Annotated in this window: 63 protein-coding genes, 7 tRNA genes, 4 pseudogenes and 1 riboswitch (2 of these 75 only partly in view); of the genes and pseudogenes, 20 read left to right on the top strand and 54 right to left on the bottom strand. The window is 39.4% G+C overall.

The genetic code is table 11. The annotated features are described in order from the left end of the window. Window positions 1-360, top strand: partial view of a DMT family transporter gene (locus BR62_RS0107955; RefSeq protein WP_032870408.1) — the final stretch only. The gene continues 525 nt to the left of window position 1, outside the view; only the last 360 of its 885 coding nucleotides appear in the window; its start codon lies off the left edge, out of view; the stop codon is at window positions 358-360. Window positions 361-437: 77 nt separating this feature from the next. Here BR62_RS0107955 and BR62_RS0107950 read toward each other — a convergent pair whose 3' ends face one another. Then, on the bottom strand, window positions 438-1,016 hold the full coding sequence (locus BR62_RS0107950; RefSeq protein ID WP_007409331.1) for a TetR/AcrR family transcriptional regulator: 579 nt from the start codon (window positions 1,014-1,016) through the stop codon (window positions 438-440). Window positions 1,017-1,275: 259 nt separating this feature from the next. Here BR62_RS0107950 and BR62_RS0107945 point away from each other — a divergent pair, with 259 nt between their 5' ends. Then, window positions 1,276-2,466, top strand: coding sequence for an MFS transporter (locus BR62_RS0107945; protein WP_025284320.1), 1,191 nt, complete (start codon window positions 1,276-1,278; stop codon window positions 2,464-2,466). A gap of 91 nt (window positions 2,467-2,557) precedes the next feature. Here BR62_RS0107945 and BR62_RS0107940 read toward each other — a convergent pair whose 3' ends face one another. The 4 genes from BR62_RS0107940 to BR62_RS0107925 form a co-directional block, all read right to left on the bottom strand. Further along, window positions 2,558-3,196, bottom strand: a complete 639-nt coding sequence (locus tag BR62_RS0107940; protein ID WP_231559583.1) for a TVP38/TMEM64 family protein — start codon at window positions 3,194-3,196, stop codon at window positions 2,558-2,560. Window positions 3,197-3,311: 115 nt separating this feature from the next. Then, the gene (locus BR62_RS0107935) at window positions 3,312-4,385 is read right to left on the bottom strand and encodes a sensor histidine kinase (RefSeq protein WP_032870405.1); all 1,074 of its coding nucleotides are present in this window, start codon (window positions 4,383-4,385) and stop codon (window positions 3,312-3,314) included. Beyond that, window positions 4,382-5,068 carry a response regulator transcription factor gene (locus tag BR62_RS0107930; protein ID WP_032870404.1) on the bottom strand — a complete coding sequence of 229 codons (687 nt, stop codon included), beginning with the start codon at window positions 5,066-5,068 and terminating at the stop codon, window positions 4,382-4,384. Before BR62_RS0107930 ends, BR62_RS0107935 begins: the two co-directional genes overlap by 4 nt. Continuing rightward, window positions 5,040-5,648 carry a class I SAM-dependent methyltransferase gene (locus tag BR62_RS0107925; RefSeq protein ID WP_032870402.1) on the bottom strand — a complete coding sequence of 203 codons (609 nt, stop codon included), beginning with the start codon at window positions 5,646-5,648 and terminating at the stop codon, window positions 5,040-5,042. The genes BR62_RS0107930 and BR62_RS0107925 overlap by 29 nt, the downstream gene beginning before the upstream one ends. A gap of 206 nt (window positions 5,649-5,854) precedes the next feature. On the opposite strand from BR62_RS0107925, the gene BR62_RS0107920 reads away from it, so the two are divergent. Beyond that, the gene (locus tag BR62_RS0107920; protein ID WP_032870401.1) at window positions 5,855-6,217 is read left to right on the top strand and encodes a hypothetical protein; all 363 of its coding nucleotides are present in this window, start codon (window positions 5,855-5,857) and stop codon (window positions 6,215-6,217) included. 47 nt (window positions 6,218-6,264) lie between these two features. On the opposite strand, the gene BR62_RS0107915 is transcribed toward BR62_RS0107920, so the two are convergent. Beyond that, a complete protein-coding gene (locus BR62_RS0107915; RefSeq protein ID WP_032870399.1) occupies window positions 6,265-6,885 on the bottom strand; it encodes an FMN-binding negative transcriptional regulator in 621 nt (206 codons plus the stop codon). 117 nt (window positions 6,886-7,002) lie between these two features. On the opposite strand from BR62_RS0107915, the gene pdxR reads away from it, so the two are divergent. Beyond that, window positions 7,003-8,385: a MocR-like pyridoxine biosynthesis transcription factor PdxR gene (gene pdxR, locus BR62_RS0107910; protein ID WP_032870396.1), complete on the top strand. Its 1,383-nt coding sequence runs from the start codon at window positions 7,003-7,005 to the stop codon at window positions 8,383-8,385. A 30-nt stretch (window positions 8,386-8,415) separates the two neighbouring features. Here the strand turns inward: pdxR and BR62_RS0107905 are convergent, their stop codons facing one another. Next, a complete protein-coding gene (locus BR62_RS0107905) occupies window positions 8,416-9,705 on the bottom strand; it encodes a Na+/H+ antiporter NhaC family protein (protein WP_032870394.1) in 1,290 nt (429 codons plus the stop codon). 223 nt (window positions 9,706-9,928) lie between these two features. Then, window positions 9,929-10,333, bottom strand: coding sequence for a MerR family transcriptional regulator (locus BR62_RS0107900; RefSeq protein ID WP_007409338.1), 405 nt, complete (start codon window positions 10,331-10,333; stop codon window positions 9,929-9,931). 159 nt (window positions 10,334-10,492) lie between these two features. Between BR62_RS0107900 and BR62_RS0107895 the strand changes: the two genes are divergently transcribed. After that, on the top strand, window positions 10,493-11,542 hold the full coding sequence (locus BR62_RS0107895) for an NAD(P)-dependent alcohol dehydrogenase (protein ID WP_007609682.1): 1,050 nt from the start codon (window positions 10,493-10,495) through the stop codon (window positions 11,540-11,542). A gap of 59 nt (window positions 11,543-11,601) precedes the next feature. Here BR62_RS0107895 and BR62_RS0107890 read toward each other — a convergent pair whose 3' ends face one another. The 10 genes from BR62_RS0107890 to BR62_RS0107845 form a co-directional block, all read right to left on the bottom strand. Further along, window positions 11,602-12,564: an arsenic resistance protein gene (locus BR62_RS0107890; RefSeq protein WP_032870392.1), complete on the bottom strand. Its 963-nt coding sequence runs from the start codon at window positions 12,562-12,564 to the stop codon at window positions 11,602-11,604. A gap of 188 nt (window positions 12,565-12,752) precedes the next feature. After that, window positions 12,753-13,991, bottom strand: coding sequence for an HAD-IIA family hydrolase (locus tag BR62_RS0107885; protein WP_032870390.1), 1,239 nt, complete (start codon window positions 13,989-13,991; stop codon window positions 12,753-12,755). A gap of 8 nt (window positions 13,992-13,999) precedes the next feature. Continuing rightward, window positions 14,000-14,818, bottom strand: coding sequence for a bifunctional hydroxymethylpyrimidine kinase/phosphomethylpyrimidine kinase (gene thiD, locus BR62_RS0107880; RefSeq protein ID WP_012116919.1), 819 nt, complete (start codon window positions 14,816-14,818; stop codon window positions 14,000-14,002). Window positions 14,819-14,832: 14 nt separating this feature from the next. After that, entirely contained in the window at window positions 14,833-15,591 is a 759-nt protein-coding gene (locus tag BR62_RS0107875) for a class I SAM-dependent methyltransferase (protein WP_032870387.1), read from the bottom strand. Next, window positions 15,588-16,598, bottom strand: coding sequence for a thymidylate synthase (locus tag BR62_RS0107870; RefSeq protein ID WP_032870385.1), 1,011 nt, complete (start codon window positions 16,596-16,598; stop codon window positions 15,588-15,590). Before BR62_RS0107870 ends, BR62_RS0107875 begins: the two co-directional genes overlap by 4 nt. Next, window positions 16,595-16,993 (bottom strand): TIR domain-containing protein, encoded by a 399-nt coding sequence (locus BR62_RS0107865; RefSeq protein ID WP_331280715.1) that lies wholly within the window; start codon window positions 16,991-16,993, stop codon window positions 16,595-16,597. The genes BR62_RS0107870 and BR62_RS0107865 overlap by 4 nt, the downstream gene beginning before the upstream one ends. Window positions 16,994-17,123: 130 nt before the next feature. Then, a riboswitch (TPP riboswitch) is annotated at window positions 17,124-17,227 on the bottom strand. Window positions 17,228-17,314: 87 nt separating this feature from the next. After that, on the bottom strand, window positions 17,315-17,695 hold the full coding sequence (locus tag BR62_RS0107860; protein WP_032870380.1) for a hypothetical protein: 381 nt from the start codon (window positions 17,693-17,695) through the stop codon (window positions 17,315-17,317). Window positions 17,696-17,804: 109 nt separating this feature from the next. Then, entirely contained in the window at window positions 17,805-18,854 is a 1,050-nt protein-coding gene (locus BR62_RS0107855) for a Cfr family 23S rRNA (adenine(2503)-C(8))-methyltransferase (protein WP_032870378.1), read from the bottom strand. Window positions 18,855-19,004: 150 nt separating this feature from the next. After that, window positions 19,005-19,208, bottom strand: coding sequence for a hypothetical protein (locus tag BR62_RS0107850; RefSeq protein ID WP_007409550.1), 204 nt, complete (start codon window positions 19,206-19,208; stop codon window positions 19,005-19,007). A gap of 143 nt (window positions 19,209-19,351) precedes the next feature. Continuing rightward, window positions 19,352-20,146 (bottom strand): dihydrodipicolinate synthase family protein, encoded by a 795-nt coding sequence (locus BR62_RS0107845; protein ID WP_032870452.1) that lies wholly within the window; start codon window positions 20,144-20,146, stop codon window positions 19,352-19,354. Between the two features lie 306 nt (window positions 20,147-20,452). On the opposite strand from BR62_RS0107845, the gene BR62_RS0107840 reads away from it, so the two are divergent. After that, window positions 20,453-21,085 (top strand): hypothetical protein, encoded by a 633-nt coding sequence (locus BR62_RS0107840; RefSeq protein ID WP_007409552.1) that lies wholly within the window; start codon window positions 20,453-20,455, stop codon window positions 21,083-21,085. A gap of 99 nt (window positions 21,086-21,184) precedes the next feature. Here BR62_RS0107840 and BR62_RS0107835 read toward each other — a convergent pair whose 3' ends face one another. Both BR62_RS0107835 and BR62_RS0107830 read right to left on the bottom strand, forming a co-directional pair. Next, entirely contained in the window at window positions 21,185-22,222 is a 1,038-nt protein-coding gene (locus BR62_RS0107835; protein WP_012116910.1) for a flavin-containing monooxygenase, read from the bottom strand. A 63-nt stretch (window positions 22,223-22,285) separates the two neighbouring features. Next, window positions 22,286-23,227: a cation diffusion facilitator family transporter gene (locus tag BR62_RS0107830; protein ID WP_032870376.1), complete on the bottom strand. Its 942-nt coding sequence runs from the start codon at window positions 23,225-23,227 to the stop codon at window positions 22,286-22,288. Window positions 23,228-23,457: 230 nt separating this feature from the next. Between BR62_RS0107830 and BR62_RS0107825 the strand changes: the two are divergent. Then, a pseudogene (locus tag BR62_RS0107825) lies at window positions 23,458-23,880 on the top strand (VOC family protein). A gap of 73 nt (window positions 23,881-23,953) precedes the next feature. Here the strand turns inward: BR62_RS0107825 and BR62_RS0107820 are convergent. The 5 genes from BR62_RS0107820 to BR62_RS0107800 all read right to left on the bottom strand — a co-directional run bounded on the left by BR62_RS0107820 (window position 23,954) and on the right by BR62_RS0107800 (window position 27,551). Beyond that, window positions 23,954-25,300 (bottom strand): FAD-binding oxidoreductase, encoded by a 1,347-nt coding sequence (locus BR62_RS0107820; protein WP_032870374.1) that lies wholly within the window; start codon window positions 25,298-25,300, stop codon window positions 23,954-23,956. 403 nt (window positions 25,301-25,703) lie between these two features. Further along, window positions 25,704-26,024 (bottom strand): hypothetical protein, encoded by a 321-nt coding sequence (locus tag BR62_RS0107815; protein WP_007409557.1) that lies wholly within the window; start codon window positions 26,022-26,024, stop codon window positions 25,704-25,706. Between the two features lie 301 nt (window positions 26,025-26,325). Beyond that, window positions 26,326-26,511, bottom strand: a complete 186-nt coding sequence (locus BR62_RS0107810) for a hypothetical protein (protein WP_032866847.1) — start codon at window positions 26,509-26,511, stop codon at window positions 26,326-26,328. 162 nt (window positions 26,512-26,673) lie between these two features. After that, window positions 26,674-27,039 carry a cupin domain-containing protein gene (locus tag BR62_RS0107805; RefSeq protein ID WP_032870372.1) on the bottom strand — a complete coding sequence of 122 codons (366 nt, stop codon included), beginning with the start codon at window positions 27,037-27,039 and terminating at the stop codon, window positions 26,674-26,676. A gap of 35 nt (window positions 27,040-27,074) precedes the next feature. After that, window positions 27,075-27,551 (bottom strand): DinB family protein, encoded by a 477-nt coding sequence (locus BR62_RS0107800; RefSeq protein WP_007409560.1) that lies wholly within the window; start codon window positions 27,549-27,551, stop codon window positions 27,075-27,077. Window positions 27,552-27,827: 276 nt separating this feature from the next. On the opposite strand from BR62_RS0107800, the gene cotR reads away from it, so the two are divergent. Beyond that, entirely contained in the window at window positions 27,828-28,793 is a 966-nt protein-coding gene (gene cotR / locus BR62_RS0107795; RefSeq protein ID WP_032870370.1) for a sporulation hydrolase CotR, read from the top strand. A gap of 94 nt (window positions 28,794-28,887) precedes the next feature. On the opposite strand, the gene BR62_RS0107790 is transcribed toward cotR, so the two are convergent. Both BR62_RS0107790 and BR62_RS0107785 read right to left on the bottom strand, forming a co-directional pair. After that, window positions 28,888-30,180: an MFS transporter gene (locus BR62_RS0107790; protein ID WP_032870368.1), complete on the bottom strand. Its 1,293-nt coding sequence runs from the start codon at window positions 30,178-30,180 to the stop codon at window positions 28,888-28,890. A 16-nt stretch (window positions 30,181-30,196) separates the two neighbouring features. Beyond that, window positions 30,197-31,102, bottom strand: a complete 906-nt coding sequence (locus BR62_RS0107785; protein WP_032870366.1) for a bifunctional helix-turn-helix transcriptional regulator/GNAT family N-acetyltransferase — start codon at window positions 31,100-31,102, stop codon at window positions 30,197-30,199. A 352-nt stretch (window positions 31,103-31,454) separates the two neighbouring features. Here BR62_RS0107785 and BR62_RS0107780 point away from each other — a divergent pair, with 352 nt between their 5' ends. Together BR62_RS0107780 and BR62_RS0107775 are read left to right on the top strand one after the other, a co-directional pair. Next, entirely contained in the window at window positions 31,455-31,772 is a 318-nt protein-coding gene (locus BR62_RS0107780) for a PadR family transcriptional regulator (RefSeq protein WP_015239232.1), read from the top strand. Further along, window positions 31,759-32,328, top strand: coding sequence for a DUF2812 domain-containing protein (locus tag BR62_RS0107775; protein WP_025284296.1), 570 nt, complete (start codon window positions 31,759-31,761; stop codon window positions 32,326-32,328). Before BR62_RS0107780 ends, BR62_RS0107775 begins: the two co-directional genes overlap by 14 nt. Before the next feature lie 107 nt (window positions 32,329-32,435). Here the strand turns inward: BR62_RS0107775 and BR62_RS0107770 are convergent, their stop codons facing one another. Next, complete coding sequence (locus tag BR62_RS0107770; RefSeq protein ID WP_032870364.1) at window positions 32,436-33,116, bottom strand: aspartate/glutamate racemase family protein; 681 nt, start codon at window positions 33,114-33,116, stop codon at window positions 32,436-32,438. A gap of 573 nt (window positions 33,117-33,689) precedes the next feature. Between BR62_RS0107770 and BR62_RS0107765 the strand changes: the two genes are divergently transcribed. Beyond that, on the top strand, window positions 33,690-34,151 hold the full coding sequence (locus BR62_RS0107765; RefSeq protein WP_032870361.1) for a CarD family transcriptional regulator: 462 nt from the start codon (window positions 33,690-33,692) through the stop codon (window positions 34,149-34,151). Between the two features lie 643 nt (window positions 34,152-34,794). On the opposite strand, the gene cspC is transcribed toward BR62_RS0107765, so the two are convergent. Next, window positions 34,795-34,998, bottom strand: coding sequence for a cold shock protein CspC (gene cspC / locus BR62_RS0107760; RefSeq protein WP_003156143.1), 204 nt, complete (start codon window positions 34,996-34,998; stop codon window positions 34,795-34,797). Window positions 34,999-35,443: 445 nt separating this feature from the next. Then, window positions 35,444-35,542: a molecular chaperone TorD family protein gene (locus BR62_RS20040; protein WP_127070160.1), complete on the bottom strand. Its 99-nt coding sequence runs from the start codon at window positions 35,540-35,542 to the stop codon at window positions 35,444-35,446. A gap of 176 nt (window positions 35,543-35,718) precedes the next feature. Between BR62_RS20040 and BR62_RS0107755 the strand changes: the two genes are divergently transcribed. Beyond that, window positions 35,719-36,747, top strand: coding sequence for a Delta(5) desaturase DesA (locus BR62_RS0107755; RefSeq protein WP_032870357.1), 1,029 nt, complete (start codon window positions 35,719-35,721; stop codon window positions 36,745-36,747). Window positions 36,748-37,321: 574 nt separating this feature from the next. Here BR62_RS0107755 and BR62_RS0107750 read toward each other — a convergent pair. From BR62_RS0107750 to BR62_RS0107735, 5 genes are all read right to left on the bottom strand, one after another. After that, window positions 37,322-38,335 (bottom strand): NADP-dependent oxidoreductase, encoded by a 1,014-nt coding sequence (locus BR62_RS0107750; protein WP_007409569.1) that lies wholly within the window; start codon window positions 38,333-38,335, stop codon window positions 37,322-37,324. Window positions 38,336-38,597: 262 nt separating this feature from the next. Beyond that, window positions 38,598-39,347: an SDR family NAD(P)-dependent oxidoreductase gene (locus tag BR62_RS0107745; RefSeq protein WP_032866855.1), complete on the bottom strand. Its 750-nt coding sequence runs from the start codon at window positions 39,345-39,347 to the stop codon at window positions 38,598-38,600. A gap of 58 nt (window positions 39,348-39,405) precedes the next feature. Beyond that, a complete protein-coding gene (locus BR62_RS0107740) occupies window positions 39,406-39,981 on the bottom strand; it encodes a TetR/AcrR family transcriptional regulator (protein ID WP_020955373.1) in 576 nt (191 codons plus the stop codon). Between the two features lie 531 nt (window positions 39,982-40,512). Continuing rightward, a complete protein-coding gene (locus BR62_RS19945; RefSeq protein WP_257787082.1) occupies window positions 40,513-40,638 on the bottom strand; it encodes a hypothetical protein in 126 nt (41 codons plus the stop codon). Between the two features lie 199 nt (window positions 40,639-40,837). Further along, on the bottom strand, window positions 40,838-41,476 hold the full coding sequence (locus BR62_RS0107735; protein WP_032870355.1) for an NAD(P)-dependent oxidoreductase: 639 nt from the start codon (window positions 41,474-41,476) through the stop codon (window positions 40,838-40,840). Between the two features lie 197 nt (window positions 41,477-41,673). Between BR62_RS0107735 and BR62_RS0107730 the strand changes: the two genes are divergently transcribed. From BR62_RS0107730 to BR62_RS0107725, 3 genes are all read left to right on the top strand, one after another. Beyond that, window positions 41,674-42,117, top strand: coding sequence for an Rrf2 family transcriptional regulator (locus tag BR62_RS0107730; RefSeq protein WP_032870352.1), 444 nt, complete (start codon window positions 41,674-41,676; stop codon window positions 42,115-42,117). 89 nt (window positions 42,118-42,206) lie between these two features. After that, a complete protein-coding gene (locus BR62_RS19115; protein WP_007409575.1) occupies window positions 42,207-42,401 on the top strand; it encodes an AAA family ATPase in 195 nt (64 codons plus the stop codon). A gap of 55 nt (window positions 42,402-42,456) precedes the next feature. Then, window positions 42,457-42,798, top strand: a complete 342-nt coding sequence (locus BR62_RS0107725) for an MmcQ/YjbR family DNA-binding protein (protein WP_032870349.1) — start codon at window positions 42,457-42,459, stop codon at window positions 42,796-42,798. A 265-nt stretch (window positions 42,799-43,063) separates the two neighbouring features. Here BR62_RS0107725 and BR62_RS0107720 read toward each other — a convergent pair whose 3' ends face one another. From BR62_RS0107720 to BR62_RS19535, 5 genes and pseudogenes are all read right to left on the bottom strand, one after another. Continuing rightward, the gene (locus tag BR62_RS0107720; protein ID WP_003156152.1) at window positions 43,064-43,489 is read right to left on the bottom strand and encodes a MaoC family dehydratase; all 426 of its coding nucleotides are present in this window, start codon (window positions 43,487-43,489) and stop codon (window positions 43,064-43,066) included. Between the two features lie 125 nt (window positions 43,490-43,614). After that, window positions 43,615-43,973, bottom strand: a pseudogene (locus tag BR62_RS19845) (cystatin-like fold lipoprotein); the annotation flags it as partial. Window positions 43,974-44,133: 160 nt separating this feature from the next. Continuing rightward, window positions 44,134-44,445: a MarR family winged helix-turn-helix transcriptional regulator gene (locus BR62_RS0107710; protein ID WP_020955368.1), complete on the bottom strand. Its 312-nt coding sequence runs from the start codon at window positions 44,443-44,445 to the stop codon at window positions 44,134-44,136. Window positions 44,446-44,784: 339 nt separating this feature from the next. Further along, on the bottom strand, window positions 44,785-46,188 hold the full coding sequence (locus tag BR62_RS0107705; protein ID WP_032870347.1) for an MFS transporter: 1,404 nt from the start codon (window positions 46,186-46,188) through the stop codon (window positions 44,785-44,787). 38 nt (window positions 46,189-46,226) lie between these two features. Then, window positions 46,227-46,596: pseudogene (locus BR62_RS19535) on the bottom strand (BCCT family transporter); the annotation flags it as partial. 476 nt (window positions 46,597-47,072) lie between these two features. Between BR62_RS19535 and BR62_RS19530 the strand changes: the two are divergent. After that, window positions 47,073-47,231 carry an ester cyclase gene (locus tag BR62_RS19530; RefSeq protein ID WP_076982829.1) on the top strand — a complete coding sequence of 53 codons (159 nt, stop codon included), beginning with the start codon at window positions 47,073-47,075 and terminating at the stop codon, window positions 47,229-47,231. A gap of 191 nt (window positions 47,232-47,422) precedes the next feature. Here the strand turns inward: BR62_RS19530 and BR62_RS0107695 are convergent, their stop codons facing one another. The 4 genes from BR62_RS0107695 to BR62_RS0107690 form a co-directional block, all read right to left on the bottom strand. Next, window positions 47,423-47,947 carry an NAD(P)H-dependent oxidoreductase gene (locus BR62_RS0107695; protein ID WP_032870345.1) on the bottom strand — a complete coding sequence of 175 codons (525 nt, stop codon included), beginning with the start codon at window positions 47,945-47,947 and terminating at the stop codon, window positions 47,423-47,425. 177 nt (window positions 47,948-48,124) lie between these two features. Continuing rightward, on the bottom strand, window positions 48,125-48,265 hold the full coding sequence (locus BR62_RS19690; protein ID WP_157872133.1) for a response regulator aspartate phosphatase: 141 nt from the start codon (window positions 48,263-48,265) through the stop codon (window positions 48,125-48,127). A gap of 537 nt (window positions 48,266-48,802) precedes the next feature. Continuing rightward, window positions 48,803-48,949, bottom strand: coding sequence for an NAD-dependent epimerase/dehydratase family protein (locus tag BR62_RS19525; RefSeq protein ID WP_119001710.1), 147 nt, complete (start codon window positions 48,947-48,949; stop codon window positions 48,803-48,805). A gap of 8 nt (window positions 48,950-48,957) precedes the next feature. Further along, window positions 48,958-49,599 carry an FMN-dependent NADH-azoreductase gene (locus BR62_RS0107690; protein WP_007409582.1) on the bottom strand — a complete coding sequence of 214 codons (642 nt, stop codon included), beginning with the start codon at window positions 49,597-49,599 and terminating at the stop codon, window positions 48,958-48,960. A gap of 196 nt (window positions 49,600-49,795) precedes the next feature. On the opposite strand from BR62_RS0107690, the gene BR62_RS0107685 reads away from it, so the two are divergent. Beyond that, the gene (locus tag BR62_RS0107685) at window positions 49,796-50,299 is read left to right on the top strand and encodes an RrF2 family transcriptional regulator (protein WP_004393007.1); all 504 of its coding nucleotides are present in this window, start codon (window positions 49,796-49,798) and stop codon (window positions 50,297-50,299) included. 244 nt (window positions 50,300-50,543) lie between these two features. After that, window positions 50,544-51,014, top strand: a complete 471-nt coding sequence (locus BR62_RS0107680) for a MauE/DoxX family redox-associated membrane protein (RefSeq protein ID WP_032866860.1) — start codon at window positions 50,544-50,546, stop codon at window positions 51,012-51,014. A gap of 71 nt (window positions 51,015-51,085) precedes the next feature. Here the strand turns inward: BR62_RS0107680 and BR62_RS0107675 are convergent. Beyond that, window positions 51,086-51,244: pseudogene (locus BR62_RS0107675) on the bottom strand (cystatin-like fold lipoprotein); the annotation flags it as partial. Between the two features lie 683 nt (window positions 51,245-51,927). On the opposite strand from BR62_RS0107675, the gene BR62_RS0107670 reads away from it, so the two are divergent. Further along, window positions 51,928-52,377 carry a hypothetical protein gene (locus BR62_RS0107670; protein ID WP_032870340.1) on the top strand — a complete coding sequence of 150 codons (450 nt, stop codon included), beginning with the start codon at window positions 51,928-51,930 and terminating at the stop codon, window positions 52,375-52,377. A 435-nt stretch (window positions 52,378-52,812) separates the two neighbouring features. Here BR62_RS0107670 and BR62_RS0107665 read toward each other — a convergent pair. The 8 genes from BR62_RS0107665 to BR62_RS0107630 all read right to left on the bottom strand — a co-directional run bounded on the left by BR62_RS0107665 (window position 52,813) and on the right by BR62_RS0107630 (window position 54,095). Further along, window positions 52,813-52,896, bottom strand: a tRNA-Leu gene (locus BR62_RS0107665). Window positions 52,897-52,964: 68 nt separating this feature from the next. Beyond that, window positions 52,965-53,046, bottom strand: a tRNA-Leu gene (locus BR62_RS0107660). A 6-nt stretch (window positions 53,047-53,052) separates the two neighbouring features. Continuing rightward, window positions 53,053-53,128, bottom strand: a tRNA-Lys gene (locus BR62_RS0107655). Window positions 53,129-53,161: 33 nt separating this feature from the next. Beyond that, window positions 53,162-53,236: transfer RNA gene (locus tag BR62_RS0107650), tRNA-Gln, on the bottom strand. Between the two features lie 11 nt (window positions 53,237-53,247). Beyond that, a tRNA-Glu gene (locus BR62_RS0107645) sits at window positions 53,248-53,322 on the bottom strand. A gap of 19 nt (window positions 53,323-53,341) precedes the next feature. Next, window positions 53,342-53,432, bottom strand: a tRNA-Ser gene (locus BR62_RS0107640). Between the two features lie 3 nt (window positions 53,433-53,435). Then, window positions 53,436-53,510: transfer RNA gene (locus BR62_RS0107635), tRNA-Asn, on the bottom strand. Between the two features lie 135 nt (window positions 53,511-53,645). After that, window positions 53,646-54,095 carry a SprT family protein gene (locus BR62_RS0107630; protein ID WP_020953898.1) on the bottom strand — a complete coding sequence of 150 codons (450 nt, stop codon included), beginning with the start codon at window positions 54,093-54,095 and terminating at the stop codon, window positions 53,646-53,648. A gap of 99 nt (window positions 54,096-54,194) precedes the next feature. On the opposite strand from BR62_RS0107630, the gene cmpA reads away from it, so the two are divergent. Then, window positions 54,195-54,308, top strand: a complete 114-nt coding sequence (gene cmpA, locus BR62_RS19520) for a cortex morphogenetic protein CmpA (protein WP_003156164.1) — start codon at window positions 54,195-54,197, stop codon at window positions 54,306-54,308. 9 nt (window positions 54,309-54,317) lie between these two features. On the opposite strand, the gene BR62_RS0107625 is transcribed toward cmpA, so the two are convergent. Further along, window positions 54,318-55,348, bottom strand: partial view of a Tex family protein gene (locus BR62_RS0107625; protein ID WP_032870338.1) — the 3' portion only. Its footprint extends 1,129 nt past the window's final position; only the last 1,031 of its 2,160 coding nucleotides appear in the window; the start codon falls outside the window, past its right edge; it ends in the stop codon at window positions 54,318-54,320.

Genomic DNA, 55,348 nt, shown 5'->3' with positions numbered 1-55,348 from the left:
AACTGGCAGGTGATCTCTTGGGCACTCGTTTTTTCGCTCCCCCTTATGTTCATCCTGTCTTTCTGTTTCATGCCGGACTCATGGTCAAACATCGGCGCGCCCGCACTGCTCAGTCTTGCATATGTCTCAATATTCAGCATGCTGATCGGCTTCGTATTCTGGTATCGCGGACTCGCCCAGGGAGGCATCGCCGCGGTCGGGCAGCTGCAGCTTCTGCAGCCTTTCTTCGGACTGTTACTGGCCGCCATGATTCTCCATGAAAAAGCAGGATGGGAACTTGCGGCGGTGAATGCCGGCGTTATCGCTTGCGTGGCGGCCGCCCGGCAGTTCGCAAATCAATCAGAAAAGGCCGAACAATGAACTTGTTCGGCCTTTTCATTATATTCCGCCCGTAGGCAGCAGAAGTCTGTATCTCTTTCACATGATCCGGCTATTTTTCAGGCAGGCTGAACTCCCTTAAACGCACTCATCACCAGATCATGCACATAGGAATCATTCACCTCATCACCTGTAATAAGCAGACGATAGAAAATCGGTCCGTAAATGAGATCGATGCTTACGTCAATATCAAGATTCTCTCTTAATTCACCTTTTTGAATTCCCTTTTCCAGAAGGCCTTTCGCTTGGAGGCGGCGGGGCTTGAAAAATCTCGTGCGATATTCTTCCGCCAATTTTGCATCCAGCTGCCCCGCACCGATTAATTCCTTAATAACGGTTCCTTCCCGGCTCGTCAAAAACCTTGCTAAATTCGTGGCGTGGGTCAATATATCTTGCACTGTTGATCCTGTATCGGGCACAGGCAGTCTGTCCGTAGCGGTCGAAAGAAAGCTGTCCATGATAACGGCAGCCTTGTTTGACCACCATTTATAAATCGTTGCCTTACTTACTTTGGCACGCTCAGCAATTTTATCGACTGTCACCGCGTCAAAGCCATTTTCCAACAATAGATCATAGGCTGCAGAAAGAATCGCCTTATGTGTTCCTTCATCGCGCGGCCGTCCTCGTTTACTCTGCACATGAATCATTCCTTCCCGAATTATAAACGATACGTTCAGTATACTTAACCTGTATAAAAAAAGAAAACAGAAACCTATTTACAAAACTGAACGTTTAGTATATCATTTGCTTATAATGAAACTAAACGTTCAGTTTATAAAATAACTTGAGGGAAATCTTGATGAAACATAGACTCCCAAAGCCTCTGCGTAAAGGAGATGAATCAGCAAATCATTTATCAAAGCATCATAAAAACCACTTAAAAAGGAGTTCATTCATATGGCTAAAGAAAACAAACAAACAGCAGATCAGGGAATTTCACCTGGTTTAACCCTTCTTCTCGCAACGGCATGCGGTATCATTGTCGCTAATCTTTATTATGCACAGCCCTTGGCAGGATTCATTAGTGCGGCAATCGGGCTTTCTCCAAGCAGCGCAGGATTGATTGTCACACTGACTCAAATCGGATACGTTGCCGGCTTACTGTTTCTCGTCCCTTTGGGAGACATTATCGAAAACAAAAAACTTGTCGTTGTATCGCTCCTTCTAAGCGCAGCCGCTTTGACACTGACAGCATTTGCGAAGCATGGAACACTGTTTTTAGCCGCTGCGTTTTTCATCGGACTGGGATCCATCGCAGCCCAAGTGCTAGTTCCGTTCGCATCATACCTTGCACCGGACGCCGCACGCGGCCGGGTTGTCGGCAATGTGATGAGCGGCCTGCTGCTCGGTATTATGCTTTCCCGTCCGATATCCAGTCTGGTCGCTGATATATGGGGGTGGAATGCCATATTTGCTTTATCCGCCGCGTTAAGTGTTGTCCTGGCAATCGTCTTATCAAAAGTGCTTCCTGCCAGAAAACCAACAGCAAACACAAGCTACACCGTCTTACTCGGTTCAATGTGGAAGCTGCTGCGCACGACTCCGGTCTTACGCCGCCGTGCCATTTATCATGCGTTTGTATTTGGCGCTTTCAGCTTGTTCTGGACGACTGTACCTTTATTATTGTCCGGTCCTGCTTTTCATTTTTCTCAAAAGGCAATCGCGCTGTATGCATTAGCGGGCATTGCAGGTGCAGCGGCTGCACCGATAGGCGGCCGTCTGGCTGATCGCGGCTTGACCCGGCTTGCCACCGGAATCGCTCTCGGTGTTGTCATCGTTTCTTTATTACTCCCGCTCATGATTCAAAGCAGCTCTCACGTCGGCATAGCAGTTCTGGTGGCCGCAGCTATCCTGTTGGATATGGGTGTATCTGCCAATCTCGTACTCAGTCAGCGTGCCATTTTTTCGTTGGCACCTGAATTTCGCAGCCGATTAAACGGATTATTTATGGCCATCTTCTTTCTGGGCGGTGCTATAGGATCATCAATCGGAGGATGGGCATACGCCTCAGGCGGGTGGAGTATCACATTATGGATTGGAATCGCTTTTCCGGTCATCGCATTGCTTTATTTCACCACGGAGAAATAAGCCTTTCACCAAAAATAAGCCGTCAGGACCAAGCTGACAGCTTTTTTTGATGTATTCTTCTTTACATCCTTCGGAACAAAAAACCCCTGTTTCATGAGTAATTTTGCTTCATGCGGTTCCACATTCTCACCGTTAAGATCGTAATCAATAGAAACGAAACGATTACTAACACAATACCTGTCATTGACTCACTAAAATTGATAACGACAAAGCTGGACAATAGCACCATAGGAATATTTGAAATCAATACAGTTAACATGTAGGCAGAATACCTTAACCCGATTGCTGCCGATAAAAAACAAATCACATCCGTAGGAGCTGCCGGACAAATCATCCCCAATGCCAAAAACTTATAATTGTACGCCTCCAATAACACTTTCAAGTCAGGATATTTATCTTCCAGTAATTGAGTCGTTTTTTCGCTGGCGAATTTCCTTGAAAACAGATAAACCAACGTTTCGCTTATAAACAGGCCGGCCATTGATAATAAAATGCTGACCATCGGATCAAAGCAGATTCCGCCCAAAAACATCAGCGTCATGCCGGGAATAAAAAAGAGAAGCCTGACGACCCACAAAGCCAAAAACAGCAGCATCGCGTATTCCGCATGCCCTGATATAAAGTCCGTTACATCATTCATATCAAATGACAGCAAGTCCAGTTCCTCCAAACAATAAACGCCTAAAAACCATATACATAATAAAATCATTTTATTTTTCAATTTCTCCACTCTCCTCGCTTTCCATCACATCATAAGCAAAGAAAATGAAGAAACAGCCGGTAAAATCCTTAAGGATTCTTAAGTTATTCTAAAAAAAAGCTTACGGACGTTTGTCACGCAAGCTCTAGTCAATCGGGTGTTCAACAGTAAAACGAAGCCAGCCGCCGCTGTAATCCGCATGGATACGGCCGCTGTGAAGCTCAACAATTCTCTTTGAAATGGCAAGTCCGAGCCCGGTGCCCTGATGACCCGTTCTGGCCTTATCCCCTCTGAAAAACCGTTCAAACAGTTGATTTACATCATCGGAAGGGACATTCTCGGCCTTGTTTGACACTTGCAGAATTGCTTTTTCATCTTTCAGCTCAAGGTTTATGAAGAATTCAGATGGTTTGATACTGTACTTTAACGCATTCATAAAAAGATTATCATAAACGCGGACCATCTTTTCTATGTCGATACATACAGGAACATGTTCTTCCGTAATTGATTTTCGGACAGTTAATCGTTCCTTTTCAAACATGGGAATGTACTCTCCGGTGATTTGTTCCAATAGGGCAGACAAGTCTGTTTTGCTGCGGTTCAAAGTAACATCCGGACTCGATAAATGTGTATATTCAAACAGCTCATCTATTAAATATTTCAGCCTTTGCGATTTTGAATAAATCGTTTCAAGGTACTCCTGAAATTGGGCTTTACTGTTGTATTGTTCTTTTTTAAGCAGATCCAAATATCCGATAATTGATGTTAACGGGGTTCTTAAATCGTGCGATACATTTGAGATCAACTCACTTTTCGCTCGTTCTAATTCTCTTTCATGTTCAAATTTACTCTCTAATTCTTCGGACATATAATTGATATGTTGTGCAAGCTGTGTCAATTCATCCCTGCTTTCAATCCTAATGGTCAAACCCAATTTCCCATTGGCAATATGGTGAACACTCTCCGTAATGTGTTTCAAATATAATATTTTTTTCCGCACCAATAACAAAAAAATCGCAATAAAGGTCAAAATAGCTGCAGTAAATTGAATCAGTATCCTAAAATTAGCGTTTCCTTGGCTCACATCTGTTAAATAATTTATTTTGTACAGATATGAGATGGATAAAATAACAAGAATCAACACACCAAATGCAACAAGATAACTAATTGCGATCGCGATCAGAAGCCTGACAATCAGCTTATTTCCAAACTTCTTCATATTTTGTATCCTGTTCCCCATACCGTTTTGATATAAATCGGATGTTTAGAATCATCTTCTATCTTATCTCTGATCTTTGTGATGTGGACCATCACCGTATTGTCCGACTTAAAAAAGTCTTCCTTCCATACCGCCTCATATATTTTTTCAACACTCATGACAATTCCTTTGTTTCTCGAAAGAAGCTCCAGAATATCAAACTCTTTCGGAGTGAGCCTGACTTCTTCTCCCCGCACCCACACCTGCCTTGTATCCGTATTCACGGTCAAATCACCGATTTCAATAACGTTCGCCGTGCTGATCGTATCTGTATTATATTTTTTATACCTTCTCAGCTGCGATTTCACTCTGGCGATCAATTCCAATGGATTAAACGGTTTCGTTAAATAATCATCGGCACCGGAAGCCAGTCCTTGAATTTTATCCATATCCTCCGATTTGGCGGAAAGCATGATGATGGGCAGATTGCGTTCTTGTCTGATCTTCATGCATGCCTCAATCCCATCCATATTGGGCATCATAATATCCAAAATAATCAGGTCAAACTCCTTTTGCTCCAATAATTTCAATGCTTCAGCAGCATCTTCCGCCTTGTGCGTGCTTATTCCTTCATTTTCTAAATAGACAGAGATCAGGTTTCGGATATCTTTGTCATCATCTACGATTAGAATGGTTGTCCCCATATGAATCCTCCCTCGTTTTTTGCGGCAATGAACAGCTGAAAACATAAGCCGGCGGAATATTCCTGAATTCTCTCCTTACTTCTGTTTTCGGAAAGAATTGCTCAATCAATGCCTTCTTATATTGAGTATATTGGAACGTAATGAATTCTCCGTTATCTTTTAAGATTTTAGCCGTATCCGTCAAAATATCAGCAGACACTTTTTTCGGAAGGCTTGCAAAAGGAAGTCCGGAGACGACATAGTCGGCATAAGGGATTCCATGCTCTTTTATATGCCTCTCAATATGTTCGGCCGATCCGTGCACAATGAATAGGTTCTGTTCCTCTTTATATTTTTCTTTCAGCAAAGCATAAAATTCTTCATTTTGTTCTATCAATAAGAGTATTGTTCCGGGCTGCCGTTTTTCAAGCAGCTTTTTTGTAAATACTCCCGTACCCGGCCCGTATTCAACAATGTATTCAGCTTTATGAAAATCAATTTTTCCCATCATCTTCTCAGCAAGAAAACGGGAGCTGGGCAGAACGGCGCCGACAGATCTGGGATTCATAATATATTGAAATAAAAATAACAGACGTTTCATCTTTAATCTCTCCATTTGTTTTGAATTTATAAAACACACTCTACATTCAAAACCTGAAGAAAAAGCGGTGAAAGTTCTTAAGAAATCTTAAGATATAAAAAAAGACGGCGGGATTTGCCGTCTTTTTCAGCTGCCGATTCTTTCAGCAGCGGTAAAACCATGTCATAATATGTTAAGAAATAATTGCGCCATAGGCAGGTGAACACATGAAGAAGTATTTATATAAGCACCTTTTGTTAACTCTCGTTTCGTCCGTTTGCTTTTTATTAGTCTTTTACATGAGTTTAAAAATGACACAGGAAGACACACCGCCGTTGTCTTCTTACCCGTTTTACCTTTTTATTTATCTTTACATAGCAGCCGGATATTTGACGGTCGGCCTTGTTTTAGCTTGTATGACTGATATCTTGAAGAACCGCTGGACATTCAATAAACCGTCTACCATTCTATTGAAACTTATCGTTTACTTACTCATACCGTATGCTATTTTTCATTCTTTCTTCGTTTTAATGGCGCCGTTGATTTATGTGCTGTTTGAGTCGTTATTCATCCTGAGAAAAGCTTCATAACCCGAAAAAACATACCGCATGCTGCCGGTATGTTTTTAACATGCTTGTCAGTTGTTCGCAGTGATCTGTTTGATGTTTTCTTCCATCAAGCCGGAAATGAGCTGTTCGTTTGTATGAGGAATCTGTTTGAGCTGTTGTACGACCAGCCCTTGTCTTGCAGCTGAATGATTTTGACTCAGCTTTGCTTTCCCCTCTATTTTGCTGATTTTGATTTTAAAGCCTTTTACCCCTTTGTTCATGCCTGCCAGCAATTTCGCATCGACATCCTCTAATTTGTACGGGCTGTCGGGGCTTTCGTATTTCAATACGAGATCACTCATCGACTGCACGGTTTCTTCCTCATCCAAAAGCTCCGCCTCTCCGTAAACATGAACCGCCACATAATTCCATGTAGGAACAGCCTGATTCGTCTCATACCATTTAGGCGAGATATAACAATGAGGCCCTTGAAAAACGGCTAACACGTTTTGGCCATCAATCTCTTTCCATTGGGGGTTCGGCAATGCAAAATGACCGTATAAGCATTCGTTATCCTTACTCATCATCAATGGCAGGTGGGTTGCATACGGCATGCCTCCCGCCGTTGAAAACAATGCTGCGAAACCATACTCTTTGATGACATCGCACGCTTCAGCTTCACTCAGCTGAAATGGAGCCGGAATATACATACAAAACTCTCCTCTCTGAAATGGATTGATAAAGCGCTTTCCGCTATAATAAGATATCAACTGACATTTAAAAAGATACAGTTTCAAATAAATACACATGTCAGAGGAGAACATCTGATGAAAAATATGATTTTCGCTTTCGGAAGCGACACCCCGAAATACAAACAAATTTACGAGCAATTCAAAGCATTGATTGAGCAGGGAAATATTCAGGCAGATGAACGGCTGCCTTCGATTCGGGAGCTGGCGGATTCCCTGCGGGTAAGCCGCAATACAACGCTGATGGCTTATGATCTTCTTTTAGCGGAGGGATACATTCGCGGGGAAACACGCAAAGGTTATTTTGCAAATGAAGTAGAACCTTCTTTATTTCAAAAAGAAAACGATGTTGTCCACGCTGAGAAAACCGAATCAACTCAGCCGGCCCTGATTGATTTTCGCGCCGGAGCCGTCGATCAAAAGCATTTTCCTCTGAAAACATGGAGAAAATTATACAATCAAGTTTTGACATCAGAGAAAAGCTTTCTGTACGGCGAACCGTTCGGCGAGAGAGGCCTGCGTGAACAAATTGCCGCTTATCTCTTGGAATCCCGCGGAGTGAAAACAGATGCGGATTCCATTATCATCGGCAGCAGCACGCAGCAGATGCTGATATATCTCAGCCGGATTCTGAAAGAGGATTTTTCGGGAATGATCGTTGAAGACCCGGGATTTGACGGTGCCAGAGCGGCATTTCAATTTCACGGGCTATCTCTGGAAACGATGCCTGTCTATGAAAACGGAGCTGATTTTTCTCAATTACATGCAATGAAAGAAAAATTAATCTATGTGACCCCATCCCATCACAGCCCTTACGGCGTAAGCATGTCCATTCAGCAGCGCCAAACTCTGATCAATTGGGTGAATCATAGAGAGGGTTATATTCTTGAGGATGATTATGACAGTGAATTCCGTTATACACAGCAGCCGTTTCCCGCTCTTGCTTCCATTCAATCAGACCGGGTGATTTATTTAGGGAATTTCTCAAAATCCTTTCTTCCGGGCATCCGCATAAGCTATATGGTTTTGCCGCAGCGCCTTTTGCACCGGTATAAAAAACGGTTTATTCATTTCGAAAGCACCGCTTCCTCGCTTAACCAGCTGACCATGGCTGAATTGATGAAGGCCGGTGAATGGACCCGCCATATTAAGCGCATGCGCATTGTTTACAGGCGAAAAATGCAGCACTTGATTTCACATGTAAAGCAGCAGTTCGGCGGTCATGTGACGATCATCGGCGAGCAGTCGGGATTGTATATATTGGTGAGAGTTCACCTGAACTATACAGAAGAAACATTAATCGAACGCGCTTTTCAGTATGGAGTGAAGGTATACCCTACCGCCGTTTATTTCGTTGCCGAAAAACCCGAACCGCCGATCATAAAGCTAGGTTTCGCCCATCTCGATACGGATCAGATCACACAGGGCGTACAGCTTTTGAGAAATGCTTGGCTGTCATGATAGAAAAAAGGCGCCGAACGGCGCCTTTTTTTATTTCGTATTTCTTGTGAATTTCGGCAGTCCAAATATGATGGCGGCGATGCCGCAGATTCCGATTAAAACGGGATAGAAAGAGTATGGCAGGATGCTGACTGGTGAAATATTCCCGAATTTCCCGGCTGATAACAGCTGCGCGCCGTAAGGAATCAATCCTTGAATCATGCACGAAAAGATATCCAGAATACTTGCCGATTTTCTGTTGTCGATGTTGAATTTATCAGCGATATTCTTTGCAATCGGCCCGGCTGCGATAATCGAGATCGTATTATTGGCCGCAGCCAGATTCGTCACGCTGACCAGTCCGGCAATGCCGGCTTCGGCGCCTTTTTTCGAACGGATTCGTTTCGTGATGAACTCCAGTAAAAAGTCGATCCCGCCGTTTTGTTTCATCACGCCGACCATCCCGCCGATCAGCATGGACAGGATGATCAGATCGCTCATTCCGGCAATTCCATCCGTAATCGCCTTAAAATAAGAATCTAACGTCAGGCTGCCGCCCGCCAATCCGATGATTCCCGTCAAAACCAATCCGCCGAATATGACAGCCATCACATTAATACCGATTAACGCAAAAACCAACACGGCGATATAAGGAAGCACCTTAATCCAGCTGTAAGATGCAGTTCCCGTATGGACGGCGTGGCCTGCCGGAATAAAAAATAAGATAATAACAGTCACAATGGCAGCGGGCAAAACAATCAGAAAGTTCGTTTTGAATTTATCCCTCATTTGTGTTTTTTGCGTCCGGACTGACGCGATGGTCGTATCGGAAATAAAAGAAAGATTATCTCCGAACATAGCTCCGCCGACCACAGCCGCCATCGTAATCGCGCCGGAGATTCCAAGCTCCCCGCTCAGACCCGCGCTGATCGGCGCAACCGCCGCAATCGTGCCCATTGATGTTCCCATCGATATAGAAATAAAACAAGCAATGATAAACAGCCCCGGCAGCAAAAACTGCTGCGGAATAACGCTCAAAGCAAGATTGACAGTTGAATGCACCGCCCCCATCGCTTCAGCCGCTGAAGCAAAGGCACCTGCCAATATAAAAATCATAACCATAATGATAATATCAGGATGTCCCGCACCGGAAGCGAACCATTCTATTTTTTGATTGAGCGATTTCTTCCGGTTAAATAACAGCGCAAAAGCTGACGCAATGATCGCGGCAATCAAGATCGGCAATTTATAAAAATCTCCGGTCACCAGACCAGAGCCGACAAAAAGCCCTACGAATAAGACTAAAGGCAATAACGCCCAAGGGTTCTTTTTATTGTTCATCTGGGTAAACCACCTCTTTTCAGCATTAAAGTCGCTAATCACAGTCTAAGCAACATTTCACACTTTAAAAGTCTGCAGTAAAAAAGTCAAGCTGAAAAAAGGATAAATAATGATTGATAAGATAGAAAAAGCTGTTTTGTTTCCACTCTTTAGAAAATAAAAAAACCAAGGCTCGTTTCCCTTGGTACATTTCATGCGGCCCCGCGTCCGGGACAACTTCTCTTCATTCAGAAATACATTCAGCTTTCAATCTGTTTTTAAGTTTCGCTTCATTTTCAAGGATATCTTCATAATCCTCAATCTTCCTGTTTAATCGTTTTATGGTTTCATCAATTTCCCTCTGTTTCTCCGTCAGCCTTTTCCTTTCATTTATAAGGATGTTTTTTCGGGGTTCGATCGTATGATCGGCTCCTTCAATAAATAAAGCGGTATATTCAATCAGCGCCTCAATCGACAGCCCGGCACTTCTCATGCATTTTATAAATTGAATCCAATTCACATCATCTTCGTCATAATCGCGGATGCCGCTTTCATCGCGTTTTACCGGAGGAATCAGTCCTATACTTTCATAATACCTAAGCGTTGCGGCTGATAACTCAACCTGCTTTGCAGCCTGCGCAATCTTCATATTTTTACCACCCGTCCTTCATACCTTTCATAAGCGTGCCATTATAGAATATCATTTCATAAAAAAATAAACCAAACTCCTTGACTTAAAGTCCGCTTTAACATTTAAAGTAAAATCGAACAGAGGATTCATCACTTTATCTTGGAAAGGAAGATAACCATGTGCAATAATCATCCGACTCGTGTATTAAGCGCTCCGCATGCAAAAGCTAAATTTGAGCGGACAACGATTGAGAGAAGAGCATTACGGCCGCACGATATCCTGATTGATATTAAGTACAGCGGGATTTGTCACTCAGACATCCACAGTGCATTCGATGAATGGGGCGGCGGAATCTTTCCGATGGTTCCCGGACACGAAATTGCCGGAGTTGTGGAAGCCGTGGGTGAAGAAGTCACCACATTTGCCGTCGGCGACCGTGTGGGTGTCGGCTGTTTTGTAGACTCCTGCGGGGAATGTGAATACTGTCTGAACGGAGACGAACAATATTGCACAAAAGGCGTTGTTCAGACTTATAATAACCTGGACTACGACGGAAACCCTACGTACGGCGGCTACAGCCAAAAAATAGTTGTCACTGACAGATTCGTTGTCCGGATTCCGGATCAGCTGGATTTGGATGCTGCCAGCCCGCTATTGTGCGCGGGCATTACCACCTATTCTCCGCTGAAACACTGGAATGCCGGCCCCGGCAAAAAAGTGGCGATTGTCGGAATGGGCGGGCTCGGACATTTAGCCGTTCAATTCGCGCACGCTTTAGGCGCAGAGGTCACCGTCCTCAGCCGCTCAATGAACAAAAAAGACGAAGCGCTTGAATTTGGAGCCGATCATTACTTTGCAACAAGCGATCCGGATACATTTACTGAGCTGGCCGGACGATTTGATCTTATTTTAAATACAGTATCCGCGAACCTTGACGTAGATGCCTACTTATCCCTGCTTCGCATTGACGGTACATTGGTAAATGTGGGAGCGCCCGCTAAGCCGGACTCATACAGTGTGTTCTCCTTAATCACGGGCCGCCGCAGCATTGCGGGTTCACTCGTCGGCGGTATTCCGCAGACTCAGGAGATGCTTGATTTCGCCGCCGAGCACGGCATTGCTCCTAAAATTGAAGTGATACCGGCCAATCAAGTTGACGAAGCGTACGAACGGGTTCTCCAAAGCGATGTCCGCTACCGTTTCGTCATTGATATTTCAACTTTATAATCGACATAAAAAAACATACCAATATTTGTTGGTATGTTTTTTTCAGTTCAAATTATTTTTTATTTCAGCAGCCATCCGGGCACCGCTTTTATATAAACCAATTCGCCTATCAATTCAACAATCGTCTGTGTGACGATAACAGCGGCGGCTAATGAGGCCCAAGCATCCGGCAGAGCCAGCGCTAACGGAAGGACTGCGAGAGAATTTCTTGTGCCCGTGCTGAAGATCAATGCTCTTCCTTCACCTGTATCCAGACGGAACGCATATGCAATAAACCGGGAGACAAACGGCATAATGAGCAGGAATAACAGATAGATCGGAATCACACGTATAATGATGCCAGCATCACTGATGACCTTTCCGATTTGTGTGGCGACGACCGCCAGTAAGACCAGAGCCATAAAAGGAACAGGCAGCCACGCCGTCCACTCCAACACCTTTTCTCCCGCCGGCTTCTTATCAGCCCACAATTGTGTCATCACTGCCGCCAGCAGCGGTCCCGCTATTAAACATAAGAATGCTTCCAGAAACGGCCCCGCATGAACAGCCCCTATCACTTCTTTCCCGATAAACAGCCACAAGTATAACGGAAGCAATACCATCTGAACGGCGAACAAAACTGGCGTGGAAGCCAGTATTAATCTCTCATTTCCTTTGCCGAGCTGAGTAAAGACGATGACGTAATCAATACAAGGTGTAAGCAATACCAAACAAACCCCTGATAATATAGGAGGAGATTGAGGAAAAATGGCGGTTAACACCCATACAACGAAAGGTACAGCTAAGAAATTACCGATCAATAAAGCCGCCATAAACTTGAGGTTTGACAAGGCTTCCCTCAGCTTCAAGAATGGGATTTGGGCAAACATGGCATACATGAGAACAGCGATAAGCGGTGATATCGTCCATCCCCAGCTGAGTCCTGAATCTTTCCCGGCGATCCCCGCTATTCCGCCGATTACAAGAGTCACACCATATATCCAAATTTGCTGTTTTTCTAATGTCTCTCTGGTTATTTTCATTGGCTGACACCTCTTCCCCGCCCATTATACCTTCTTTTCTGCTGCTCTTGCATTATGGTTCTGCCGGAATTAAAAAACACCAAGGGTCTGTGACACTTGGTGTTTTTGGAACGCGGCCGAGAAAAACGGGTTGAAAACCGTTAATCCTTGTAAATAACCCCCAAAAAGTATTTTTGACATACTGTTCCTTATCGAATAAAAGCATTCTCTTTCATTTCCAAAGCATCATCCAGCCATCTCGGGTGCATCGGCAAGAGATGTTCAGGTAATTCATGGATATCAAAATATCTGATTTCCATGGCTTCCTCAGTGGACTTTTTCAAAGTACCGCCGATGACGTCACATTGAAAACAATTGGTAATAAAATGGCTGACTCTGCCGTCAGGGTATATAAAGGTTTGTGAACTCGGATCAGAATAGACGCCTATCATTTTAGAGACTTTCACCACTAATCCAGTTTCCTCTTCTATTTCTCTTATAATTGCTTGTTCAACTGTTTCACCAGGTTCCACATGTCCTGAAGGAATGCCCCATAAACCATTATCAGCACGCTTCATTAATAAAACGGAACTTGATTCTTTAATTATAATTCCAGCGACTCCGGCTTTCACTTGTTCTGTCCATTGGAAATCCGGTTTTTTACGTACTTCTGCCTTTATTTCATTATCGAACAAGTCTTTCAGATCGCGGATCACAACATCCGGATTTCTAAAATCATGTTTTGCAGGAAATAAAGTATTTTGTTCAGAAACTAATACGGAAGTTATGCCTATTTGGTTTGCTCCGACAATATCTGTTTCAGGCGTATCCCCAATCATAACGCATCTCTCTTTATCTTCAAAAGACTCGAGTACTTTTTCAAATATTGAAGACGCCGGTTTTCCAATTATAATCGGCTCTTTAGCAGCTGCTGTTTTAACAGCCGCGACTATAGCGCCTGTCGCGGGAGCTGGTCCGTTAGCGGCAGGAAATGTTTTATCCCCGTTTGCAGCGATAAATGAAGCCCCGCAGCGGATGAGGTTTACTGCCTTATTCACATCCTGAAATGTAATATTTTGATCCCATCCAATGACAACAGCCTCCGCCTGATCTTCCGTAAGATCAATACCGGCCTTTTGAATTTCACTTTTAAGTTGGTCATTTCCCAATATATATGCCTTCTTTATTCCTTCACTGACAAGGTAATCAGCTGTTGCCCACCCCGCAGTAAACACTTCATCAATACTTGCTGAAATCCCCAATTTATGAAGGCGTTTCACAATCGTTTCTCTTGTAACACAAGGATCATTCGTTAAAAAGCGAATGGCTTTCTTTTCTTCACGGAGTCGTTTTAAAGAGGCCACAGCTCCTGGTAAAGCTTTATCTCCTATATATATCACTCCGTCTAAATCAAATAAAAATACATCATAATTCTCGGAGATCATCATAACACTCCTTAAGCGGTTGTCTCTTGGTTAATAGTTGAGCGATACGCAAAATGATTTGTAGGGCCTTGTCCTTTCCCGATTCCTAAGGGATGTTTAATGGCTGCTGAAATGAATTCCTTTCCAGTTGCCACTGATTCCGGTATGCTGTGCTGCTTTGCCAGCTCTGCAGTTATCACAGCTGAAAACGTACAGCCTGTTCCATGAGTATGCTTTGTATCAAAGCGGGGAGAAACAAATTCCTCGAAGTCCTCGTCAAAGTACAAAATATCACGGGCTTCTCCGTTCAGGTGCCCCCCTTTTACGACAGCACTTTTTGCCCCGTATACCTCCACTATTTCTTTCGCCGCATCACGCATCTGCTGTACAGTCTCGATTGATTTGCCGATGATTACTTCCGCTTCCGGAATGTTCGGTGTAATAACAGTTGTTTGGGGTATTAATAATTTCTTCAAATGATCAATGGCGTCCTTATGGAGCAGATGATGTCCGCTTTTAGCAATCATAACCGGATCCATCACATACGATTGAATATTTGCGTCTTTTAACTTTTCTGCCAGCAATTCAATAATTCCTATACTTGCAAGCATACCGGTTTTGACAGCATCCGGTTTTATATCATCCACGACACAGTCTATTTGCTGAGATATATTCTGAAGAGACATCTCCTCAAAACTTTTCACACCAAGTGTGTTTTGTGCAACAACTGATGTAATAACTGCCATTCCATATACCTTTTGTTCCTGAAATGTTTTTAAATCCGCGTGAATTCCCGCCCCTCCGGAAGGATCAGTCCCAGCAATCGAAAGCGCTTTATAAATATCCGTCAACTTACACTCCTCCTTCAGGCAGGTTTCACTGCTTTAAAAACGACAAAAGGCGGATATTCCTTTTCACATTTCCAATTATTAAATTGAAACTCTTTCTCTATGGCTTTTACATGCTCTTGGTCAATATCGTTTAACGTTGGTTCTGATAAAGTTACATTTTCAAAACCTGCATGAGTTAATAGTTTATAATACATTGACTTCGGCCAATGAAAATCATTTAAAATTAAATCTGCTTGTCCGGGAACATGGAGCCATTCATTTCTATCTTCTCCGTAAGAATATTCTTTCCCCGGTATTCCATTGCGGAAGGTTGAAAATTCAATTCCGGTTGAATCAGGATTCGTATCGAGTATGACAAATGAAGCTCCTGGTTTTAACACACGAAAAATTTCATCTATGATACCTTTGATACGCTGGTCACTATCCGTATTAATAAAAACATAACAGGCCATTGCAGCATCAACTGAGTGATCTGGTAAGAAGGAAAGATTATCGTGTTCAATTAAATGATAGTCCACATGAGGATGTTGTCTTTTTGCCTTTGCTATATCTAACATCTTCCTTGATTCATCGACTGCGATCACATTGCAGCCTATTCTGTCAGCCAGCCTATAAGCTACCTTTCCTGGACCGCATCCGAAATCGAGCACCTTTTTAATCTCCGCTTTATCAAAAGTACGAAAAACAAACTCAAAACCTAACGTTTGTTCTAAAACGTCATTATAAGCATCGAATTTACCAGCAACACTGTCTTCTTTCCATGAAGTTTTCATTGAATTTCCTCCTTTTGCTCAGTTGAGAAATAATGAAACCACTTATTCCTGACGAAAAATTGATATATAGGAAGTAAACTTTGAAATAGAGAATGATCCATATCACGTTTATATGCAATATGCTGGTATATACTGAAAAGGAAAAGAATCTGTTTCCAGTAATCAGGTAAATCAAGCATTTCAATATCGTTTTTTGTCATAGAAATTTGATCTTTCCTAAGTAATTCTTCGTACTTTAAGACTGTTTCAATGGACGGCCAGTTATTTCCCTCAGGCATTTTCGGAAATTCAAATTCCGGAATATCATGGTGATTTTCAGCTTCTTCAAGCACCGTTTTCGCCCATTCATGATCTGAATCATAAATATGGATTGATCCCGCATTATGAAAATATTCTCCGACTTCTACACGCAGTTCTCTGGCCATTAATTCCTGCATGAAGGTAAATGAGAAAAGATCACTGATCATCCCGCGAAAAGCATCATTTGCACGCATGACAGAAGACATGTATAATTCGCCTTCCCTCACAAAAAACTGCAAACCGATTGTGCAGGAAACATCTATATTTTCTAAAACGAAGAGTTCCGAAGCATCGAATATTTGAATAAATGCCCTTTTTGAATCAATATCTTCTTGTGTCAAAAGATTTTTTATTCTATTCCATTGATTTAGTTTTGCATTTCCGAATTCGAATATTTTAGGCCCATACGCAGTGCCTGTTAATGTTTTTTTATTCATTGAGTATGAAGGCATTTTTTTATTGTAATAACTGATAAAATCTAAGTCGTTACTCCCCGATAAATACCATAGCACTTCAGCAAAATTAAACACGATATTGGTTTTTCTTGAGGATAAATAAGTGACACGTTCTATTGGATTTTCCAGAGTCAGATGGTAGTTCAATTGTTCTCTGCTTTTTTGTCCGCGCGGTGAATTGAAAAATTCAGGGTTGTGATAGATGTCATACAGCGTTTCCGTATATGCTTCATGAAAAGTTCTCTTTCTCATTGAGATTCCGCCTTATATGCTGCAAAGGTATTTTTAATGTTCTCTAATAAATCATCTGTATCTTTATAGCTGATGTACTCAACATCCGCCACTGCATTTAACCCTTGAATTAAGAAAGCATAATCCTTGTCCTTTTCTAGAAATAGCACGATCTTTTTTTTCAAGGCGGAAGCCCATCCAATTTCTATATGTGTTCCAGGAGAAGCGGGTGATCCGGGAAATGCTGCAAAAAGGTCGCAAGTACTTATTTCATCAAAATCAATTTTAGTGCATTGAAGGGGTGTCATGAAATCTTTCCCCCACCCTTCCCGCTTGTGAGCATTATGAACCAGCCATCCTTCATTCTCAAAAAAGGAAATTAATGATTCCAGCTTTCCCCTCTCATACGTACTCATCAATCCAGTTTTCTCATCTACTAAACTTTTAAAAGGCCCTGCCAAGTCGCCACTTCATATCACCCTTTCAAAATAAATAAAGCCACTTTCCTCTATGGAAAGTGGCTTAAATATAGATAAGATAAAGAATCTCTCTAATTTTTCACTTCCCTACACTGGTATTAACCAAATCAGGTTCAAAGGGTCAGGACGTATTGTCTCTTCTCAGCTATTAAAGCTCCCCTAGTGACTTTTTATAAATATTTACTTTAATTCTATGCTATTCCATATAAATAGTCAAACAATGACTTTCCCTTCAATATTGCAGCTTACCCACTAGTTTTAAAACCTTCCGGCCTCTTTTTTCCTGCCAACGAATAAGGTGACCACAACACTGGCTAAACTGACCAAAGTCCCCAGTACGGCAGCAAGAATTGTCAAAAAGCCATTGGGGATCAGAAATCCAACCGGAATGAGCCCCGCAAACGTGAGGACGATAAAACATTGATAGACTCCGGATATGATTCTCACAACCAAGCTGCCAAAAAAGGACATGACGAATGGAGGAATGAACAAACATAAGATGATTCCGAGTGAAATCAATAAAATCATAGGCTCGTCAAAAGAAATGACACGATCGCCGGGAGACTCTTCAGCAGCCGCGAATACAGCAAATATAGACATTATCAGCGTAAGAAAAACAAGAAAAAACCTTTTCAGCAACGTTATGACTCCTTTTTTTATAAAAACGGGTATCTTTTTTTCAATCACGATAACCATTTTATGTTATCAAATGAAATAATATGAAGTCAAACCGAGTTCTGCACCTGATTTATTGGTTCTTATTTTTTTGATAATTTCCATATAATTGTCCGCAAGCAGCATCTATATCAATGCCAAATTGACTTCTGACGGTCACGTTAATTCCTGCTGACTTTAATTTTTTATAGAAGTTTACAACTTGTTTCTCATTTACTTCTTCAAATCTCATAGGTGAACTAACAGTCGGGTTATATCTAATGATGTTTACATGAAACAAGTTCCCTCTCTTATATCTGCTTCTTAAAAGATTTACTACTTCATTCGCATGATCAATAGAATCATTAACTCCCGGCAGCATAATATAAGCAATATAAACTTTTCTTGAGGTCACACGTATATGCTCATCTAATGTGTCCATTACCTCCAATAACGGGTAGCGTTCATTAATCGGCATTAACTTGCTTCGCTGTTGATTAAAAGGAGAATGTAATGAAAACGTCAGGTTGACCTGCGGATAATCCTGAGTGATTTTTTTAATGCCCGGAATAATACCTATGGTCGAAATAGATAACCTGCGAGGGCTTAAAGCAAACAACTCCGGATTTGTAAGCACATGTAAAGCATCAAAAACTTGTACATTCGCTAATGCTTCTCCCATTCCCATAAAAGAAATACTGTCAATTGAATGTCCTTTTAAGTGAAAGTACAAAATTTGGTCAGTCATTTCATCTGACGTTAAATTGCGTTTTAAACCAATATCTCCTGTTGCACAAAATTTACAGCCAAAATGACAGCCGCACTGCGAGGATATACAAAATGACTCCCAACCGGCTTTATATTTCATATTAACCGTTTCTATTTTTTCGTCTCCTGAAATTTCAAATAAGACTTTTGTAACTTGCTCAGAATGCTGCACTTTTAAAGGAGCAATATTTAAAATTGACTCTCCGAACTCCTCTATTAACAATTTTCTCAAGGATTTAGGAAGAACCGTTATTTCATTGAAATGATTTATTCTCCCTTGGAATACAGCATTTTTGATTTGATTCATTCTAAAATCAGGAAATTTATTTTGCTTCAGGAACTCTTGAATTCTTATATACTTGTTTTTTTGTTGCATGTTTTCTCATCCTTCCATAATACTCTTGTTTGTTTGAGTAAATAGAAGGGAGTGATCATCTAACCTTTTTTTAAAATCAGGCACAAAAAAACACCGACACAATTATCGGTGTTACGCTTAAATAACATCATGCACAAATAAACAAGGACATTATGTCATTGGATTATCGTTTATTTGACATAGAGAAAAAGCACCGATAACTGTTTTTGTATGGTGATTTGGCTTAAAAAAGGACAGACTGCTCCCTTTGTCCGCCAAGATGTTTCCAATTTTTGCATTTTTACCATACAAAATTCCATAAATCGTTATCATCGCTTTCACCTCTTTCTTGTCAATATTAGCAATAATCACCATATCATAAGGTTTCCCTTATGTAAAGCTAAACAAATGCTTACGCCCCCGCTAATGACAGTATTATATAACTTGCTTATTAAGCCTAATCCAAGTACAGAAAGCGCGCTGATCACATTTTTCACTTATCCGCGACGGAACATTTCTTATATAATGGGTGACCGGCAGCTGCCTGCTTGAATCCCAATCTTCCTATAGTGATTTTTTATATTCATGACAGTATGATGATTTGTCACTTCAGCAATCAGATCGTTTATTCGATCCAGATTAATCGGTTTATTTTCTGATAAGCTGCTGAAGCTTTCTCTGATTTCTTCAGGATAGACATTTCCGGCCATGCTTGACAGGCCGTTACACCCGTTACTCAGCATCTTCGGAAATTCAACGTCCCCTGCCGCAAACAAAATAAAGTGATCAGGGAACTCTGTTTGTTTATGACGCAGAACGTCTCCTCCTTCTTTCAGCCCCCTTATCCGGGGATGCCGGCTTATTAAGTCTTTAAGCGCTTTCTCACTCAGATTAAAACCGGTCCGGCCGGGGTTATTATAAAGCACAGCCTCTTTAGAGGTATGACTGAGAAGTTCGTCAACGTAATAAACGGCTTGCTGCTGTGTCGGTCTTATATAAGGAGGAAAACCAATCAGTACAGAATCAATATTGGTTTTCTCGATGTGTTTCATCAGTTTGACGGCATCACTGGTTCTTACGGCTGAAACACCGAACATCAGTTCAACATCTTCAAATTTTCGCTGATTAACATACTCAATGATCTGAAGACGCTCATCTATGCTGAGTGAATGCTGTTCACCAGTCGTACCGCATATGAGTAACGAATGGATACCGCTGTTTTTCAAATGTTCGACAATAGCATCAAATCCTTCTACATATAAACTTTCATCTTCATGAAAAGGCGTAGGGATAGCAACATTAAAATTTCGCATGAGAATGTCCTCCAAGTACATATTCTTGAATATCTGCAGAGTATCATATAACACTGTCTGACATTTAAAAAGGTACAGTTTCAGATAACTCAACATGTCAGATGTAAAGGCCGACACACAAAAAAAGCAGGCAAAGAGAGCCTGCTTCATTGCTTCGGCCATAATTGTTTTATCCAATTGGTTTTGGAAGGCTAAAATATTCAGACTCATCAACATTTGACGGATTCATTTAGGCACATGCCCTTATCAAAAACAATCTGGGTGCATATCCTGCTCCTAAAAGTCATTCATAAAGGGAGTTTAGATATGTATTATTATTATCCGTATTATGTATATGATTACAGACAGCAGCCTGATTTAAGCCAGGCAAATCATAAAATGCGAAGCCATTTATCTGCGATTCAACAAATTCCAATACACTCATCCTCCTTTCAACAATCAATGGCTGCGGTAGTGAAACACTTGCAGGCTGTCAGCAGAGCACTCGCTCTGGGATGCGGTATGAGTTCAGAATTCAGATTTCTTCCAGACACTTGGGGATTACGAGAACTTCATACTGTACACGCGAAATATCTTACTCCGTTGAGCTATCACGTTTATTCCGCTTTAGGCGCAGCAGAGCTTCTCGCCGCCGGACAAGGCCGGGCTCCTCATTTTCCTCTTATGGTTGGCTGCATGAATTCAATACTTCGTCTATGGTCAAACTTCCCCGCAGCGATAGCAGACCTGAGAAGAGCAGCCGGTCACCAATACGCGTCATCTGTAGACGAGGCGGAAAATCTCCTAAGACCAATGGTTCCAGCCACACAACAGGCATTATCCATCAGTCAATCTGCAGTGAGTCCGGCTATTTGGCAGGCTTCCTTACGTGCCGCGCAGTTAGCTCGGGAAGTACGTCAGAATGTTGCACAATCAATGAGTCAGGGATCTTCTTATTAATTAAGCCAAAAGATTTTTTCGGCTTTACACAGTCACATAACCGGACTTATTCAACACAAAAAAAGAGCAGTAAACACGTAAGTTACTGCTCTCCTCTGTCTATCCGCCGTTCATTTGTTTTACAATGTATTCAGCATCATTTCCTACACCTTGAAGCAGCGCTGAACCTCGCCTATGCTGCCAAGGCAAACCAATAAAATACAATCCTTCCACAGCTGAAACACCCCGGTGATGTATAATTCGGCCTTCCTTATCCAAAACACCTTCTATTTTCATCCAACAAAGCGGATTCTTAAAACCAGTTGCCCAAATGATATTGTTTACTTCTAATGAAGATGAATCTTTAAAAATCATTTCATTTTGCTTTCCGGCTATGACTCTTTGTTTTAAGATGATCTTCTTCTGTCTTATTGCATGTTTTAATTCATACCCAAATATGGGGTCGCCTTTCTTCTGAATGAACTTGCCTAATATTGATGTATGACTTGCATGTAAAACTCCTAATTTATCAAACCACCAAAAGATGCTTCTTTTTCCAATCCATAAAGGGAAATAAACCGGTTTATTACTGCAAGCCAAATATGTAACTCTTTCTTTGGATAATTCAACAGCTATCTGAGCCCCGCTATTCCCGCCGCCGACTACCAGTACATTCCCAGGCGCCAGTTGTTTTGAATGTTTATATTGTGAAGAATGTAATTGATGAATATGATCGGCTACATCCCTTGATATTGATGGAATATTAGGGGTATGAAAAGGACCTGCGGCCATCACAAGATTCTTCGTTTGATATTCTTCCCGGTTTGTTTTTATTAAGAAATAGTTCTTTAATTTTTGGACACTTATTACTTCTGTCCGTAATTGGATCGGGATTTCAAATCTTTCAACATATTTTTTCAGATAAGCAGCAATTTCATTTTTTGAAGGGAGTCCATGCTTGTCTCCTTCAAGCTGCATTCCAGGCAAAGAGCTGTACATTCGAGAAGTAAATAAAACCAATGAGTCATACCGGTTTTTCCAGCTTTCTCCCACTTCATGACTTTTATCCAAAATGATAAACTTTTGTTTCGACTTCTTTAGATAATATCCTACTGAGATTCCTGCCTGACCGGCTCCGATTACTATCGTGTCGTACATATGAATCCCCCCTCCGGTTTTATCTTAATTGTCAGCAGACAAAGTGAGTCCCTATTTCCTTCTTTAATGATGATGATGGTCACGCGGATTCTCAGTTTGGGCCTGACAAAGAATCGTATTGTCGTGATTATGCGCTGCTGTTTCCATTTGAATGGTTACATGTGTAATGCCTTTATCTCCAAGTTCATGTTCAATTTTGCGTAAAATACTTTCACTTTCAGAAATGGTCAGTTGATCGTTACCAACTGCGTGGCAGGAAAGAGCATTCAATCCGCTTGTGATAGACCATATGTGCAAATCATGAATGCTTTGAATTCCTTCTGTCTCTTCAATTGTATGAATGATGTCAGTGACATCGATATTTCCCGGAGTTCCTTCCATTAATACGTGAATGGAGTCTTTCGTCACATGGTAACCGCTTCTCAGAACAAGAATAGCCACAATGACACTGGCCACTGGATCTGCCCAGCTCCACCCGAAGAAGATGATAAGGATCGCAGCCAGTATGGCACCTACAGATCCGAGCATGTCACTTATCACATGTAAGTAAGCCCCTCTTATGTTCAGGTTATTCTTTGTATCTCCGCCGTTCAGCATAATCCAAGCGACCAATATATTTACAGCTAACCCGATGATACTAATCGTCAGCATACCGGTTGTTGCTACCTCCGGCGGATGAGAGAAACGTTTGATTGCTTCATAAATGATATAAAGGGAAATCAATATTAATGCAACACCGTTTATCACAGCTGCGAGAATCTCAAATCGTTTGTAGCCGAATGTCTTATGATGACTTGCCTTTTTTTCGGCCAATTTAAAAGCAATCAGAGCAACCATTAATGAGATTGAGTCACTCAGCATATGGCCTGCATCTGACAAAAGCGCTAAACTATTGGTTAAAAATCCGCCTATCGCTTCTATTATCATATAACCTGTAATCATGATAAAAGAGATCAATAAAACCTTCTTATTGGATCCGCCAGCGTGATTGTGATTGTGACCCATAAAAATCTCCTCCTTATCTCATACACTGTATTTATTATTTCTTTTCTGTTATGAAGCATTCTAACATGGACAAAAAAATAATCATATATGATTATGTGCTCATATATGAATATATAGGTTCTTTACTGAAATGTCAAAATCTTTTCAATGAAAATGTCCAATACTTTATATTGCTCTTGATCAATGATTGTTATAATTTTCTTATCATTAGCTTGGGAGGTTGCATTGCTATGAAGCCGCGGATTACAGTAATTACTTTAGGCGCAGACAATTTAGAAAAATCGCTTCACTTCTATCGAGATGACTTGGGTCTGCCTACAGAGGGAATAGTCGGTACAGAATTTGAACATGATGCAGTTGCCTTTTTTGACTTACAAACAGGACTGAAACTTGCCATTTGGAACCGCAAAGACATCGCACATGAAACAAACGTTACGTTAACTGCGCCAAGCCCTGCAGAATTTACATGAGGACATAATGTTGGCAGTAAAGCTGAAGCCGATAAAGTCATGGAACAGGCAAAACAGGCAGGAGCAACGATAACTGATCCCGCTCATGATACTTTTTGGGGCGGATACTCCGGTCACTCCCAAGACCCCGATGGACACTTATGGGAAATCGTTTGGAATCCGCACTGGGATGCAATTGAATAACCCAATTTAGCCACAATAAAAACACACCTGAAAGTTCTGGTGTGTTTTTTATTTGTTTCCCAAAACGATCAAACTATTTATACGATGGCGGGATGCTTTGCGGAAAACGGAATACATTTTCGGGATCGTATTTCGCCTTTATTCTTTGAAGCCTTGCAAAGTTTGAGCCATAATATGCTTTTCCGAAGTTCTCGATATTTTGATCCGGAACATTCACATATGAACCTGTTACATATGGTTTCATCAGCTGACGCACTCTTTCAACTGATGCAAGATTCGAAGCTTCTTGTGATTTATTTTTCCAACTAGCCGTCCATTCCGTATAAAACAACGGACGGCGCCAATAGAAGGCTGTTTCACTGCTTGGTACTCTGCTTATCGCGCCGCCCCAATTGATAAAAAAGAAATTGGTTTCTGTCCCAGTCGCTTTTTCTAAAAATTGTCTCATTACTGCAATAGGTTCTTCCGGCCAAAGATTGAGCGCCCACGCCGAGGAGAATTTAACACTCTGATCAGATCTGCCGGGAATCGGTTCGTCAGGATCTAAGAAATCTATACAATCCGGGTAGTATAGTGTTTTGATTACTGTTTGTGCCGGCGTTCCGGCATTTAATAAAGGTTTTAATAATTGAACCAGCTCTGGTTTTGAACCGAGGAACAATCCTTCCGCATGGCACAAGCCATTTACTTTGCTGTAAATCTCAAGGTAGCATCCTAATCGTTCGTCTGTAAACGGCGCCCATTTTTGCCACGCTTTAAATACCGTTTCTAACTGTTCCCACGGCCAAATGATATTAAAGACGGTTGCGGTTTTAGGGGCACGGTGAACTTTGAATGTATATTGGGTGTTATATCCGAAATTGCCTCCCCCTCCGCCTCTGGAAGCCCACAGTAAATCTTCATTGCGGGATTGATTTGCTTGAATAATCCTGCCTTTGGCATCTACCATTTTCAGTGCGAGAAGGTTATCGCTTATCAGGCCGATCGATCGGGAAAGCACTCCAAATCCGCCTCCCATTGTGATTCCTCCGATTCCGACGGTTGGACTGTCTCCGAACGGGGCCATAAAACCTTCCCGAGCTAAACCTTTTACAAGCGGGCCGACGTGAATGCCGGTTTGAACGGTTGCTACCGCGTTTTTTTCATCTAAGAAAACTTTATTCATGTCACTCACATCAATAACAATCCCATCACTTACCGTGGAAAGATTTTTATCCAGAGCATGGCGGCCGCTTCTGACACGCAAAGGCACATTCTTCTCACGAGCCCATTTAATAGCATTACTTACATCGTATGAATTTTGTGCAAAAACAAAGACAAGCGGACAGACATCAACATAAGGGTTCCAATTCTTAACCGCCTGTGTATAGCCGGGGTCCCCTTTGAAGATGACGCGTCCTGTTAACTGTGCTGATCCCATCTATTTCACTCCCAATAAGCATTTGATTCCGATACCAGTATATGTAGGAATTGGACAAATTCTTAGACAGATGTTCTGCAAACTTAAAAATAGATACATATACGCGAAGATGATATAAAAACAAAAAAAAGACAAGAACGGCAAGCTGCCGAAACTCTTGTCTCTCCTGCCTTTTTTATCATGATAGGCACTTACATTTATTGGCGTGATATTCTGACCTGACTATGGAAGTCCATAGAAAAGTTATGTTTGCCCTGCCATGCGTGGTTCTGCTGAGAAACCGGCTGAGCAATCTTTCTGCTTGATCCCCCGACAAGAATCTTTTTCTTTATCGCGTTTTTGCATCCCTGTACGGATAAAATCAATACACATTGAATCTTATCTTTTACATGATTAAAAGCTCTTATTTTTTCTTCTTGTGTTTACGTTTGCAATCCTGTTTTTTCTCTTTCTTATGACGTTTTTTACATTTCGCTTTGGCTGCTAATTTTGCCGCTTCTACCTTTGCTTCTGCTGCTGCTTTTGCTGCTTCTGCTGCTCTGGCTCTTGCTTCTTCCGCCCTTGCTATTGCTTCTTCCGCTCTGGCTCTCGCTTCTGCTTCTCTTGCTGCTTCCGCTCTTGCTGCGTCGTCCGCCATATCAAAATCATGGCCAAGGTCACAGGCTTCGTTGTATGGCTTTTTCTTCTGAACGTACTGTTGATCTTCACCTTCGTTATAATACATTACGCCACTCCTTCTCTCATTTTTTAATCTCTACATACTATGTATAGAAATAACTGCAGCTTGGACTGGTATTATGATGAACCGGCACATTTTAGGGCAATTTTCATTTATCGATACAACAGATTCTGGATGCTTGATGAAACTTAAATGTTTATGATAAGCAGCGTAAAAAGGGAGACTACGAAAAAACCAAGGGTTAAACCCTTGGTTTTTTTGTGAAAATGATAAAAAGGATGCTGCACGCTGCAGCATCCTTCTGTACCAACTTTTTGTTGAACGATTGGAAAGTGTTTTTTGGCTTTTAGTTTGCTTGCTGTGTTTGTTTTACTGGTTCTTTGCTAAAAAGTCCGACAATGTTCCACAAGATAATTGCAGCAGCTATGATTACACGAGTCGTACTGACTTCTTGGTTAGTAAACAATTTATAGCCATATACTGATCCCAATGCTGTTATGCAAAAAATATTGAACCATTTACTCCAACGCAATTAGAAAACTCCTTATAAAATGATTACATTTCCAAACAATGTATTATAATATTAACAAAATTTTTCAATAATTTACCTTAAATCATTCTTAATTGGTTTTCCTGATCATTTTCTCTAATCGTCTTCGATCTTTCGGAGTTTTGATCGTTTTTTTGTTACAGGCTAGACCCAGACATCATTTTCAGCTGTTTGATCAGTTATTTCCTGCCCGGTATTCACAACACCTTTAGGCTCTACAAGCAAAATGTTACACTCTGATTCTGCATAAGGTTTATGTTCAACATTTTTCGGAATGACAAACATTTCACCTTCATTTAATTTTACTTCTCCATCACGAAATTCAATGATTAAATTACCCTCAATGACAATGAAGACTTCATCTGTTTCGTCATGCTTATGCCAAACAAAATCCCCTTGTACCTTAACAAGTTTAAATTGATAGTCATTCATTTCAGCGATTACTTTTGGAGACCATTGATCTTGGAACGCAGCTAATTTCTCTTGAAAATTAATCGGTTTATATTCCATTCTTTCCGCTTTCCTTGTAAAACTCAAATATTTAACTAGTCCCAAATTAAAGGCCTGTCAACCTCAGCAGTTCTGAGATAGTCTAAAAGCTGACCGGTATGTACGGACTCATGGTAAGCGATTCTTAATAACATGTCTCCTAGTTCGCGAATATATCCAACATCAGACCTGTCAATCTTTATATTTGTTAAATCTGTTTCGTTTAACGATTTGATGAATGTCAAAAACTCGGCCCGATACGGTTTTGCAAATTCTAATTCTTCGTTTACTGTGGTAAACGTTTTTGATTCATAAGGATTAATAGTTTCCTCTGAAAACTCACTCATATTTTTCATTAAAATTTGATGATAAAGAAATTCTGCTTCTAATATGTGTCTTATCATTTCTTTACACGACATGGCTTCGGAATCCGGGCGCCAGTCCATTTTTTCCTCAGGTATAGCTGTCCATAACTTGATGCTTCGCCGTCTTACCTCTTCAAAATGTAAAATAATAAGGTCAATTGTATTCAAGTGTTTTCCCCCTTTTATTTTTATAACCTATTCTCCTTCTTTCCAGGAATACCTTCATGAGCTGCCTCAAAAAATTAAAGATATATTCCTTTCGCCTCTAAATAAATAGTCCCATCCACATCATTGACAGACGCGGTGTTAAAAATGGTGAGAAACAACTCGCTAGATTGATAAATCGAACAATTTTAAGATAAAGAGATATTCATTCATCCATACAATAGACTCTGGCTGAACATATACTGAATGATAGTTTTCATCAGAAAGGAGAAATCAGCTTTGGCAAAGTATCGGATCATGACCTTTGACGGGGGCGGTACCTTAGGTGCTTTAAGTTTACAGCTATTGAACAGACTAGCTGAAGAAAATCCAGCATTAATAAGCCGAACCCATGTATTTGCGGGAAATTCAATTGGTTCATTTACTGCCCTTGCATTAGCAAGCGGAAGATCTCCGAGGGAAACACTTCAGTATTTTAAGGATGAAATCCTGCCCGCATTCAGCACGTCCCGGCCGGGCGGACCTGTTTTCAATCAACAATTACCATATTCCGGTTTTATTAAAGCGGTACGAAACTTTTTCCCGCCAGGCCTTCGCCTTAAAGATCTAAGAAAACGAATTGTTGTCCCTTCATTCAAATTATACTCCCCGGTACTGGATCGTTGGACGCCCGTATTATTTCACAACTTTCCCGGCTCTCCCTATATAAATGAGAAAGTGAGTGATGTCATACTGCGGAGCAGCGGTGCTCCCGCGACGCAGCGCGCCTATCAAAACTACGTGGACGGATATGTAGTGGCAACGAACCCCAGTACGGCCAGTATCGCGTTTGCGGTTGGTAAAGCCAACGTGCCATTGGATCAAATTGCGGCGCTATCCATCGGTACAGGTGAAGCCCCGACTCGGTTAAGAAGAGATACGAGGGGATGGGGAATGGTAAGTGCGGATAACATACGTCCCGAAAACCTGAAGAACCTTCCTCCAAATTGGGGAGTCCTTTTGGACAGGTCGCCTAATGAACCTTTACTGCCATTTCTTCAGATGATCTCCGGCGGAAATGGCTACTATGAATCCATGGTCAGCGCGAATCTGCTGGGAGATCGCTTTTTCCGGTTAGATCCGCGGATTCCTAACTTCTCCAAAACAGACCCTTCCGTGGTTCCCGCTGTCATTGAAATTGCGAACAAAACCAACTTACAGCCTGTGAATACATTTATAGAGAAAAACTGGAACGACAGCCATTAACTAAGTTAGAAGTTTATAATAATTCAATGAACAAAAAATACCAAGGGACTCCAAACCCTTGGTATTATTAATGCGGCCGAGAGGGTTTGGACCTTCACGGGGTATTCACACGCTTGGATACTGTTTCATTTGAAGCTGAATCGGTCTTCGGTTTTTGTTCTTTTTTTATTTTCACCGTTTCAGGCAGTAAAAAAGTAAATATTGCCGCTCCCAACAAAATAATAATTGAGAAATAAAAAGAAAGATCATAGTTACCCATTTCACTATAGAGAAAACCTGGTACATAAGCTCCCAGCGCTGATCCTATCTGATGACTCAGGAATAACCAGCCTAAAATAAAACCAACTGAATATTGTTTAAAATATTGCGTGGCTAACATTTGAGTAGGAGCTACAGTTGCAAAATCAACTAGTCCAAACAGGGTGGCAAAAATAAGCAATATGACCGGATGATGACTATATAACAGGATACAAATTGATAATGCGCGTATGACATATAAAAGAATAAGCATCTTTTTACTGCTCCAACGGTCTGCCGCAATTCCTGAAATGATTATCCCCAATATATTAAATCCCGCCAATACACTAACTGCGGCACTGGTTACACTTGTTGAAAATCCATGGTCATGAGAAAAAGGGATAAGGTGAGTATCCATCAGCCCTGTAGTTGTAAAACCGCATATCGCAAAAGGTAATATTAAAAACCAGAATTGTTTCTTGCAAAACACTGTCCAAACTGAAAAGCGGGCCGTATGCTGTTCACTTTCAGCTTCTGCTTTCATAAAACCGCCCATAGGAGATAGCCCCATCTCGCCGGGATGATTCCGTAAAAATAACAGTATGACAGGAAACACAATAACCATTAAAAGCAGACCCATAATCACTACAGTTAACTTCCAGTTAAACCATTGAATCAAAATGAGAGAGCCGGGAACAAGAAGCATCTGACCCGCGCCAAACCCTGCCTCCATAATTCCAAAAGCAAGTCCGCGTTTTTCATTAAACCAATTTGTAACAACCACTGTTGCGGCTACATTGGATGCCCCTCCAACACCGACTGAGATAACAATTCCGTAAAGGATAAATAATTGCCATGGATGATTCACAAAAGAAGTCAATACAAAGCTGACCCCGACTACGAAAGTGCTGACTGACAAAATCATTCGGGGGCCTAATTTATCAACCAGCCTCCCTATTATGGGCTGAGATATGCCATATATGATAAAACTCAGAGTGGAAATAAGCGAGATTGTTCCTCTATTCATAGAAAAATCTTTTTCCCATGGTTCAACAAACGCTCCAAATGAAAGACGCGCGCCTTGAACCGCTAAAAAGGTGAAAAAAGTGACAAACACAATGATCCATGCATAGTGATATTTTATTCGCATCCTATCCCCCCTCACTTTATAATTCCAAATCCCAACGCTCTTCTATTAAATTTGATCCCCATAAACGTTTTTCTTCATGAATTTCTGTAATTTCGAATCCATTCTTTTTATACAATGGCCGGGCTGTTGACATGTCTCTTACCGTCCAAAGAAATATACGCTCGTATCCATTTTCTTTACAATATTGAACAAGTGCCTTAATCAGACGGCTGCCGACACCTTTTCTTTGAAAAGACGGATCGACTAAGAACCACCTTAACTGTCCTGTTTTTTCATCGTCATTCACTAAGCCGATACAACCCGCAAATTGATTTCCGCTTTCTGCCACCCATATTTTTTTAATATCAGCTTTAAACGTATCGTGAAGATAGGATAAAAATGTATCATCCCAGCCATGGGATTCGGCATAAAATAATCGCTGTTTCTCAATTATGTTTTTGACATCCTCTGAAGTATAATAGTCTCTTATTGAAATCGGAGATTCTTTATCATAAAAAGAATGCTGCAAAATATTTTGAATGGTTTCCATTGAATGTACAAGTTTTTCTTGTTCCTCTTTGTCTATGCATTCAAGGATATATTCAACTTGCTGATTCGCTTTTTTCTCCAGACTTTTATAAATACTTTCCCCTGATGCGGTTACGTAAAGGAAATGATTGCGTCCGTCTTCTCTGCATTTTTGCTTGTATATGAAGCCTTCTTCTTCGAATTTTCTGACGATTCTGCTCACATATCCTCTGTCCAAGTCTAACCTTTCTTGAATGATTTTTGCTGTACAATCGGGCGTATTATAAATTTCGTATAAAATCCTGGTTTCCGTTAAAGAGAATGGACTGTCATAAATATGTTCATTTAGAAAACCCAAAATATCAGTATAAAATCTATTAAATTGTCTGAATGCCAAAACACGTTTTGTTTCCAAATTGATGAACCTCCTCCAAAAGATTGACTTAAGCAACTTTTTTCCATCGTAATCGAAACAGTTGCTTAAGTCAACTATTAATTTTCATCCCCTTTCAATTTGATGATTTTCTTACCGTAAAAAACACATTGAAAATAAACGACACTGCTACATCGGAAAACAGCTGCGTACCGCGATAAATTCTTTTTGGCGTCAATATGGACATACAAAAAGCCGCTTCCATTACGTAAGAAAAGCGACTTTTTAGATTTGATTTTCAAGTTCCTTTGACAAATTTTGAAAAGACCATTGACTATTCAGTTGAACTGTATTAAGTTTAACTATATAGTCAGACTGAATAGAGGATGAGGATATGAAACATAAATTATTACCGCTGTCTGAAACCATGCATTATATTTTATTAGCTCTGCGGGAGCCGCTTCATGGCTATGCCGCCATGCAGAAGATCGAAAAGATGAGTAACGGAACTGTTATTTTAGCGGCCGGCACATTATACGGCGCGATTGAAAACTTGAATAAGCATGGCTGGATTGAACCTGTCGGAGAATCGGGCCGGAGAAAAGTTTATATGATAACTGCGGAAGGAAGCGCCATTTTGAAAATGGAACAAAACAGATTACTTCATATTTTATCCCTGCACGAAGGAAGTGAATCGAATGAAGACATTTAAGATGTTTTTTGATATTGAAAAAGAGGAGCAATGGCTGAACGAGCACCTACAAAAAGGCTATCGCTGTACAAATATCAGCGGATTAGGAATATACACTTTCGAAAAAACCGACAAAAAATATGTAATGCGACTGGATTATCAAGATTATTTATCAAAGAAAAAGTTCAAAGACTACAAAGAGATCTATGAAGACTTCGGCTGGAGTTATATAAACAGCCCATGGCTTAGCGGAACTCGATATTGGCAAAAAGAAGATGATGATCAAAATGAAATCTTCTCGGATCGCCAATCAAAGAGTAATTATTATAAAAGACTAATGAGTTTTTCATCTTGTTTTGGTTTACTGTGCTTGTTTTATTCTTATTTGATTTACAAGGATTCAGGTTTGTATTTAACTGAAGGTCTGTGGAGTATGGAAAGCGCAATGTTTTGGAAAGCATTTTTATTTGAAACTCCATTTGCCCTTTTAAGGTCGCTTCCCGCCCTTATGGCTGTTCTATTTGGCTGCAGTTTCTATAAAGCGTATCGAAAGTATTCAATGTTAAAAGAACAATAACGCGGGGAAGTTACATTCAAAGAAGTAACTCGAGGATCATGTATTTGCCGAAGCCGGGCGCTTTAACGGAAAAAAAGCGCCCTGAATTTGCTGATAAATCAGACGGCTTATTTTGTTAATAATACATACTTATTTACAATGGCTTGAGCGAGACAAGCTGATGAATCAACAAAGGTAAGTCCGCTTCTTTTTTGATCCGTGACCGTATTTAAATCCGTACATGCAATGATAACCGTATCAGCCTTTTCTGCTAAGTCACGGTGTAATTCGTCATATAATGTACGAGCCTCATTGATTTGACCTTGTTTAATCTTTTCTATTATGTGATCGACATAGATTTGCCAACTATCTTGATGTAAAAAATCATAACCTTCTCTGTTTAACGCTTCTTGAAATATTCCAGATTGAACCGTAGGAACAGTGGCTAAAAGAGCTGCTTTTTTGGAGCCTTTAGGTATTTTTTTTATGGTTTCATCAATCATGTTTAGTAAAGGGACTGAAATCGATTTTTTTATTTGGTTAAAATAGATATGTGCGGTATTACATGGGATTGCAATAAAATCAACACCCGTTTTTTCAAGCTTTACAGCCCCCTCAATAATTGCCTTTTCCATGTCCGTATGATTCAGAGGTTTATTCATATAGAAAGGAGTCGGACAAGAATAAATCATCATATGAGGGAAATCCATGTCATGTATTGCTCCATATATTTTTTGGCAATCGTCTACTACCTTATCTACAAATGGCCCAGTAGATTTTGGCCCCATTCCTGCCAGTATTCCAATCATAATTGTCCTCCTCTGTAAAAATGTGTACGAATACGATCACGATGAGTTATTCTTGTGTTTCGCATCTGAATCTGCTCTCATTTCTTTTTGGCTGTCTTCTCCTATTTTATCATTTCATTAATCGAATTATCATATCTAATTCCGCCGCACGAAGAAGAATGGCAGATACATTAAGGTTATGAAAGCTTGTTTTCATTACACTCTCTATCTTCCACTTTCATCATTTCTATATGTTTTCATGAATTATGGTTAAAAATCGGTGATTAAATTGTGCCCATATAGATTAGTAAAGTGTCATTGATGTCAAGTCATGAACTCCTAAAGGAGATTTAATAACTCATTTTCAACGAAAAACTGATCTCTGTTAATTAGTCGAGATTCCAAGATATACACGGACCAATTGAATTGATCTTTCCTTTTTTGGGAATCCCACAGGTTCCCTCTTGTTTTGATGTTGTTTTTTCAAAAAAAGTTATTGACACCAATAAATGACCATGTTATCATTAAAAATTTGATATCTCACTCCATATATGGTAACCTTAAGTTAAGTTCCCATATATGGAGGTGGATTATATGTTTCAAATTGGCGATAACATTGTTTATCCAATGCACGGAGCAGGTACAATTGAAGCCATAGAAGAAAAACAATTCTTAGAGGAAAAACAACAGTATTATGTCATAAGAATGTCAATCAGTAATATGACAGTTATGATTCCAACGCGTAAAATATTGAGTTCAAATATACGGCCAGTTACTGATATACGTGCATTAAAACACATTTTACACATTTTTCAGCATGGAGAATCAGATAGGTTACTGCCATGGAAGCAAAGGTATGTAGTAAACACGAACAAAATAAAAACGGGTGAAATACAAGAAGGCGTTGAAGTTGTACGTGATTTAATGCGAATGAAGAAAGAAAAAGCACTTAATTCAAGCGAAAAAAAAATGTTGGATAATGCATATGAATTTTTGATTAGTGAACTGGAAGTCATTAAAGGAATCACTGAAAAACAAATAAAAAGTTTCTGCTAAGGTTAATTTTAAATAATGTTTTGCATTCCAAAAAGCACCCATGAGTTTTCGGAATATTACGATTAAAATATTTCAAAGACGCTTAACTTCTTCAACTTACTTTTAGAACATTAACCTCTTTTATTATTCCTACAATCTAATCTGTTTTATTTTTTTCTTCAACGAACATTTGAATTCTCGATGAAATAGTCACTTGATTTTTGTAATCCTGATTCACACTGGCACGGACATGGAGCCGTAAGGATGGAAGAGAGGCAGGGCTTTCATTGTTTTAGGTCTAAGTGATTATTTCCAGAAGAAAAAACAACCACTCTCCTCTTTATCTTTAAGAATTTCTTACATCTGCTCCCACAGTGAATAGCAGTTGTTTATCTTCTTTTCATAAAAGAGATATGCGAAATGTAACAAAGAATAACATACAGTTATATTGAGAACATAAAAACAAATCATTTATATATATTCCACATATCGTCAATCCGGTATGTTATACTGTAAACAATCCTTTGAGGTTTTAAACCTTTTTCTTACCTTGTAGCAACTGTCCCTACTCGAACGTTGAGTAGGGTTTTTTATTCAGTATGATACAGAGAACATAAAAAAACAGGCCCTATATAAAGAGCCTGTTTGTATAAACGATTGAAGATTAAGCAGTTTTTTGAACGTTAGCAGCTTGAGCTCCACGAGCACCTTGCTCAACGTCAAACGTTACTTTTTGACCTTCGTCTAAAGATTTGAATCCGTCACTTTGGATTGCAGAAAAGTGTACGAATACATCGTCTCCATTTTCACGTTCGATAAATCCAAAACCTTTTTCTGCATTAAACCATTTAACTGTACCTTGTTCCATTTTTGTTGCCTCCTAGTGTGTTACACATTGTATTACTATCCTTGCCCAAAGTATCATCAAGACGAAAAGTCGATATTCATACTATCCTTTACACGAACAAAAATAATTCTCCTTTATCATAGCACGAAACGGAAATAACTGCAAATTAATAATATGTTCATTCATGTTTTATTTGTTAAACCTGTCGATACCAGTGCAAAATAAGATGCTTATTAATAACAATGGTTTGAAAATACCTGAAAATGAATCACGAGTGTCTTCAAACCCAGTACTTCATATTGATTGTTAAAGATTTCTTTAAAAAGCTCAGCTGTTTCTTGTTCAAGTACAAGATATTCTTGGCTGTTCACTGGTATAGCTTTGTTTCTGCAGATGTTTCCAAACGATCACTCAGGTATACCCCTATTTTAACGGTATTAACTTGTCATGTTTGTTCCTCAAACAATCAAAGTTTACGGTCTAAATAAACCGATTCACATTGGGGGGCATGGAGAGAGTTTGGCCCGATAAAGAGCCGGGTATAATCTTCATACGCTTTTTGTATCCCGGCTGGCCATTGCTAATAAAGATTTAATCGAGATGGAAACAAGTATCTCATTTCCAATAATTTCACAGATGAATGGGAAAGATACTTATCATCTATGGTGTATGACGCTGTGACTTCAAAGACAAACGTTTTCGCTACTTAGAAGAACATCAGGGGAGGGGAAACTTTTAAAAATGAATGAACAAAACCTAAGGACTTTGAGAAAACTGGTTACACCTTATGAAAAGTCCGATTTACAAAAAAGTATTTATCAAATCATTAACACATTGGTGCCATTTTTCCTGCTATGGTATTTGGCATATAAGAGCTTGTCCATTTCTTATTTCCTTACATTAGCCATTTCTGTCGTTGCAGCAGGTTTTTTAGTAAGAACCTTCATCATCTTTCATGATTGCTGCCACTATTCCTTTTTTAAGAACAGAAAGGCGAATCGAATCCTTGGAACAATAACAGGAATTCTGACTCTGCATCCGTTTGATCATTGGGCACACGATCATTCTGTCCATCATGCGACAAGCAGCAACCTGGACAAACGCGGTACGGGCGATATTTGGGTACTGACTGTTGAGGAATATAAGGAAGCCTCAACTAAGACAAAAATAATGTACCGTTTGTACAGAAATCCGTTTGTTATGTTTATTATCGGACCGATTTACGTCTTCGGGATTACCAATCGTTTTAATCGTAAAGGGGCAAAACGCACAGAACGGATGAATACATATGTAACGAACCTGGGGATCGTCGCTTTGGCAGCACTTTTATGTTGGGCTATCGGCTGGCAAAACTTTCTGCTGGTCCAGACACCAATTTTTATGATATCGGGATCCCTCGGAATTTGGATGTTTTATATTCAGCATACGTTTGAGGATTCATATTTCGAAGAAGATGAGCATTGGGAATATGTAAAAGCAGCCGTTGAAGGAAGCTCTTTTTATAAGCTTCCAAAAGTCATGCAATGGTTAACAGGCAATATCGGTTTCCATCATGTTCATCATTTAAGCCCAAGAGTCCCAAACTATAAGCTTGAAATCGTGCATAACAACACTGAACCATTGCAAAACGTTCCGACCATCACACTGGCAACAAGTATTAAGTCGTTAAAGTTCCGCCTATGGGATGAAGAAGGCAAAAAATTTGTTGGTTTTACCCACTTAAAAAAAACTTCTAAAAGCCAGGTATCAGCTCGGCTAAGAACGGATTAAATAAACGCCCATAATCGATGATAATGGGCAGTGTATCTTGCAGAATAAAAGTGCAGACTCGCGCAAAGATTTTGTGCAGAGGTCAGCACTTTTTTAATGCCACATGCACTTACAACAAAAAAATACCAAAGGTGTCAAAACCCTTGGTATCATTAGGGTGCGGCCGAGAGGACTTGAACCCACGGGTTATTCACCCGCTGGGCCCTCAATAAAGTGATTCTTTATTATGAATTACAAAAGCCTATAATATCAGCATTTGTTTATTTTGATTATGAATGTTTACTTCGATTTATTTTTATTTGGGAGTAAAAATGGAGTAGGTTTTCATTTCAAGACAGTTAATGTCTTGTTACTGGTGACATGTCTATTAGAGTAACCGCCTAATTGAAATGGCTAGTTCTCCATGTTTTATAATGAACTCTGGCTTGATGAAGTTTTTCTATGATTTGTTCTAGCTTTTTATCTTTCCATTTCTTAATCAGCAGAACTCGCGGTTTGTAACACCTTAATATTGCCTTTCAAAATCCTTTGCATAAACGATCTTAAATTTTTGACTGTTTTCTTTGTATTCCCCTTAAAATTGAATAATCACTTTCCCTTTTGGCCGTCCATTTGCGACTAGTTCTAGCGCTTCATTTACGTTGTCTATGGTAAATTGTATTGGATGAATTGCTGGAGCAATGTTGTTTTCTTCAATGATTTTGGTAATCTCTTTAAGTTGTGCGCCGTCAGAACGAACGAAGATAAAATGGTATTCCACGTTTTGTTTCTTGGCTTTGCGATCATACTTTGCGCCAACAAGGGAAAATAGCATTTGTTTCCACAATGGAAAATTCCGGTCTTTTCCGAAGCGTTTATTTGGTCCTGTACGGAGAGAGAGCAATCTTCCGCCCGGTTTGATGATACTCAATTCACTGTCAAATTCTTTAGGTCCCAGTGTATCAATCACATAATCCACATTTGACAACAAGTCAACATAGTTTTCTGTTGAATAATCCAAATATTGATCTGCACCCATTTCCAAAATGCGTTCGCGCGCTTCTGAGCTGCCGCTAACAATGACATTTAGGCCCATTGCCTTTGCGATTGGTACAGCCATCTGACCAAAGCTGCCTGATCCACCTGGAATGAAAACAGATTTACCTGACTGTGCCTCAAGTTCTTCATGCAGACCTTGATACGCTGTGAGTCCAGCCAGTGGTGCAGCAGCGGCTTCCACGTAAGACAAATTTTTTGGCATGGGTGCAATTGCGGCAGCATCAATTGCGGCATATTCCGCAAAAGCGCCAATTTTTTCGAGGGGGAGACGTGTATAGATGGCATCTCCTACGTGAAATTCTGCCACATTTTTTCCGACTTTTTCGATAACTCCTGTCAATTCATTACCAAGCGTTAATGGGAATTCATAATCTTGAATCAGTTTCACGCTGCCTGTAATAATTAACATTTCGAGTGGATTGACTGCCGCAGCTTTGACCTTTACCAAGACTTCATTGTCATCGATTTCTGGAATTGGAATGTCATTGATTTGGGCATAGAGATCTTTTGAATACTTGGTGATCTGAGCTGCTTTCATAAGTGTTTTCATTTTTTTATCAGCATCCTCTATCATATTACGTTTATTAGGTTTTTACCTTTTTATATAATCGTTTAGGTGGAGGGGAATCTTTCTTTTAGCGAAGTCTGACTTCCAATTTTATGATTAACCCTCCACCTAAACAGCAGTCACTTTTAGAACGTTCATTCTCAAATAATTAAATTTTATAGACCGATACTGTGAATAAATGTTTCTCATCTTCCTAGTGTTATTGATGTAGAGCATCGTTATATAGGTTTAATAACTTGAAATATTACATCTCTAGAATCGGATAGATTTGATCTCTTAATTGAAATTCATAGTTTCCGTCTACAACTCCTACTACTTGATTACTATCATAAAGCTCCATCATAAAACTCGCCACTTGCTCAACTGTGTGGTACATCGGGATATTTGCTTTGTAATCATATTCTTTCGTATCAGATGCAGTTTTCATGAATTCTGTTTCCGTGATTGCTGGCGCTAAAACTTTCACCTTCATTTTCGCACCTTTGCGTTCAAGTTCTTTTGCAAGGCCTTCTGTAAATGCACTGACAAAGTATTTAGATGCAGAATAAGTAATACTGCCAACAGCAATTGCATATCCGAGTGCTGATGATACGTTAATTAACTGAGTTCCCTCTACATCCGAATAATCACGTACAAATAGTGTAGAAAGAATCGTTAAGGATTCTACGTTTACACGTAGCATGGTTTCCACTTTATCTAAATTCTGATCCGTGACAGAAGAAGATTCACCAAGCCCGGCATTATTAATCCAAGTCTCAATTTGATATTCCTTTAAATTGTCATACAGTGTGTATGCCTGAGCTGTGACAGATAAGTCACTTGTACGAATAATAACATCCAAATCAGGATTAATATTCTGAATGGTTGATTTAAGCTCTTCTAATTTATCTAATCTTCTAGCTACAATAATTAAGTTTTTGCCGCGAGCAGCAAATTCCAATGCTGTCTCATATCCTATACCTGAGCTTGCTCCTGTAATAACTGTGTACTTCATATTATTCTCTCCTCGAAAACAAATTTTCTAATTAGTTAATCCATATAACAAAATAGATTCAGTCTAGTGTCGACAAAGTCAAATCAATAATGTTTTCTAATTTTTCCTTATCATTTGTCGTTTTTGCTAATACTCGTATCCCTACGAGTGAATTATGAATAAATTGAGAAAGCCCTTTAATGTCATGGTGTTTAGAAATTTCTCCTTGTTCTTGACCATGTTTTAGCAGATCAAATAATAATGCTTCCGCATTTATAAAAATCTCTGTGATTTTCTTAGCTACTTCTTCATCTATTAGGGATAATTCAACAGCTGCATTAACAGCTAAACATCCTTTTGGCTGATCTTCTTTTGGGTAAATAACCATTTCAAATAATTTTCGTATAGCCAGCTTAACCGTTAATTCTGTTTTCACTTCATTCTTCATTCTTACTTCCATTACTTCTACATAGTGACTTAAGGCTCGCATAAATAAAGTATGTTTGTCGCCAAATGTATCATAGATACTTCTGCGGTGAACGCCCATATGGTCCACCAAGTCTTGCATGGATGTTTTTTCATACCCCTGTTCCCAGAAAAGGTCCATTGCTTTTCTTAATGCTTTTTTTTCATCAAATTCTTTATTTCTAGCCATGTTATCCCACCTTAGAATGTATTACCTCTTTATTCTGAGAAAGGCCTGAGAATCATTGATGCATTCATCCCTCCCTCATTCTTAAATAATTAAAGAACGATCATTCTCATTTCAGTAGCAAAACAGTTAGATCTGACGTATTTCAAGTATATCAAATTTAAGAACGATCAGTAAAGAATTTAGAATTAAATCATGTGTTTTATATGCTATGCATGGCTACTACCTGAATTTTAACGAATATCGCTCCTTTTTATTTTTCATCAAATCATTTCTTTAATGTCATTGACGGCAGGTCATAAAGCATACTGGTGTGTTTTCGAAAATACCCCTCATTTCAGTAAAGTTCCCCGCTGGAATATTCACACTTTGGACACAAAATAGGAACTGTAGAAGAGTTTCCCGGATTTTCAAACTAAAGTGTATTAAACAATACGGAGGATTACACTGGGTAACACAGTCAAATAAAAAAAACTCTAACTAATCCACAAAGGTTGCTAGTCAGAGCTTTTTTGTGTTTTTAGATCTGAATCACTAAGCACCTACTCTGTCATCAGCAACGTGAAAAGGAGCTTTGATAACAGGGACATTATTTGTTAAAACCACTCCTGCGATGCTGCCCAATAAAATGACTGTAAACAAAGTCAGGCTGATCTTCATTAATAATCTCCCCTTTTTTTTATTTTTTCGTCTCGCTTTAATCTCAGTCGATAATACTCATTGGAACGTGATAAATCCCCTTTTTCATAAAAATAATCAGCTGCTCTGATTGCAAAATTTTCAATGTCTCCGAACATTCTTAGAAGGAAGATACCATTAGCGATGACACTAATGGTACCCTTTGTTTCTACTCAATAACTTATTCAGCTTCTCCAACAACTGTAAAGCGTTCATTTATATGTTTTGGATTTTCAATTTCATCCAATACTGCAATTGCATAGTCTGCATAGCTGATATAACTTTCACCTTTCGAATTCACAAGAAGATGATCTTTTCCTGACTGATAAAATCCAGTTCTTTTCCCGTCTGGGTCAAATACCGCTGAAGGACTGATAAATGTCCAGTTAATATCAGAAGTTTCCTTTAGTTCTTGCAAGTTACGACCTTGCCCTTTAGCTGTTGGAATAAAAATCTCCGGGAAATCAGGTGTATCCATTACACTGACAGTTTTATTTTCGTCTACATAAAGACTCCCTGCTCCACCTACAATTACGGCTCTTGTACCCGTTCCTTTTAATGCCCTAATTAATGCCCGGCCAGCATCTACATGTGCCTGTTCTTCTCCTAATGGAGCACCGAAGGCATTAACTGCTACATCTAACTTTTTTAGATCATCCGATGTAAGATCAATTATATTTTTTTCAATGATTGCAATCTTTTCCTCTTTAAGTTTTGCAGCATCTCTTACAATTGCAGTTACTTCATGTCCCCTGCTTACCGCTTCTTTCAAGATAAGACTTCCAGCTTTTCCGGTTGCACCAATGATTCCAATTTTCAATTTAAAGTCCTCCTAATCATTCAAAATTTTAAATGTAACCATATCGATTACATGTAATAAGTTTAGTTACACCTTATTTATTTGTCAATACTTTTATCATCTTGTTAATTGAGCATATTAGAGTAAAAGAACTTGTAATACATTCAGTTACAAGTGTACTATAAAGAGTGTAAAGTAATGAGGATGGTGAAGAAATCATGTCTATTAGCAGCCGTTTTGCTGTAGGAATTCATATATTGGCTCTTATAGAAATAAATGAAGACGGAATTAGCACTTCTGAATTTTTAGCTGGAAGTGTAAATACAAATCCCGCCTTAATAAGAAAAATTATGGGGATGCTGAAAAAAGCAGGTTTAGTAAATGTACGGCCAGGTATTGCAGGAGCTGAATTAGCGAAGGATCTAACTGAAATCACCTTACTTGATGTTTATAGAGCAGTTAATGTTGTTCAAGATAAAGAATTGTTTAGTATACATGAAAATCCCAATCCTCAATGTCCTGTAGGCCGGAACATTCAAAGTACAATTGGTCCAATATTTGAAATCGCCCAATCTGCCTTGGAAAAAGCTCTTGGGCATATCACAATTGAGGATGTGGTAAAGGATATTATTGAAAAAGAAAAATTGACCAATAATTGTTAAATGATTTCACAGAAAATCTTTTATCAGACTGGGGATAAGAAAAATGGCTTTTTGATGAAAAAGAGCAGACATAAAATCTACTCCTTTTGATGAAAGATTTAGATTACGGTAAGGGATATAAATATGCTCATGATAAAAAGGAAAAATTAACGACAATGCAGACGATGCCAGATTCTTTAATAGGACGTGAGTATTACTATCCAACAACTCAAGGTTCAGAAGCTAAGTTCAAACAAAGACTTGAGGAAATCTCGGATTGGTATAAAAGAAACCGCAAATCTTAGTTTGAACGAATATGTTCTGTATATAAAAATAATGAGGTATGGAGTGAAATTGATAATGAATTATGGTGAAATAAAAGATTACTGCCTAACCTTTCCAAACTCTTATGAAGACCATCCTTTTGGAGATGGTTGGACTGCAATTCGGCACAAAGGGAATAAGAAAATATTTGCACTTATCTTCACTCGCGACGAACACTTATGTGTCAACCTTAAATGCGAACCTGAAAGGGCTGATTTTCTACGTGGTCTTTTTGAAGAAATCAAGCCCGGATACCATATGAACAAGGAGCATTGGAATACTCTTACCTTAGATGAGGGACTCCCAGAGCATCAAATCCATGACATGGTAAAGTACAGCTTTGAACTGACAAAACCAAAAAGTAAAAAGGAAACATAACATCGAAGGATAGAACGCTCATTATAATTATTCACCCGGCGCAATGATACAGAGGAATATGCAAAAAAACCTCAAGGCAGCAATTTTTAAATTCGTATTTACGAGATGATTTTTTCGTTATTGTGAGTCCTTTGTTTCTCGACATAGGTTGAACAAATAAAAAAAGAGCAGACTCAAAGTCCACTCAATTAATTTAGATGATTGCTTATTTCATCCAGACACCTATAAAAATTGAAAGGTGACGATGATATGCCGCAAAGGTCATTTAGCGTTTAATTAATACTGATAACTCACCTTCAAACACTTTTTCCTCTTTCTGATTATAGGTAGATAACAATACAGTAAGTATCCCCGTCTGGCTTTTATTTGGTTTTTTATCAATAACCTTAACAATAGTGTTCAGTTTATCATTAGGGTAAACGGGTGCTAGGAATTTTATATTATTCATTCCTGTCCCAGCAATAATATCGTCTTCATGACACCCTTCTTCAATCCAAAGCTTAAAAGTAATAGATAACGTTTGTATTCCAGAAGCAATAATTCCATTAAATCTGCCCATTTTTGCTTTTTCTTCATTTAAATGCATGTATTGTGGGTCATACACTTCTGCAAAATTCATTATATTCTCTTTTGTTAATTCAAAAGATTTAGTTTGAAAAACCTGCCCGATGGTAAATTCATCCAACTTCATAAATAAATCTCCTTGAATCTAACCTTTATTATTAAATCTACGTATCATTTTAACATACTGGCTCTCACACAACAACTTAACGGTAAAACAATTGTTCCCCTATCAGGAATGAACAAGCACATTGTTTTTGTTTCCTTGCCTTTAACCTCTTTATAATCAGGTGTTTTCTTATAAAGACCAAGGCGGTCGCCATCACCATCACCCGGCATATGTGCCATTTCCTATTTCCTCATAAGAATCTCCAAGCTTCTCATAATAAGAATAAGCAGTCAGCCTACGAGAACTTTCTTCTGGCTGATAAAACGCAAGTTGAATATATTTCCCGTCATCATATACACGAATTATGGCGTTATCTCTTTTGTGCTCATCTGAATCTGCTCGCATTTCTTTTCTGACTTTCTTCTCCTGCTTCATCACTTCATTAATCATTATCATATTTACTACCGCCGCACGCAGTCAGCAGAAGGATGAAGGTGACTGACAAATCATACGACCTACTATAAGTAAGTGGACAGTAACAGATGAATTTTTATAAACAAAAAATACCAAGGGTGTCAAAACCCTTGGTATCATTGATGCGGCCGAGAGGACTTGAACCTCCACGGGTTATTCACCCGCTGGGCCCGCCATCTATATTCATAAAACTATTGCTCAGTTGTCAGCATGTTAAGTAAATTACGAATTTCCTTGTAACTTTTAATTTCTTCTTCATTACAACCGGTTTTATCAAATACTGCATTAGGAATCAATGTGACTTTTTCTTTAAACTCATTCCCTTCAGTTGTTAACGTAATAATTACACTTCGTTCGTCCTCTTTTGAACGCTCTCTTATAATAAGTCCTCGCTCCTCAAGTCGTTTTAAAACTGGAGTTAATGTTCCGGAGTCTAGATATAATTCTTCGCCTAAACCTTTAACAGATATTTTTTCCTTCTCCCATAAAACAAGAAGAACCAAATACTGTGATTAGCGTACAAGTTCTCGTTTTCTGCTTTGGACCCCATATAGAAAATAAAAAGCCAGCTCTCCTTCGGGAGAAGAACTGGCATAACAAAGCTTCTTGCTTCTTATTTTGCTGTATTGCTCGGACCTTTTAATTTCTCTTCGTTCTTGCGTCAACGTTTTATTATTAGGACACAACCAATAAAATAATGACGATCGAGAATAGCAACGCTGCTTTTGCAAAGCAGTAAGCCCTCCAGAATATAAAAGAGCTGCAGTCATTGCTGCTCGGATAATCCCAGCTTATTCTGAGTCTGTATTTCGAGTAGCCGGTCAATTAAATGGATGTTTTTTTCATTCCTTTTCTGTTTGTTCCATTTTCCACCACAGTGAATCTTTTGGATTTTCAACAGCTTCTTGAAACTCAGCTTTAGAAGCAACTGTTGGGTAAGAACCTTTTAAAGATTTACCTGAAGTATCTTTAAATAAGGTTAACACAACTATTAAGCCAATTAAACTAACTGCTAATAAATAGAAACCCGGCGCCAAATTGTTTCTTGTCACATGGGTTAACCAAGAAGCAACTAAAGGTGTTGTTCCACCAAAAATAGAAACTGATAAGTTGAATGTCCAGGATAATGTACGATATCTAATGTCAGTATGGAACAACGTAGGTAAAGATCCTGGCATAGTACCTTCGTATACAGATAATACAATACCTAACATTAAAAGTCCTATAAATAAGAATGTTATATTCCCCATATTAAGAAATTGGAAAGAGATAATCGAAAATACAATTCCTAATACTAATCCAATTGTTATAACTTTTTTATTTCCTAATTTATCTCCCAATTTACCAAAAGTTAAAGCGAACGGTACCATAATAATCAATACAATTGCTGTAACCGGTGTACTTATATTATCACTTATACCAAGGTTCTCATCTAAATAAGAAGGCATATAACCTAACAATAGGTAATTGGTTATATTGAAAAATGCCACAAATACGATACATAAAAAGATATCTTTTTTATATGTTTTAATGACTTCTAATAAACCTGGTTGTTGTTCTTGGTTTTCAGAGATGTCATTTTCAAAGATTGGTGATTCATCTAAATGACTTCTCAAATATAAACCAAATAATCCTATTGGAATACTTAAGAAGAAAGGAATTCTCCATCCCCAACTATTCATTTGAACATCAGATAAAGTCCAGAAAAGTACTGTAACTAAAACAGAAGCTACTATATAACCAGATAATGTGCCGATTTCTAAACCGCTGCCTAACCTTATACGCTTATTATCTGGAGAAGATTCTGCGATATATACCATTGCACCAGCGTACTCTCCACCCACAGAAAAACCTTGCAGAATACGAGCTAAGAGTAATAATATAGGGGCCCATACACCAATCTGTTCATAGGTAGGAAGCACACCAATTATTAAAGTAGATAAAGCCATCATTAAAATAGTAATTGTTAATACTATTTTCCGACCAAATTTATCACCCATTTTACCAAAAATAATTCCGCCTACCGGTCTAAGTAAGAAGGCAATTGCAAATGTAGCAAAAGTAAATATTAACTTTAATTCATCGTTTTGAACTGGACTGAAAAAGTTTTTACTAATAATAACTGCCAAATAAGAATATAAAGCAAAATCAAACCATTCCATCGCGTTTCCTATCCCTGTAGCAAACACGCTTTTCTTCGCTTTTTGAATGTCTACAACGTTAATTTTTTTCTTGTTAAACTTCATTTAATAATATCGACTCCTTGATTATCAAATCCACATTATACAAGCGTATAAACGGTCCAAGCATGCAGTCCCAGAATGTATAGCGTAATGCTTCTCTAAAAGTCTGGGGGTTTCTGTTTCACCTGATGGAGAGCTAACGGCATAGTGGATGATTGGTTCAACTGTACCTAAAAGACTAGACTAATATCCATATCAGCGCCAAATAACATTGTAAACCAAGAAAGAAGGATGAAATTCAGTTTTTTCTTTCGCTGGTTTCCTTAACTTATTTTTGCCGATTGGACTAAAAATAATACAAAAAGCAACAAAAAGAGAAACATCCAACAAATAATACCAGCCAAAGCGGTTAGTGATATATCCTTGGGCTGTGGTTGGTATTTTCTGCAGACTATTTGGAGAAATGATTCCCCTTCATACAGATCTATTGTGAATATTATCACAATCAAAAAAAAACTTTTATTTCTTCAAAGTATCCTAAACCTTTATTTTAGTTCTTCCATTACGTCTTCCAATATGTTTATTATAAGATTGATGTCGTTCCTAAGAATTATTTACTGATTCTATCTTTATTACCCCACAATCAGGTGAAACAAAACACTATAAACGTATCATATCTTTTTAAAATCTGACAAGCTCAACAGGGTGATAGAAACCCGGCTAAAGCCCAGCTAGTCAATGGATAGAAGAAATTTTTTTGTTCTTCCCAAGGAATAACCGTCTGCGTTTAATCTAGCCCAATTAGAAAGAAAAAGAGCAGGAGTAATCCTGCTCTTTCATTCAAAACTTTAATTTGTATGAAGAATTTCGTATACCTTTTCGACTTTCTTTACCTATTAATCAGTACACAGACTACAACAGAAATAAGTAGCACCGGGTATGAAATAATGGATGCATTTAAACAGGCCAATCACCGACAATTGAATTTAGGAAAAAGCGTTAAATTCTCTCTTATGATGTTGTTACGTATTGTTGACGGTAAAATTATTGAACATAGATCTCATGTGGATGTGCATGATATTCTCCGTCAGCTTGGCGTTAATTAACAGTAAAAAGTTGAAATAGTGAGAGATCAGGTGAATAGCTTGGTCTCTTTTTTTATAATTAAGTCCTCGCTCTATGCCCCCCTGCATTCAGTCGATGTAACTTTGAAATAAAGTTTAATTAACATCTATCTATCACAAACCCTTATTTTCACAACACATCATTTGTTTCAGCTTCCCTCGCGAATACCGGATCAATGCTCAGCTTTAAGATAGTCAACCAATTTCTCCGCACTGTTCTTAACATCTTCTTTTGAAAGGTGAAGCGTCCCATATTGTGTAAAGGCAGGAAGAAAACGCATTCCTACATATTTAGCAGTGACTTGAAACGGTCTGATAAGCTCGCTGATCGTGATATTATATTCTCCGCCTGCTTGATAATCAGATTCCTGTGCGCCTAAGGAGATCGCTAAGAGCAGTTCTTTTCCATGCAATTTAGTACCTCCAGTTCCATAAGCCCAGCCATGTGTTAACACATCATCTTCCCATTGTTTGAGTAACGCGGGACTGCTGTACCAATACATTGGGAACTGAAAAACGATACGCCCATGATCTAACAGGAGCTGCTGCTCTTTTTCTACATCAATGATAAAATTAGGGTATTCACCGTACAGGTCATGAACTGTAATGTCATTCTCTTGCTTTAAACGATTCATCCAGGTTCTGTTGACAACAGACGTTTCCAAATTAGGGTGTATAACGATAACTAATGTTTTCATTTGACCGTTATCCTTTCTTCGCAGATTAGTTATTATTGCTTTTGTGATAAAGAATTGATTCTAATTTTAAAATAACAACTTATTTACACCTATTTTATCCTTTTTCATGAATTCAGGGCAACTATTGGACACCGATTACATTTATAGCCAAAAAAAGGCTTAACCTTTTAAAAAAGATTAAGCCTTTTCAGTACCCTTATGCCCCTGCCCTATTATCTCGTGTCTAAATTCTAATAGCTGATCATATAACAAGGCATCTTTGTTTTCCTCCATGCTTGTAATACTTTCTCTGCTTTTGCAAATTGGAGCTTGAGGCATTAGTAACTACCTATAATGATGAAAATATTTGTGCGATGTCGACTGCAGATGACTTACTTTAGGTAAGTGGGCAGTTTGTGGGCAGTAGATCATTTAAAAACAAGCACAAAAAAATACCAAGGATCTCTCTATTACCCTTGGTATCACTGAGATGCGGCCGAGAGGACTTGAACCTCCACGGGTTATTCACCCACTAGGCCCTCAATAAAGTGATAGCTTATCACTAGTTACAAAACCCCGCCATTTCAAGCAATTGATAGTATAACAATCAGCCTGCTCAACTGATCATTTTTAATAAGAGTATACCAATCATTCAATTTTTGAGTGACTAGGTCGTACGGAATTTTTCTGTTTTCATCCAAGAGAATCCGGTGCAAGCAAATTCCTCCAATGCAAAAAGGTACGAATAGTCTATTGAAGAAATTATTCTTTTCGTCTTTATTGCGGTTATTGTAAGGCTTTTGTGTCTTGACACGTGATCCATAAATAAAAAAAAACAAAACACGCTAGAAAATGTTCTAACGTGTAAAGATTACTTCATTGTTTACTAAAACTGATTCTTTTGAGGAACGTGTTCGACCGATTACCTCGGGTCAATGCAAATACTTGATGGCCGTTTTGTATTAATTTAGGAAGAAGGGACCGACCAATTACTCCAGTCCCCCCGGCAACAATGATCTTCATGCTATACCTTATTTACCTGCTAATCTTGAAGCAGCTTCTTCAACTTCTTTATTTGCTTTTTGTAAAACATCCTCCGGACTTAGTAAAGCTGTTCCTTGCACTCGGATAATTTGATAATCCTCAATACCGAGGAAATTGAACATTGATTTCAAATATTTATTAGAGTATTCAACTTCTTCATACCAGTCATCATTTGTATAAATTGATCCGCTGGCTTGTATGACAAGCATTCTTCGTCCATCTTTAAGCAGACCTACTGACCCAGTGTCAGTATATTTAAATGTTTCGCGTGCGATCATGATATTGTCCATATAGTCTTTTAATTTTGATGGAATATTGAAATTATGCAAAGGCAAAACGATGACATACGTTTTTGCACTTTTGAATTGTTTCAATACTTCTGTCATGCGTTCTGTTACTTTTTGTTCATCGCTTGTCAGTTCTTCGCCCTTTCCAGCCTTATCCCATGCGCTTAAAACTGTTTTATCAACCATAGGCACTTCATCACTATACAAGTTAATCTGCTCAAGCTCTTCACTCTCTGGAATTAATTCTTTGTAAGTTTCCAAAAAGTGTTTCATTACCCGTAAACTATATGACAACGTATCATCCACTTTTGGATGTGCATTAATGATAAGTGTTTTGCTCATTTAAAACTCTCCTTTTATTTTATATTAAAGATTAATTTAATCGACGATCAATTCGGTCTTTAATATAAACCCTGCAGTTTATTTTGACAAACGGAACAAATAATATACTAAAGAAGGGTTTTATGATTGACTATCACCAAAAATACTCCTAAGATACAATGTGATAACCCTTAAAATCAAAAGCAGGTGAGTTTATATGCAGTACAGTGTTGGGGTTGAATATGCTTTACATTGTCTGGTTTATTTAATAGATGTTCCCTCCAAGGAAAGTGTCGGGATTCGGGACCTTGCAGAGTTCCAAGGACTTTCAGAAACATTTCTTTCAAAAGTTTTCGGTAAATTATCTAAAGCTGGTATTGTAAATTCTGTCCCCGGTGTAAAGGGAGGATACAGGTTAGCAAAATCCCCAGAAGATATTTCCTTTTGGGATGTAATAGAGGCTGTTGAAGGACCAAAACCCATTTTTCAATGTAAAAATATTGTAAGCAATGGTCTGCTTTATCGAGACAAATGCAACTCCTGTGAATCCAGCAATTCTTCTTGTACAATTAACTTGGTAATGCTTGAAGCAGAAGAACAGATGCGTAATTATCTTCGTAATAAAACGCTCGCATGGTTAAATAAAGAATTGGACGTAGTATTGCCTAAAAAAACAAGGACAGATACTCGGGAATACTTCATAAAAAAAAGCTCTGACTAAATTAATTAGTCAGAGCTTTTTTGTGCTATTACAAGTCATATTATGTTTTTTCGTTTTCCATCTCGGCGTTTGAATTTGTAAAAACAATGCCGTACCTATTGGTGCTTCTCTTGCATAAGAAAGCGCAAATGTTATACTCATATTAAAGACTATATTAATCGCCGATTTATACGGTCTCTTATAAAAAAGAATAACAATCTTCTTTTTTACAGATTAATTTCAAAAAAGGAAGGAGAAATGTAAAATGAAAGCATTAATGACTCTGTATCTTAGGCTCGCTTTAGGAATTAGCTTTTTATCTTCTGTAGCCGATCGATTCGGACTATGGGGGACACCTGGCAAGCCTAATGTCGTATGGGGAAACATTGAAAATTACACGGATTATGTCGCTGCCTTAACTCCTTTTATACCAAATGCTCTTGTACCAATAGCAGGATGGATAGCAACTATGTTTGAAACCATCTTAGGAATACTTTTGATCATTGGTTTCAAAACAAGAATAACTGCTGTATTGAGTGGTGCTATGTTGATTATTTTCGCTCTAGGTTTAACAGTAGGAACAGGTTTTAAGACTTCTCTTGACTATTCTGTATTCTCTGCATCTGCAGGTGCATTCATATTAATTTATTTTAAAAGAATACCCTATAGTATAGATGCTTTACTCATGAAAAAAACTGTAGAGGCTGAATCATTTTCACTTGAGTCAGACAAATAGCCCTCAAACCTCTAAAAGATAGGGAAAGAAATATCGAAGCATAAAAAAGGAGCAGACATAAAGTCTACTTCTTAATTTTCGGTTTCCTTCCCTTTAACTTCTTCATAATCAGGTGTTTTCTTATACAGACCAAGTCGGTCGCCATCACCCGGCATATGTGCCATTTCCTCATAAGAATCTCCAAGCTTCTCATAATAAGAATAAGCAGTCAGCTTACGAGAACTTTCTTCAAAAAAAATACCAAGGGCGTCTACAACCCTTGGTATCATTGAGATGCGGCCGAGAGGACTTGAACCTCCACGGGTTACTCACCCGCTGGGCCATCAACATAGTGAAAACGTATCATGTATTACATAAACCTTATAAATAAAGCATTCTTTATCTACATTTCCACTTGTTTTCTTCTTTTTTTATGAATTTTGGGCAAAAATTAGGCATTACTTTTTTAAAAAAAATCACTGAAAATATTAGCTTTAAATTTGTAATTCCAACTAAGATCTAAGAAACCACTAACAAAAGAAGTAAGGTGGTCTCGTCCAATAGGTGCGATAGTTTTTTCTTTTGGTAGTATCTTGACTTGTCCGATTTTGAGTAAAAAAGAGTACGTATTAATCTTGAATAGCACAAAAAACACTACCCTTTTCGTTACTTTAGAGAAAGGATAGTGTTTTTTCGTTTTGCGGGTATCGGAAAATCTTTGCTAGTAGCAGTACCTCAATAAAAGAACCCAATTTCCGCTTACCTAGCTATATCAAGGCTTACTTGTCTGATTTGGGATGTATGGGGTACAAAAGTTGAGTTACAAACATTATTATCCAAAAGAATGTTTACTGTAATTATTTTACATGGTATTATTTGTATCATGCATACAGAATATGTATGTGATAAATGAAATTAAAAGGAGTGCTTGATCGTGAATCTTAAGTCCATTTTCAAAGGAATAACATCGACTCTGATAGCTGGTGTAATTGTTGGAACTTGTACTATACCTGCTTTTGCGGAGTCGACTACAAGTGTATCGTCGAAAAATTATGCAGTTACAAGTGGAGTATTCAAAGCTCTAGATAGGGAAATTTCAGAGGGTTCTGTTGATCAATCAAGCTGGAGTCGGGAGTTCGAATTAGATGAGAATGACGGAGCACAAGTAAACTTCTGGATTTCAAATAACGGAAGTAATGACATAAAAATATCAATTGATGGAAAAGTCTCAAGAACCATCGCACCAGGCAAGCAAGGCAACATTTCTGCCGAGGTTAAAAATGGTTGGTTTGGTTGGACATACAATTACACATTTACAGCTTCACCAACGGCTCAAGGTGGTAGTGTTAAGATGAAATATAAAATTGCTCAAAGAAATAATTAACGAATTACGGAAAGGTAATCACTTATTACCTTTCCGTAATTTCATCATTTTTTTAGTTTTTTAATAGATTCCTTAAATAAAAGGTTTTTGTATTAAATCCTATATGATGCAAATCAAACCGATTAGTAATTACTTTTCTCCAATTTTCTTCTCCTGCTTTTCCTGCTCTTTTCCCCTCAACCTTACGAGTATTATCATGTCCTATATTTAAGGGTTATACAGCGCTCGTTATCATTATTTACACCTTTTTTGATGTTTTTTCATATTTTCTGGACAGTAAATGGGAGTAAAGAGACCTTGACCACTCACCAAGATAAGTAAAATAAAAAACGAAGGGCATCAAACTAGATGACTTACTATAAGTAAGTGGGCAGTAACAGATAAATTTCTATAAACAAAAAATACCAAGAGTGTCTAAACCCTTGGTATCATTGATGCGGCCGAGAGGACTTGAACCTCCACGGGTTATTCACCCACTAGGCCCTCAACCTAGCGCGTCTGCCATTCCGCCACGACCGCGTGCTATGAAGCTGTCTTTCCACTAAGCATATAAGCTAGTGATGATGATCAGCACTTTGAAAAGAAAGTGCGGGTGAAGGGACTCGAACCCCCACGTCGTAAGACACTAGATCCTAAGTCTAGCGCGTCTGCCAATTCCGCCACACCCGCGTAACATGGTGAGCCATGAAGGACTCGAACCTTCGACCCTCTGATTAAAAGTCAGATGCTCTACCAACTGAGCTAATGGCTCGCTCTAAAAGTGATTCAAAAATTTTAAATAAAATGGCTGGGCTAGCTGGATTCGAACCAACGCATGACGGAGTCAAAGTCCGTTGCCTTACCGCTTGGCTATAGCCCAACGAAGGTAAATGGTGACCCGTACGGGATTCGAACCCGTGTTACCGCCGTGAAAGGGCGGTGTCTTAACCGCTTGACCAACGGGCCGTCTGGTTGAGAACTTATCTGGCGGAGAAGGAGGGATTTGAACCCTCGCGCCGCTTACGCGACCTACACCCTTAGCAGGGGCGCCTCTTCAGCCACTTGAGTACTTCTCCATATGGCTCCACAGGCAGGATTCGAACCTGCGACCGATCGGTTAACAGCCGATAGCTCTACCACTGAGCTACTGTGGAATAATCAGACTTTCTTTATTATAAATGATGCGACATATTGTGTCAAGAAGCAACATTTATTTTTTTAAGAAAGTGTCGTTGTCTCTCAACGACTTTTATAATTTAACATAGAACATTAAAATGAGTCAAGCCTTTTTAAAAAATTCTTTTGATTTTTCCTCTGCACTTTCCGCAGGCATATCTTTCCGGATTCATTGCCCGCTTCTTTATATACTGTTGGCCGCAGGCCGCGCATCTATACATATATGTTTTCTTTTGTGTCTTTTTGGTTTGCAGCGGCGTGCAGAATCTCGGCGCTCCGACTTTCTGAAGCAGGTCTCTGAAATCTTTGTCTCTGTGCTTGTACCCTTTTCCTTCAAGGTGAAGATGGTAATGACACAGCTCGTGTTTAATGATTCCTTCCAGCTCGCTCTGCCCGTGTTCGAGAAGATATTTTCGGTTTAATTCGATGTTATGGGAAGACAGCATGTACCGGCCGCCTGTCGTTTTCAGCCGGTCATTGAAAAAGGCCCGGTGACGGAACGGCTTTCCGAAATCTTGTGCAGAGATGTCTTCCGTCAGCTTTTGAAGTTGTTCGTTATCCATAAGTGCACCCCGCTTTAAAAACATTGAACGGGACAATGCACCGTTCGCATACAATGAGTTAAAACCGACCTCTAACTAAAAGCTGAGGAGGAATGAGCCATGCCGAATTGGCTGATGAAACAAATGCAAAAAGCGTTTTTAGAAAAGGACAATTACCAAATCAAACTGCTGAATCAGTGCTGGTATTTCTACAGAAAAAAACACTGCTCGTAAGCAGTGCTTTTATTTTACCATAGACAGCGACACTCTGCCTTTTTGCACGTCCACCCCTTCGACCCATACGGTGACAATGTCTCCGACCGATACGACGTCGAGAGGATGTTTGACGAATTGATTGCTCAGTTTTGAAATGTGCACAAGCCCGTCCTGCTTGACGCCGATATCGACGAAAGCGCCGAAGTCTACAACGTTGCGGACGGTGCCCTGCAATTCCATTCCTTCCTTTAAATCCTCAAGCTGCAGAACGTCTTTTTTCAGCAAAGGCTTCGGCACTTCGTCACGAGGATCGCGCTCCGGCCTTGTCAGCTGCCCGCAAATATCCGCAAGCGTAATTTCCCCTATACCGAGCTCTTCAGCCGTTTCAGACAGCGGCAATACGCTTATTTTCTCTTTTACGTCCGCGCTTCCGATCTGATCCGCAGTGAGCTGCAGTTTTTTGAGCAGCGCCTTTGTCTCTTTATAGCTTTCCGGGTGTATCCCGGTGCGGTCGAGCGGTTCCTGTCCTCCGGGCACTCTCAAAAAGCCGATGCATTGTTCATATGTTTTTGCGCCGAGACGCGGGATTTCTTTCAGTTCTTTGCGATTTGTAAATTTGCCTAGTTCATCTCTTTTTTTGACGATATTGCCGGCAACGGTTTTGGATAACCCGGCTACATATTGAAGCAGCGCGGCTGATGCTGTATTGACATTCACCCCGACTTGGTTGACGACGGTCTCTACGACAAAACGGAGAGATTCGTTTAATTGCTTTTGGCTGACATCGTGCTGGTATTGCCCGACGCCGACGGATTTAGGATCAATTTTTACAAGCTCGGCCAGCGGGTCCTGCAACCTCCGCGCGATGGAGACGGCGCTGCGCTCTTCGACCTGAAAATCCGGAAATTCTTCACGGGCGATTTCTGAGGCGGAATACACGCTTGCTCCGGCCTCATTGACAATGACATAATAAATGTCACGCTCTGTTTCTTTCAGCACATCAACGACGAATTGCTCTGTCTCCCGTGATGCCGTGCCGTTTCCGATCGCCACAACCT

This window comes from Bacillus sp. UNC69MF (assembly GCF_000746035.1).
Classification (GTDB): domain Bacteria; phylum Bacillota; class Bacilli; order Bacillales; family Bacillaceae; genus Bacillus; species Bacillus velezensis.
This window is presented reverse-complemented; position numbering and strand designations above follow the sequence as displayed.

What these genes read in the sequence shown, in the direction of transcription:
- BR62_RS0107895 (WP_007609682.1), top strand. Translation starts at nt 10,493, where the DNA reads ATGTGCAATAATCATCCGACTCGTGTATTAAGCGCTCCGCATGCAAAA.
- BR62_RS0107630 (WP_020953898.1), bottom strand. Translation starts at nt 54,095, where the DNA reads ATGGATAACGAACAACTTCAAAAGCTGACGGAAGACATCTCTGCACAA.
- BR62_RS0107840 (WP_007409552.1), top strand. Translation starts at nt 20,453, where the DNA reads ATGTATTATTATTATCCGTATTATGTATATGATTACAGACAGCAGCCT.
- BR62_RS0107765 (WP_032870361.1), top strand. Translation starts at nt 33,690, where the DNA reads ATGTTTCAAATTGGCGATAACATTGTTTATCCAATGCACGGAGCAGGT.
- cspC (WP_003156143.1), bottom strand. Translation starts at nt 34,998, where the DNA reads ATGGAACAAGGTACAGTTAAATGGTTTAATGCAGAAAAAGGTTTTGGA.
- BR62_RS0107770 (WP_032870364.1), bottom strand. Translation starts at nt 33,116, where the DNA reads ATGATTGGAATACTGGCAGGAATGGGGCCAAAATCTACTGGGCCATTT.
- BR62_RS0107775 (WP_025284296.1), top strand. Translation starts at nt 31,759, where the DNA reads ATGAAGACATTTAAGATGTTTTTTGATATTGAAAAAGAGGAGCAATGG.
- cmpA (WP_003156164.1), top strand. Translation starts at nt 54,195, where the DNA reads ATGCCGAATTGGCTGATGAAACAAATGCAAAAAGCGTTTTTAGAAAAG.
- BR62_RS0107725 (WP_032870349.1), top strand. Translation starts at nt 42,457, where the DNA reads ATGAATTATGGTGAAATAAAAGATTACTGCCTAACCTTTCCAAACTCT.
- BR62_RS0107835 (WP_012116910.1), bottom strand. Translation starts at nt 22,222, where the DNA reads ATGTACGACACGATAGTAATCGGAGCCGGTCAGGCAGGAATCTCAGTA.
- BR62_RS0107820 (WP_032870374.1), bottom strand. Translation starts at nt 25,300, where the DNA reads ATGGGATCAGCACAGTTAACAGGACGCGTCATCTTCAAAGGGGACCCC.
- BR62_RS0107705 (WP_032870347.1), bottom strand. Translation starts at nt 46,188, where the DNA reads ATGAAGTTTAACAAGAAAAAAATTAACGTTGTAGACATTCAAAAAGCG.
- BR62_RS19115 (WP_007409575.1), top strand. Translation starts at nt 42,207, where the DNA reads ATGAAAGATTTAGATTACGGTAAGGGATATAAATATGCTCATGATAAA.
- BR62_RS0107695 (WP_032870345.1), bottom strand. Translation starts at nt 47,947, where the DNA reads ATGAAAACATTAGTTATCGTTATACACCCTAATTTGGAAACGTCTGTT.
- BR62_RS0107845 (WP_032870452.1), bottom strand. Translation starts at nt 20,146, where the DNA reads ATGCGAAATTTTAATGTTGCTATCCCTACGCCTTTTCATGAAGATGAA.
- BR62_RS0107750 (WP_007409569.1), bottom strand. Translation starts at nt 38,335, where the DNA reads ATGAAAACACTTATGAAAGCAGCTCAGATCACCAAGTATTCAAAAGAT.
- BR62_RS0107935 (WP_032870405.1), bottom strand. Translation starts at nt 4,385, where the DNA reads ATGAAGAAGTTTGGAAATAAGCTGATTGTCAGGCTTCTGATCGCGATC.
- BR62_RS0107720 (WP_003156152.1), bottom strand. Translation starts at nt 43,489, where the DNA reads ATGAAGTTGGATGAATTTACCATCGGGCAGGTTTTTCAAACTAAATCT.
- BR62_RS0107815 (WP_007409557.1), bottom strand. Translation starts at nt 26,024, where the DNA reads ATGTATTATAACGAAGGTGAAGATCAACAGTACGTTCAGAAGAAAAAG.
- BR62_RS0107905 (WP_032870394.1), bottom strand. Translation starts at nt 9,705, where the DNA reads ATGAACAATAAAAAGAACCCTTGGGCGTTATTGCCTTTAGTCTTATTC.
- BR62_RS0107740 (WP_020955373.1), bottom strand. Translation starts at nt 39,981, where the DNA reads ATGGCTAGAAATAAAGAATTTGATGAAAAAAAAGCATTAAGAAAAGCA.
- BR62_RS0107865 (WP_331280715.1), bottom strand. Translation starts at nt 16,993, where the DNA reads ATGAGTACGTATGAGAGGGGAAAGCTGGAATCATTAATTTCCTTTTTT.
- BR62_RS0107680 (WP_032866860.1), top strand. Translation starts at nt 50,544, where the DNA reads ATGAAAGCATTAATGACTCTGTATCTTAGGCTCGCTTTAGGAATTAGC.
- BR62_RS0107855 (WP_032870378.1), bottom strand. Translation starts at nt 18,854, where the DNA reads ATGCAACAAAAAAACAAGTATATAAGAATTCAAGAGTTCCTGAAGCAA.
- BR62_RS0107745 (WP_032866855.1), bottom strand. Translation starts at nt 39,347, where the DNA reads ATGAAGTACACAGTTATTACAGGAGCAAGCTCAGGTATAGGATATGAG.
- BR62_RS0107685 (WP_004393007.1), top strand. Translation starts at nt 49,796, where the DNA reads ATGCAGTACAGTGTTGGGGTTGAATATGCTTTACATTGTCTGGTTTAT.
- BR62_RS0107930 (WP_032870404.1), bottom strand. Translation starts at nt 5,068, where the DNA reads ATGGGGACAACCATTCTAATCGTAGATGATGACAAAGATATCCGAAAC.
- BR62_RS0107885 (WP_032870390.1), bottom strand. Translation starts at nt 13,991, where the DNA reads ATGATGATCTCCGAGAATTATGATGTATTTTTATTTGATTTAGACGGA.
- BR62_RS19945 (WP_257787082.1), bottom strand. Translation starts at nt 40,638, where the DNA reads ATGAAGATCAGCCTGACTTTGTTTACAGTCATTTTATTGGGCAGCATC.
- BR62_RS0107915 (WP_032870399.1), bottom strand. Translation starts at nt 6,885, where the DNA reads ATGTATATTCCGGCTCCATTTCAGCTGAGTGAAGCTGAAGCGTGCGAT.
- BR62_RS19690 (WP_157872133.1), bottom strand. Translation starts at nt 48,265, where the DNA reads ATGCCTCAAGCTCCAATTTGCAAAAGCAGAGAAAGTATTACAAGCATG.
- BR62_RS0107870 (WP_032870385.1), bottom strand. Translation starts at nt 16,598, where the DNA reads ATGAGAAAGAGAACTTTTCATGAAGCATATACGGAAACGCTGTATGAC.
- BR62_RS0107890 (WP_032870392.1), bottom strand. Translation starts at nt 12,564, where the DNA reads ATGAAAATAACCAGAGAGACATTAGAAAAACAGCAAATTTGGATATAT.
- BR62_RS0107790 (WP_032870368.1), bottom strand. Translation starts at nt 30,180, where the DNA reads ATGCGAATAAAATATCACTATGCATGGATCATTGTGTTTGTCACTTTT.
- BR62_RS0107945 (WP_025284320.1), top strand. Translation starts at nt 1,276, where the DNA reads ATGGCTAAAGAAAACAAACAAACAGCAGATCAGGGAATTTCACCTGGT.
- BR62_RS0107920 (WP_032870401.1), top strand. Translation starts at nt 5,855, where the DNA reads ATGAAGAAGTATTTATATAAGCACCTTTTGTTAACTCTCGTTTCGTCC.
- BR62_RS19530 (WP_076982829.1), top strand. Translation starts at nt 47,073, where the DNA reads ATGGATGCATTTAAACAGGCCAATCACCGACAATTGAATTTAGGAAAA.
- BR62_RS0107690 (WP_007409582.1), bottom strand. Translation starts at nt 49,599, where the DNA reads ATGAGCAAAACACTTATCATTAATGCACATCCAAAAGTGGATGATACG.
- BR62_RS0107730 (WP_032870352.1), top strand. Translation starts at nt 41,674, where the DNA reads ATGTCTATTAGCAGCCGTTTTGCTGTAGGAATTCATATATTGGCTCTT.
- pdxR (WP_032870396.1), top strand. Translation starts at nt 7,003, where the DNA reads ATGAAAAATATGATTTTCGCTTTCGGAAGCGACACCCCGAAATACAAA.
- BR62_RS0107850 (WP_007409550.1), bottom strand. Translation starts at nt 19,208, where the DNA reads ATGGTGATTATTGCTAATATTGACAAGAAAGAGGTGAAAGCGATGATA.
- BR62_RS0107925 (WP_032870402.1), bottom strand. Translation starts at nt 5,648, where the DNA reads ATGAAACGTCTGTTATTTTTATTTCAATATATTATGAATCCCAGATCT.
- BR62_RS0107755 (WP_032870357.1), top strand. Translation starts at nt 35,719, where the DNA reads ATGAATGAACAAAACCTAAGGACTTTGAGAAAACTGGTTACACCTTAT.
- BR62_RS0107805 (WP_032870372.1), bottom strand. Translation starts at nt 27,039, where the DNA reads ATGGAATATAAACCGATTAATTTTCAAGAGAAATTAGCTGCGTTCCAA.
- BR62_RS0107830 (WP_032870376.1), bottom strand. Translation starts at nt 23,227, where the DNA reads ATGGGTCACAATCACAATCACGCTGGCGGATCCAATAAGAAGGTTTTA.
- BR62_RS0107900 (WP_007409338.1), bottom strand. Translation starts at nt 10,333, where the DNA reads ATGAAGATTGCGCAGGCTGCAAAGCAGGTTGAGTTATCAGCCGCAACG.
- BR62_RS0107780 (WP_015239232.1), top strand. Translation starts at nt 31,455, where the DNA reads ATGAAACATAAATTATTACCGCTGTCTGAAACCATGCATTATATTTTA.
- BR62_RS19525 (WP_119001710.1), bottom strand. Translation starts at nt 48,949, where the DNA reads ATGAAGATCATTGTTGCCGGGGGGACTGGAGTAATTGGTCGGTCCCTT.
- BR62_RS0107875 (WP_032870387.1), bottom strand. Translation starts at nt 15,591, where the DNA reads ATGAAAACTTCATGGAAAGAAGACAGTGTTGCTGGTAAATTCGATGCT.